The organism is Mycobacterium sp. Panama NTM2, from assembly GCF_054355555.1.
The window spans coordinates 4,663,392-4,719,633 of record NZ_CM135953.1; the positions used below are offsets into that span (position 1 = coordinate 4,663,392).

54 protein-coding genes and 1 tRNA gene (2 of these 55 only partly in view) are annotated in these 56,242 nt (G+C 67.6%); 27 read left to right on the forward strand and 28 right to left on the reverse strand.

Annotated elements, in window-relative coordinates; all coding sequences use genetic code 11:
• Positions 1–555: the 5' portion of a phosphoribosylamine--glycine ligase gene (gene purD, locus ACXYX3_RS22360; RefSeq protein WP_458609059.1), read on the reverse strand. The gene continues 714 nt to the left of window position 1, outside the view; 555 of the gene's 1,269 nt are visible here — the first part of the coding sequence; the start codon lies at positions 553–555; the stop codon falls past the left edge of the window.
• 113 nt (positions 556–668) lie between these two features.
• On the opposite strand from purD, the gene ACXYX3_RS22365 reads away from it, so the two are divergent.
• Together ACXYX3_RS22365 and ACXYX3_RS22370 are read left to right on the forward strand one after the other, a co-directional pair.
• The gene (locus ACXYX3_RS22365; RefSeq protein ID WP_458609060.1) at positions 669–1,925 is read left to right on the forward strand and encodes a cytochrome P450; all 1,257 of its coding nucleotides are present in this window, start codon (positions 669–671) and stop codon (positions 1,923–1,925) included.
• Between the two features lie 40 nt (positions 1,926–1,965).
• Positions 1,966–2,613, forward strand: a complete 648-nt coding sequence (locus tag ACXYX3_RS22370; protein WP_241203507.1) for a TetR/AcrR family transcriptional regulator — start codon at positions 1,966–1,968, stop codon at positions 2,611–2,613.
• On the opposite strand, the gene ACXYX3_RS22375 is transcribed toward ACXYX3_RS22370, so the two are convergent.
• Genes ACXYX3_RS22375 through ACXYX3_RS22395 form a run of 5 tightly spaced genes read right to left on the reverse strand, consistent with a single transcriptional unit; the run spans position 2,552 to position 7,315 of the window.
• A complete protein-coding gene (locus ACXYX3_RS22375) occupies positions 2,552–3,778 on the reverse strand; it encodes a hypothetical protein (protein WP_458609061.1) in 1,227 nt (408 codons plus the stop codon). The genes ACXYX3_RS22370 and ACXYX3_RS22375 overlap by 62 nt on opposite strands.
• On the reverse strand, positions 3,768–4,208 hold the full coding sequence (locus tag ACXYX3_RS22380) for a carboxymuconolactone decarboxylase family protein (RefSeq protein WP_241203509.1): 441 nt from the start codon (positions 4,206–4,208) through the stop codon (positions 3,768–3,770). The genes ACXYX3_RS22375 and ACXYX3_RS22380 overlap by 11 nt, the downstream gene beginning before the upstream one ends.
• A 5-nt stretch (positions 4,209–4,213) precedes the next feature.
• Positions 4,214–5,074 (reverse strand): NAD(P)-dependent oxidoreductase, encoded by an 861-nt coding sequence (locus ACXYX3_RS22385; protein ID WP_458609062.1) that lies wholly within the window; start codon positions 5,072–5,074, stop codon positions 4,214–4,216.
• A complete protein-coding gene (locus tag ACXYX3_RS22390; RefSeq protein WP_241203511.1) occupies positions 5,071–5,835 on the reverse strand; it encodes an SDR family oxidoreductase in 765 nt (254 codons plus the stop codon). Before ACXYX3_RS22390 ends, ACXYX3_RS22385 begins: the two co-directional genes overlap by 4 nt.
• A gap of 10 nt (positions 5,836–5,845) precedes the next feature.
• A complete protein-coding gene (locus ACXYX3_RS22395; RefSeq protein WP_458609063.1) occupies positions 5,846–7,315 on the reverse strand; it encodes an aldehyde dehydrogenase in 1,470 nt (489 codons plus the stop codon).
• 173 nt (positions 7,316–7,488) lie between these two features.
• Between ACXYX3_RS22395 and ACXYX3_RS22400 the strand changes: the two genes are divergently transcribed.
• The 9 genes from ACXYX3_RS22400 to ACXYX3_RS22440 all read left to right on the forward strand — a co-directional run bounded on the left by ACXYX3_RS22400 (position 7,489) and on the right by ACXYX3_RS22440 (position 14,744).
• Complete coding sequence (locus ACXYX3_RS22400; RefSeq protein ID WP_241203513.1) at positions 7,489–8,085, forward strand: TetR family transcriptional regulator; 597 nt, start codon at positions 7,489–7,491, stop codon at positions 8,083–8,085.
• Entirely contained in the window at positions 8,082–9,290 is a 1,209-nt protein-coding gene (locus tag ACXYX3_RS22405; protein ID WP_458609064.1) for a cytochrome P450, read from the forward strand. Before ACXYX3_RS22400 ends, ACXYX3_RS22405 begins: the two co-directional genes overlap by 4 nt.
• Positions 9,290–10,111, forward strand: a complete 822-nt coding sequence (locus tag ACXYX3_RS22410; RefSeq protein WP_458609065.1) for an SDR family oxidoreductase — start codon at positions 9,290–9,292, stop codon at positions 10,109–10,111. Before ACXYX3_RS22405 ends, ACXYX3_RS22410 begins: the two co-directional genes overlap by 1 nt.
• Entirely contained in the window at positions 10,108–11,466 is a 1,359-nt protein-coding gene (locus ACXYX3_RS22415; protein ID WP_241203516.1) for a cytochrome P450, read from the forward strand. Before ACXYX3_RS22410 ends, ACXYX3_RS22415 begins: the two co-directional genes overlap by 4 nt.
• Positions 11,466–11,675, forward strand: a complete 210-nt coding sequence (locus ACXYX3_RS22420) for a ferredoxin (RefSeq protein ID WP_241203517.1) — start codon at positions 11,466–11,468, stop codon at positions 11,673–11,675. Before ACXYX3_RS22415 ends, ACXYX3_RS22420 begins: the two co-directional genes overlap by 1 nt.
• 2 nt (positions 11,676–11,677) lie before the next feature.
• Entirely contained in the window at positions 11,678–12,217 is a 540-nt protein-coding gene (locus ACXYX3_RS22425) for a nuclear transport factor 2-like protein (RefSeq protein WP_458609066.1), read from the forward strand.
• Positions 12,218–12,310: 93 nt separating this feature from the next.
• Positions 12,311–13,444 carry an NDMA-dependent alcohol dehydrogenase gene (locus ACXYX3_RS22430; protein ID WP_221351469.1) on the forward strand — a complete coding sequence of 378 codons (1,134 nt, stop codon included), beginning with the start codon at positions 12,311–12,313 and terminating at the stop codon, positions 13,442–13,444.
• A gap of 6 nt (positions 13,445–13,450) precedes the next feature.
• The gene (locus ACXYX3_RS22435) at positions 13,451–13,885 is read left to right on the forward strand and encodes a nuclear transport factor 2 family protein (RefSeq protein WP_458609067.1); all 435 of its coding nucleotides are present in this window, start codon (positions 13,451–13,453) and stop codon (positions 13,883–13,885) included.
• A gap of 25 nt (positions 13,886–13,910) precedes the next feature.
• Entirely contained in the window at positions 13,911–14,744 is an 834-nt protein-coding gene (locus tag ACXYX3_RS22440; protein WP_458609068.1) for an SDR family NAD(P)-dependent oxidoreductase, read from the forward strand.
• On the opposite strand, the gene ACXYX3_RS22445 is transcribed toward ACXYX3_RS22440, so the two are convergent.
• The gene (locus tag ACXYX3_RS22445) at positions 14,734–16,395 is read right to left on the reverse strand and encodes a long-chain-fatty-acid--CoA ligase (RefSeq protein ID WP_458609069.1); all 1,662 of its coding nucleotides are present in this window, start codon (positions 16,393–16,395) and stop codon (positions 14,734–14,736) included. The two genes, ACXYX3_RS22440 and ACXYX3_RS22445, sit on opposite strands and share 11 nt — an antisense overlap.
• 28 nt (positions 16,396–16,423) lie before the next feature.
• Here ACXYX3_RS22445 and ACXYX3_RS22450 point away from each other — a divergent pair, with 28 nt between their 5' ends.
• Entirely contained in the window at positions 16,424–16,828 is a 405-nt protein-coding gene (locus ACXYX3_RS22450; protein ID WP_241203522.1) for an HIT family protein, read from the forward strand.
• Here ACXYX3_RS22450 and ACXYX3_RS22455 read toward each other — a convergent pair.
• Together ACXYX3_RS22455 and ACXYX3_RS22460 are read right to left on the reverse strand one after the other, a co-directional pair.
• On the reverse strand, positions 16,821–18,323 hold the full coding sequence (locus ACXYX3_RS22455) for a sensor histidine kinase (protein WP_241203523.1): 1,503 nt from the start codon (positions 18,321–18,323) through the stop codon (positions 16,821–16,823). The two genes, ACXYX3_RS22450 and ACXYX3_RS22455, sit on opposite strands and share 8 nt — an antisense overlap.
• Positions 18,301–19,017, reverse strand: coding sequence for a response regulator transcription factor (locus ACXYX3_RS22460; protein ID WP_241203524.1), 717 nt, complete (start codon positions 19,015–19,017; stop codon positions 18,301–18,303). Before ACXYX3_RS22460 ends, ACXYX3_RS22455 begins: the two co-directional genes overlap by 23 nt.
• 95 nt (positions 19,018–19,112) lie before the next feature.
• Here ACXYX3_RS22460 and ACXYX3_RS22465 point away from each other — a divergent pair, with 95 nt between their 5' ends.
• The 4 genes from ACXYX3_RS22465 to ACXYX3_RS22480 all read left to right on the forward strand — a co-directional run bounded on the left by ACXYX3_RS22465 (position 19,113) and on the right by ACXYX3_RS22480 (position 23,266).
• Positions 19,113–19,847 carry a hypothetical protein gene (locus ACXYX3_RS22465; RefSeq protein ID WP_241203525.1) on the forward strand — a complete coding sequence of 245 codons (735 nt, stop codon included), beginning with the start codon at positions 19,113–19,115 and terminating at the stop codon, positions 19,845–19,847.
• A gap of 28 nt (positions 19,848–19,875) precedes the next feature.
• A tRNA-Thr gene (locus tag ACXYX3_RS22470) sits at positions 19,876–19,950 on the forward strand.
• Between the two features lie 173 nt (positions 19,951–20,123).
• Positions 20,124–22,115: a DUF4185 domain-containing protein gene (locus ACXYX3_RS22475; RefSeq protein ID WP_458609070.1), complete on the forward strand. Its 1,992-nt coding sequence runs from the start codon at positions 20,124–20,126 to the stop codon at positions 22,113–22,115.
• Between the two features lie 29 nt (positions 22,116–22,144).
• A complete protein-coding gene (locus tag ACXYX3_RS22480) occupies positions 22,145–23,266 on the forward strand; it encodes an XdhC family protein (RefSeq protein WP_458609071.1) in 1,122 nt (373 codons plus the stop codon).
• A 6-nt stretch (positions 23,267–23,272) separates the two neighbouring features.
• Here ACXYX3_RS22480 and ACXYX3_RS22485 read toward each other — a convergent pair whose 3' ends face one another.
• The gene (locus tag ACXYX3_RS22485; RefSeq protein WP_221351485.1) at positions 23,273–24,103 is read right to left on the reverse strand and encodes an SDR family oxidoreductase; all 831 of its coding nucleotides are present in this window, start codon (positions 24,101–24,103) and stop codon (positions 23,273–23,275) included.
• 111 nt (positions 24,104–24,214) lie between these two features.
• Between ACXYX3_RS22485 and ACXYX3_RS22490 the strand changes: the two genes are divergently transcribed.
• Together ACXYX3_RS22490 and ACXYX3_RS22495 are read left to right on the forward strand one after the other, a co-directional pair.
• Positions 24,215–24,379: a hypothetical protein gene (locus ACXYX3_RS22490; RefSeq protein WP_172835593.1), complete on the forward strand. Its 165-nt coding sequence runs from the start codon at positions 24,215–24,217 to the stop codon at positions 24,377–24,379.
• Positions 24,379–25,857 carry an alpha,alpha-trehalose-phosphate synthase (UDP-forming) gene (locus ACXYX3_RS22495; RefSeq protein WP_221351487.1) on the forward strand — a complete coding sequence of 493 codons (1,479 nt, stop codon included), beginning with the start codon at positions 24,379–24,381 and terminating at the stop codon, positions 25,855–25,857. Before ACXYX3_RS22490 ends, ACXYX3_RS22495 begins: the two co-directional genes overlap by 1 nt.
• On the opposite strand, the gene ACXYX3_RS22500 is transcribed toward ACXYX3_RS22495, so the two are convergent.
• From ACXYX3_RS22500 to ACXYX3_RS22555, 12 genes are all read right to left on the reverse strand, one after another.
• The gene (locus tag ACXYX3_RS22500) at positions 25,844–26,338 is read right to left on the reverse strand and encodes a mammalian cell entry protein (protein ID WP_221351489.1); all 495 of its coding nucleotides are present in this window, start codon (positions 26,336–26,338) and stop codon (positions 25,844–25,846) included. The two genes, ACXYX3_RS22495 and ACXYX3_RS22500, sit on opposite strands and share 14 nt — an antisense overlap.
• Entirely contained in the window at positions 26,338–27,009 is a 672-nt protein-coding gene (locus ACXYX3_RS22505; protein WP_241203530.1) for a mammalian cell entry protein, read from the reverse strand. Before ACXYX3_RS22505 ends, ACXYX3_RS22500 begins: the two co-directional genes overlap by 1 nt.
• A gap of 34 nt (positions 27,010–27,043) precedes the next feature.
• A complete protein-coding gene (locus ACXYX3_RS22510; protein WP_221351493.1) occupies positions 27,044–28,789 on the reverse strand; it encodes a virulence factor Mce family protein in 1,746 nt (581 codons plus the stop codon).
• Positions 28,790–29,959 (reverse strand): MCE family protein, encoded by a 1,170-nt coding sequence (locus ACXYX3_RS22515; protein ID WP_221351495.1) that lies wholly within the window; start codon positions 29,957–29,959, stop codon positions 28,790–28,792.
• Entirely contained in the window at positions 29,956–31,341 is a 1,386-nt protein-coding gene (locus ACXYX3_RS22520; RefSeq protein ID WP_221351498.1) for an MCE family protein, read from the reverse strand. The genes ACXYX3_RS22515 and ACXYX3_RS22520 overlap by 4 nt, the downstream gene beginning before the upstream one ends.
• Positions 31,338–32,396, reverse strand: a complete 1,059-nt coding sequence (locus ACXYX3_RS22525; RefSeq protein ID WP_221351500.1) for an MCE family protein — start codon at positions 32,394–32,396, stop codon at positions 31,338–31,340. The genes ACXYX3_RS22520 and ACXYX3_RS22525 overlap by 4 nt, the downstream gene beginning before the upstream one ends.
• Positions 32,389–33,399: an MCE family protein gene (locus ACXYX3_RS22530; RefSeq protein ID WP_221353739.1), complete on the reverse strand. Its 1,011-nt coding sequence runs from the start codon at positions 33,397–33,399 to the stop codon at positions 32,389–32,391. The genes ACXYX3_RS22525 and ACXYX3_RS22530 overlap by 8 nt, the downstream gene beginning before the upstream one ends.
• A gap of 32 nt (positions 33,400–33,431) precedes the next feature.
• A complete protein-coding gene (locus ACXYX3_RS22535) occupies positions 33,432–34,634 on the reverse strand; it encodes an MCE family protein (RefSeq protein ID WP_221351502.1) in 1,203 nt (400 codons plus the stop codon).
• 13 nt (positions 34,635–34,647) lie between these two features.
• Positions 34,648–35,490, reverse strand: coding sequence for an MlaE family ABC transporter permease (locus ACXYX3_RS22540; protein ID WP_221351504.1), 843 nt, complete (start codon positions 35,488–35,490; stop codon positions 34,648–34,650).
• Positions 35,490–36,254, reverse strand: coding sequence for an MlaE family ABC transporter permease (locus ACXYX3_RS22545; RefSeq protein WP_046365488.1), 765 nt, complete (start codon positions 36,252–36,254; stop codon positions 35,490–35,492). The genes ACXYX3_RS22540 and ACXYX3_RS22545 overlap by 1 nt, the downstream gene beginning before the upstream one ends.
• A 261-nt stretch (positions 36,255–36,515) precedes the next feature.
• The gene (locus ACXYX3_RS22550; protein ID WP_458609072.1) at positions 36,516–37,436 is read right to left on the reverse strand and encodes a 3-oxoacyl-ACP reductase; all 921 of its coding nucleotides are present in this window, start codon (positions 37,434–37,436) and stop codon (positions 36,516–36,518) included.
• A 12-nt stretch (positions 37,437–37,448) separates the two neighbouring features.
• On the reverse strand, positions 37,449–37,640 hold the full coding sequence (locus ACXYX3_RS22555) for a ferredoxin (protein ID WP_046365490.1): 192 nt from the start codon (positions 37,638–37,640) through the stop codon (positions 37,449–37,451).
• Between the two features lie 168 nt (positions 37,641–37,808).
• Between ACXYX3_RS22555 and ACXYX3_RS22560 the strand changes: the two genes are divergently transcribed.
• Genes ACXYX3_RS22560 through ACXYX3_RS22585 form a run of 6 tightly spaced genes read left to right on the forward strand, consistent with a single transcriptional unit; the run spans position 37,809 to position 46,028 of the window.
• Entirely contained in the window at positions 37,809–38,990 is a 1,182-nt protein-coding gene (locus ACXYX3_RS22560; protein ID WP_458612187.1) for an acyl-CoA dehydrogenase family protein, read from the forward strand.
• A gap of 13 nt (positions 38,991–39,003) precedes the next feature.
• Positions 39,004–40,113, forward strand: coding sequence for an acyl-CoA dehydrogenase family protein (locus tag ACXYX3_RS22565; RefSeq protein WP_458609073.1), 1,110 nt, complete (start codon positions 39,004–39,006; stop codon positions 40,111–40,113).
• A gap of 6 nt (positions 40,114–40,119) precedes the next feature.
• The gene (fadD17, locus tag ACXYX3_RS22570) at positions 40,120–41,643 is read left to right on the forward strand and encodes a long-chain-fatty-acid--CoA ligase FadD17 (protein WP_458609074.1); all 1,524 of its coding nucleotides are present in this window, start codon (positions 40,120–40,122) and stop codon (positions 41,641–41,643) included.
• Between the two features lie 23 nt (positions 41,644–41,666).
• Positions 41,667–43,301 (forward strand): steroid-22-oyl-CoA synthetase, encoded by a 1,635-nt coding sequence (gene casI, locus ACXYX3_RS22575; RefSeq protein WP_458612188.1) that lies wholly within the window; start codon positions 41,667–41,669, stop codon positions 43,299–43,301.
• A complete protein-coding gene (locus tag ACXYX3_RS22580; protein WP_458609075.1) occupies positions 43,294–44,889 on the forward strand; it encodes an FAD-binding protein in 1,596 nt (531 codons plus the stop codon). The genes casI and ACXYX3_RS22580 overlap by 8 nt, the downstream gene beginning before the upstream one ends.
• On the forward strand, positions 44,886–46,028 hold the full coding sequence (locus ACXYX3_RS22585; protein WP_458609076.1) for a Rieske 2Fe-2S domain-containing protein: 1,143 nt from the start codon (positions 44,886–44,888) through the stop codon (positions 46,026–46,028). The genes ACXYX3_RS22580 and ACXYX3_RS22585 overlap by 4 nt, the downstream gene beginning before the upstream one ends.
• Here ACXYX3_RS22585 and ACXYX3_RS22590 read toward each other — a convergent pair.
• The 3 genes from ACXYX3_RS22590 to ACXYX3_RS22600 are packed head-to-tail and all read right to left on the reverse strand — an operon-like array spanning position 46,025 to position 50,387.
• Complete coding sequence (locus tag ACXYX3_RS22590; RefSeq protein ID WP_458609077.1) at positions 46,025–47,581, reverse strand: acetolactate synthase large subunit; 1,557 nt, start codon at positions 47,579–47,581, stop codon at positions 46,025–46,027. The two genes, ACXYX3_RS22585 and ACXYX3_RS22590, sit on opposite strands and share 4 nt — an antisense overlap.
• Before the next feature lie 19 nt (positions 47,582–47,600).
• Positions 47,601–48,722 carry an NAD(P)H-dependent flavin oxidoreductase gene (locus ACXYX3_RS22595; protein ID WP_458609078.1) on the reverse strand — a complete coding sequence of 374 codons (1,122 nt, stop codon included), beginning with the start codon at positions 48,720–48,722 and terminating at the stop codon, positions 47,601–47,603.
• Between the two features lie 12 nt (positions 48,723–48,734).
• Positions 48,735–50,387: an acyl-CoA synthetase gene (locus ACXYX3_RS22600; RefSeq protein ID WP_458609079.1), complete on the reverse strand. Its 1,653-nt coding sequence runs from the start codon at positions 50,385–50,387 to the stop codon at positions 48,735–48,737.
• Positions 50,388–50,457: 70 nt separating this feature from the next.
• Between ACXYX3_RS22600 and ACXYX3_RS22605 the strand changes: the two genes are divergently transcribed.
• Positions 50,458–51,267, forward strand: a complete 810-nt coding sequence (locus ACXYX3_RS22605; RefSeq protein WP_458609080.1) for a crotonase/enoyl-CoA hydratase family protein — start codon at positions 50,458–50,460, stop codon at positions 51,265–51,267.
• 81 nt (positions 51,268–51,348) lie between these two features.
• On the opposite strand, the gene ACXYX3_RS22610 is transcribed toward ACXYX3_RS22605, so the two are convergent.
• From ACXYX3_RS22610 to ACXYX3_RS22620, 3 genes are read right to left on the reverse strand one after another with little or no spacing between them, the layout of a single operon-like run.
• On the reverse strand, positions 51,349–52,554 hold the full coding sequence (locus ACXYX3_RS22610; RefSeq protein WP_458612189.1) for a cytochrome P450: 1,206 nt from the start codon (positions 52,552–52,554) through the stop codon (positions 51,349–51,351).
• 11 nt (positions 52,555–52,565) lie between these two features.
• On the reverse strand, positions 52,566–53,282 hold the full coding sequence (locus ACXYX3_RS22615; protein ID WP_458609081.1) for an acetoacetate decarboxylase family protein: 717 nt from the start codon (positions 53,280–53,282) through the stop codon (positions 52,566–52,568).
• A gap of 43 nt (positions 53,283–53,325) precedes the next feature.
• Positions 53,326–54,357 carry an LLM class F420-dependent oxidoreductase gene (locus ACXYX3_RS22620; protein ID WP_241205482.1) on the reverse strand — a complete coding sequence of 344 codons (1,032 nt, stop codon included), beginning with the start codon at positions 54,355–54,357 and terminating at the stop codon, positions 53,326–53,328.
• Between the two features lie 58 nt (positions 54,358–54,415).
• Here ACXYX3_RS22620 and ACXYX3_RS22625 point away from each other — a divergent pair, with 58 nt between their 5' ends.
• Positions 54,416–55,408 carry a Zn-ribbon domain-containing OB-fold protein gene (locus tag ACXYX3_RS22625; RefSeq protein ID WP_458609082.1) on the forward strand — a complete coding sequence of 331 codons (993 nt, stop codon included), beginning with the start codon at positions 54,416–54,418 and terminating at the stop codon, positions 55,406–55,408.
• A 13-nt stretch (positions 55,409–55,421) separates the two neighbouring features.
• A protein-coding gene (locus tag ACXYX3_RS22630; RefSeq protein ID WP_458609083.1) for a thiolase domain-containing protein crosses the window boundary here: on the forward strand, positions 55,422–56,242 show its 5' portion. Its footprint extends 235 nt past the window's final position; the window shows 821 of its 1,056 coding nt (coding positions 1–821); it begins with the start codon at positions 55,422–55,424; its stop codon lies off the right edge, out of view.

Below are 56,242 nucleotides of genomic sequence, written 5' to 3' on the forward strand. Positions count from 1 at the left end.
CGATTCGAGGAGCACGGGGTGGCCTGCTTCGAGCAGGCTCGCCGCGTGCGCGCGGGCGACCTCACGATCGGCGGTGACGACCACACCCTTGCCGGCGGCGAGCCCGTCGTCCTTGACCACCCAGGCCTGCTCACCGGCGGGCGGACCGAAACGGTCGAGTGCGGCGTCGAGATGTCCGGGGTTGTCGACGATCTCGCTGGTCGCCGTCCTCACGCCGGCAACGCTCATGACGTCCTTGGCGAATGCTTTGGAGCCTTCGATGCGGGCGGCGTCGCGCGTGGGACCGAAGCAGGCGATACCGGCCGCGCGCACCGCGTCGGCCACTCCGAGGACCAGCGGCACCTCGGGGCCGACGACCACCAGGTCCGCCCCCACCCGCCGGGCCAGCGCGACGACCTCGTCGGCCGACGTCACGTCGACGTCGTACTGGTCGGCGACCGCGGCGGTGCCGGCGTTTCCGGGCGCGACGGAGAGTCCGTCCACCTCGGGGTCTCGGCGCAGCGCGAGCAGCAGCGCGTGTTCACGGGCTCCGGAACCGATCACCAGGACGTGCACAGGTGACCACCCTAATCGCACCGCGACGCCGCCGACGCACCACTGAGCATACAGTTACCCGATCAGGTGTATGGTCGCACGGGAGTGCCGCACGTCACACCTCGGAGGCCACCATGACCAGCTGCCCTTTCCTGCCGACCGGCTACGACTTCACCGACCCGGATGTCCTGGTCAACGGCATGCCGGTGCGTGAGTTCACCGAACTGCGCAAGACCGCGCCGGTGTGGTGGAACGAGCAGGCCGAGTCGGTGTTCGGCGACGGCGGGTACTGGGTGATCACCCGCCACGCCGACATCAAGGCGATCTCCCGCGACGGGACGCTGTGGTCGACCAACCGCAAAGGCGCTGTGATGCGGCTACCCGAGGGCGTGACCGCCGATCAGCTGGAGCTGACCAAGGCGCTGCTGATCAACCACGACGCGCCGGAGCACACCCGGCTGCGCAAGATCGTCTCGCGCCTGTTCACGCCGCGGGCCATCGCCACACTGGAGGACAAGCTCGCCGCGGCCGCCCGCGAGATCGTCGCCACCGCCGCCGCCAAGGGCAGCGGCGACTTCGTCCACGACATCGCCATGTCGTTGCCGCTGCAGGCGATCGCCGACCTCATCGGCGTGCCCGAAGCGGACCGGGAGAAGTTGTTCGAGTGGACCAACGCGATCATGAACACCGACGACCCGGATTTCCAGACCGATCACGTCGCGGCCAACGCCGAGCTGATGGGCTATGCGTACACGATGGCCGAGGAGCGGCGGCGTCCCCCGCAAGCGGGAGGTGCCCCCAGCCCCGCAGACGACATCGTCACCCGGCTCGTCCAGGCCGACGCGCTGAGTGAGGACGGCGACAGCATGTCCGACGTCGAGTTCGCGTTCTTCGTCATCCTGCTGGCGGTGGCAGGCAACGAGACCACCCGCAACGCGATGACCCACGGCATGAACGCGTTCCTCGAACACCCCGACCAGTGGGAGCTGTTCACTCGCGACCGCCCACAGACAGCGGTCGACGAGATCATCCGCTGGGCCACGCCGGTGCACTGCTTCCAACGCACCGCGACCGAGGACGTGGAGGTCGGCGGCACGCTGATCCGCGAGGGCCAGCGGGTGGGGTTGTTCTACAGCTCGGCGAACTTCGACGAGGAGGTCTTCGATCGGCCCTTCGAGTTCGACATCCTCCGCGACCCGAATCCGCACCTGTCGTTCGGCGGCAACGGCGCCCACTACTGCATCGGCGCCAACCTGGCCCGCATGGAGATCAAGCTCATCTTCGAGCAGATCGCCGAACAGATTCCGGACATCACCAAGGTGGCCGAACCGCAACGCCTGCGGTCGGGGTGGATCAACGGCGTGAAGGAGTTGCGCGTCGCGTATCGCTGACGACCGCTCGACCCGGCCTCAGCATGACTAAGGTGCCATCGTGCGCACCCACGGTTGGTCAGGAGCCAAACCGGCCTCCGACGAGGAGGCCATCGGGCGCATCCTGGCCGCGGCGGGCAAGGCCATCGAGGACCACGGGGCCGAGTTCTCCATCTCCGACGTCGCCCGCTCCGTCGGGGTGACCCGGCAGACGGTGTACCGGTACTTCCCCAGCACCGAGGCGCTGCTGGTGGCGGCCGCGGTCCGCGCCGTCGACGGATTCCTCCAGCGGCTGGCCGTGCACGTCGCCGGCATCTCCGGCCCGGCCGAGGCAGTCACCGAAGCGGTCGCCACCGCGCTGGAGTGGTTGCCGCGGGAGAAGTACATCGGGTTGCTGCTCGTTCCGGGCGGCACGACCCACGCCGAATCGGTGACCTCGGACGTCGCACTGCAGTTCGGTCGCGACATGATCGGCAGGCTCGACGTCGACTGGGCCGCCCACGGCTACCGCGACGACGATCTCGACGAACTCGCCGAGCACCTGCTGCGGGTCATCCAGTCGTTCGTGATCGACCCGGGCCGCCCCCCGCGACGCGGCGCGGCGCTGCGCAGCTATCTGCGCCGGTGGGTGGGCGGCGCGCTGAGCGCTACACCACCGTCAGCGGCAGCGACCGCCTCGGCTGGAACTCGAAAGAAGCTCCCCCACTGATCTTGACCACCGCCACCTCGCCGAGCTCGCGGGCCGGCGTGTCGCGACGCACCACCCGTGCGGTCCAGTCGGAGCGGGCACCGGCCACCTCCACGTCGAGGTGAGGATCGACCGCGGCGACCGCGGCCTGCAGCGGGCGACGCTCGTCGGGATGGACGAGCGACACCCATGCGCCGTCCTCATGCGCCGGCGAGCGCCGAACTTCTACCGAATCCGGTCCGAAGTCGGCCTGCACGTACGCGGTCGGGTTGAGCATCGGGTGCAGACGCAGCATCTCCACGGCGCCATCGATGCCGGCAGGCAGCTCCAGCGCGCGGTGGATGCGCTCGGCGGCCAGTCCGGCGACCCCGGTGAGCTGTTTGGTGCAGATCTCGGTGGCCAGTGCCTGATCGGCGCCTGCGCGCGCACCCACCGCGATCACGAACGAGAGGTTCAGCAGGTGCATCTGCAGACAGACCTCGTCAGCGATCCGCACCAGCGCCGAATGAGAGAACGCGCCGAAGTCGAAGTCCGACAACAGGTTTCCAGAGTAATCACTGCTCCCCGCGTCGGCGGGGTCGATCGGGTCGAGTTCGGTGCGCGCCGCGTGCGTGCCCGCGATCACCTCGAGCACCGGATGGTCGGCGACCTCGGGGTGGGAGTCGTCGATGGTCACGGTCCACGCGCAGTGCGGGTGACGGTCGGCGGGCGTCCGTGGCGGCCGGTGGATGGGGCGGATCTGCGCCCTGCGGTTGGTCGCAACCGCGGTCGCGTCGAAGGTGGGGTCTTCGATGTCGTGGCACATGCCGCGCACGTAGTCCCCCCCCATCGGCTCGACGTCGAGCAGCGCTCCGCAGTGGTCGAGGTGGAACTCGCCGTGCCAGCGATCGTGCACGGTGTACCGGAAGTCCATGAACTGCGGTGGAGCGCCGATGTCGAGCTGCAGACCTTTGAAGATCGTGATGACGTCGGTGCCCTCGTAACGCAGCGCCTTCTGCATCCGGCGGGTGTAGATGGGGCTCGCGCCCATCCACTCCTCGATGGCGATCTCGAGCATGGCTTCGCGCCCGAAATTGCTGATGCACCAGGCCATTCCGGAGCGGTCGATCATCTGCCCGATGAGCAGCAGCTCGGGCACGAGGACGGCGAGCTGCTCGCGGGTGAGATGGGCGTACCTACTGCTCATGCGAGGTACTCCCGGAGTGCATCTGCAATGCCGCATCCATGTTGGCCTTCTTGTCCTCGCCGCCGCCGGCCTGCGCGGCCTTGCGACGCTGCTTGGCCACCTTGGTCACCACGCCGTCGAACTTGGAGCCCAGCGGAAAGCCGAGATAGTGCGTCAGGAAGATCGCCATCTCCTTGAGCTCGTCTTCGCTGAGCTCGTCGTTGGCCAGCGCCGCATTCGTCTGGATCTCGGCCAAATCGGTGATCCCCAGCGCGGTCACCACGGTCAGCGTCATGATGCGCTTGTCGCGCATCGACAGACCCGGCCGCGACCAGATCGTGCCGAACAGGTGATCCGCGGTCAGAGCGAAGTAGTCGCCCGGCATGTCGGGCATCTCCCAGCCGTAGACCTCGTTCATCTTCTCCAGGCCCCTGCGGCGCAGCTCGTCCATGTCGCTCACTCCTGTTCAGTCGGGTTCAGACGGGACAAGCCGAGTCCCGCAGCCATGTCGCGCAGGGCGATCTGCGCCAGCGGCAGCTCCACGCCGACCGCCTCACCCATCTTCAGCGCCAGCCGCAGATCCTTGTCGGCTAGCCCCCGGGTGTGACTGAACATCTGGTGGAGCCAATGGTCGGGGGCCAGCGGCCCGAGGTCGTCGCGCACCATGATCGCGCCGGGGCCGCCGCTCTGTGCGTCGCTGTGGCGGACGACCCGGCCCAGCTTCTGCAGATCAATGCCTGCTGCTTCCGCCAGCCTCTGCGCTTCGAACGCAGCCGCGAAGCCGACGAAGGTCAGCATGTTGCGGGCGACTTTCATCCGCGTGCCCGCACCGGGTTCACCGGCGCGGACCACCATCGAGGCCCACTGCTTGAACACCGGTTTGACGATGTCGTAGGCGTCGTCGTCGGCACCGACCATGACGGCCAGCTCGCCTTTGTCGGCGGCGCCCGCCCCGCCGCTGACCGGGGCGTCGACGATGTGAATGCCCCTGTCTTTCACCTTCTCTGCGAGCTCGGGCGCGGTGTCGGGCTCGATGGTCGAGTGGATCGCGATCACGGTGCCGGGGCGGGCGTGGTCGGCGAGTTCGGCGACGACGTCGCGCACCTGCGCGTCGGTCAGGACGGTGACGCTGATGACGTCGGCGGCAGCGACGTCCGCCACGCGATCGGCCAGGGAAGCACCGGCTTCGGCCAACGGCGTCATGGCGTCGGTCCGCACGTCGAAAACGATCAGCCCACCCGGCCAGCCGACCAGTCGCTTCGCCATCGGGGCACCCTGGTTACCCAGCCCGATGTAGCCCAGCCGCGGCTCGGTCATGAGCGGATGATCTGTCCGCCGTCGACGTTGAAGATCTGCCCCGTGATCCACTTCGCCTGATCCGACAACAGGAACAGGCACATTCCGACGAGGTCGTCGGGCTGACCCATCCGGGACAGCGGGATGTTCTTGACGATGTCGGCGACCATCTCCTGCGGGGTGGTGGTGCGGTTGGCCTCGGTGTCGATGGGCCCGGGTGCGATCGCGTTGATGCGGATGTTCTGGCCACCCAGCTCGCGGGACAGCTGCTGGGTCAGCCCGTTGATGCCGACTTTGGCCAGTCCGTAGAAGTTCGCGTACAGCCATGCGGCCGTCGACGACTGGTTGACGATCGCCCCGCCACCGCGCTTGGCCATCTTTCGGTACACCGCGCGGGTGCACCACAGCGCGCCGTCGAGGTTCACGCTCATGAACTTGCGGTAGTACTCCGGGTCGACGGTGACGAGGAAGTCCAGCTTCATGCCGCCGAAGATCGCCGCGTTGTTGACCAGGTAATCGATCCCACCGAACTCCGAGAGGGTCTGTGCTGCCATCTCTTTGGCGGACTCGGGGTCGGAGACGTCGACGCGCACGGCCAGCGCGGTGCCTCCCTCGCCGGTGATCCCGTCGGCGACCTTCTGAGCGCCCTCGCTGTTGATGTCGGCGACGACGACGGCCGCGCCCTCCCGGGCGAGCGCCTCGGCATAGGCCTGCCCGATGCCGCCGCCGGCGCCGGTGACGATGGCCACCTTGTCCTGGAACTGATCTCCGTAGAGTCCCATGCACGTCTCCTTAGTTCGCCGCTGTCGCAATGGCTTTGATCTCGAGGTACTCCTCGAAACCGGCGAGCCCCATCTCCCGGCCGATTCCGGATTGCTTGTATCCGCCGAACGGCATGTCGGCCGAATACCAGACCCCGCCGTTGACGTTGACCGTGCCGACGCGCATCCGGGCGGCGACCGCGGCCGCGCGGTCCTCGTCGGCGGAGAAGACCGTGCCCGACAACCCGTAGGGCGAATCGTTGGCGATGCGCACGGCGTCGTCGTCGCCGTCGTGGGCGATGACGGTCAGCACCGGGCCGAAGATCTCCTCGCGCGCCACCGTCGCGGTGTTGTCCAGGCCGGCGATCACCGTCGGTTCGATGAAGTAGCCGACGTCCCGATCGGCGGGACGTCCCCCGCCGCAGGCGAATCGGCCACCCTCGGCGACCGCTTTGTCGAGATAGCCCTGCACTCGGTCGCGTTGACGCTCGGAGATCACCGGGCCGCAGATCGTGCTCTTCTTGGTCGGGTCGCCGGGTTTGAGACCACCCATGGTGGCGGCTGCCGCCTCGACCGCCTCGTCGTACCGGTCGCGGGGAACGACCAACCGAGTGGTGATCGCGCATCCCTGGCCGGCATGCATCGACGCGGTGAACGCCGCCATCGAGCACGCCCCGGCCAGGTCGGCATCATCGAGGACGAGAAACGCCGACTTGCCGCCGAGTTCGAGGAACACCTTCTTCAGGGTGGCGGCGCTGTCGGACATCACAGCGCGCCCGGTCGCGGTGGAACCGGTGAACGACACCATGTCCACCCGGGAATCGCGGGACAGCAGCGCGCCGACCCCGTGGTCACTGGAGGTCACGATGTTGACGACCCCGGCCGGGAAGTCGGTGTGCTCGGTGATCAGTTCGCCGAGGATCGCCGCGGCCCAAGGAGTGTCGGGAGCGGGCTTGAGCACCAACGTGTTTCCCGCGGCCAGCGCCGGGCCCACCTTGGCCAGGTTGATCTGGTGGGGGAAGTTCCACGGTGTGATCGCGCCGACGACGCCGACGGCCTCGCGGGCGATGGTGCGCCGGGTCTTGATTCCCATCGGTGCGGCGATTCCCAGATCGGTTGTCCAGGAGTAGGACTCGGCGGTGTCGGCGCAGAAGCTGAGGTCCTCGACGGGTCCCTCGAGCTGGGCGGCCGCCGTCAGCATCCGCGGCGCACCGACCTCGGCGATCGTCAGTTCGCGCAGCTCGTCGATGTTGTCGCGCATGGCCTGCTGCAGTTGCCGCAGACACCGCACCCGCAGCTCGACGTCCGTAGACCAGCCGGTCTCGTCGAACGCGCGCCGAGCCGCACCGATCGCGGCGCTCATGTCATCGGCGCCCGCGTCGGCCGCCATCCCGAGGACCTCTTCGGTGGCGGGGTTGATGGTCGGGAACACGCCACCGCTGCCGGCGACGAGCTTGCCGTCGATCAGCAACGCGCTCTCGCGATCGGCCGAGATTCCCATCCGCACTCCCTGTCTGATTTCTGGACAACTGTCTGACATCGCCCTTCGAGGCACCATAGCGCCGCGGCCGTCGGCAGGCAAGGACGTGCCGACGTATCGACCGAACATGCTCTCTGTCAGGTCTTTTCACCGAAGGCTTGCCTGCCGGGGCGGAATTCCGATACGTTGGACATGTGTCCAGCGATGCCGTCACCGCGATCTCCGGCGCGGACCGGGCCTCCCGGCGCAACCGGCGACAGGAGGAGACCTTTCGCAAGGTGCTCGACGCGGGCCTGGTGATGTTGCGGGAGTCGTCGTATGCGGAGTTGACCGTGCGCGCGGTCGCCGCGCGCGCGAAGGTGGCTCCGGCCACCGCCTACACCTACTTCTCGTCGAAGAACCACCTGATCGCGGAGATCTACCTCGATCTGGTCCGTCAGGTCGAGTACTTCACCGATGTCAACGACAGCACCGCCGACCGGGTCGAGAAGACGTTGCGCGCCCTGGCGTTGACGGTCGCCGACGAGCCCGAGGTGGCGGCGGCCTGCACCACGGCGCTGCTGTCGGGCGGCGACCCGGCGGTGCTGACCGTGCGGGACCGGATCGGCGCCGAGATCCACCGTCGCATCCGCTCCGCCGTCGGCCCGGACGCCGATCCACGCACATTGGCCGCGCTGGAGATGACGTTCTTCGGCGCGCTGGTCAATGCGGGCAGCGGCGCCTTCACCTACCACCAGATCGCCGACCGCCTCAGCTACGTGGTGGGCCTCATCGTCGGAGACGACCAATGACTGTCAGTGAGATCCTGCTCGACCCCTACGACTACGCCTTCCACGAAGATCCGTACCCGTACTACCAGCGCCTGCGCGACGAGGCACCGCTGTACCGCAACGAGGAGCTGGGATTCTGGGCGCTGTCACGCCACCAGGATGTGCTGACCGGTTTCCGTAACAGCTCGTCACTGTCCAACAAGTTCGGCGTCTCGCTGGACCCGGCGTCGCGCGGTCCGCACGCGTCGAAGACCATGTCGTTCCTCGCCATGGACGATCCCGCTCATCTGCGGCTGCGCACCCTGGTCTCGAAAGGCTTCACACCGCGCCGGATTCGCGAACTCGAACCCCGCGTCACCGAGATCGCGGTCCGGCACCTGGACACGATGCTGGAGAAGGCCGCCGGCGGGGAGACGGTCGACTACGTCGACGAGTTCGCCGGCAAGCTGCCGATGGACGTGATCTCCGAGCTGATGGGCGTACCCGAGGCCGACCGCGCGCAAGTGCGGTCATGGGCCGACGGTGTGATGCACCGCGACGAGGGCGTGACGGACGTGCCGCCCGCGGCGGTCGAGGCATCGCTGAACCTCATCGTCTACTACCAGGACATGGTCGCCCGACGACGGTCGCAGCTCACCGACGACCTCACCTCCGCGCTCCTGGAGGCCGAGATCGACGGGGATCGCCTGACCGACGACGAGATCCTCGGGTTCATGTTCCTGATGGTGATCGCCGGCAACGAGACCACCACCAAACTCCTTGCCAACGCGGCCTTCTGGGGCCACCGCAACCCCGATCAGCTCGCCCCCGTCTACGACGATCTGAGCAGGGTGGCCCCGTGGGTCGAAGAGACACTGCGCTACGACACGTCCAGCCAGATCCTGGCCCGCACCGTCGCCGGGGAGCTCACGCTCTACGACACCGCGATTCCCGACGGCGACATCGTGCTGCTGCTCCCCGGCTCGGCGCACCGTGACGAGCGCGTGTTCGACCGGCCCGACGACTTCGTCATCGGTCGCGAGATCGGCTCCAAACTCATGAGTTTCGGTAGCGGCGCACACTTCTGCCTCGGTGCCCACCTGGCGCGCATGGAGGCGCGCGTCGCGCTGACCGAACTGTTCACCAGAATCCGCGGGTTCGAGGTCGACGAGGACAACGCCGTCCGTGTCCACTCGAGCAACGTGCGCGGGTTCGCTCACCTGCCCATCGACGTGAAAGTGCGCTGATGCCCCGTTTCGAACCACTGCCCGACCGCAGACCGGCGCTCGTCGCCGGTGCGTCCTCCGGTATCGGCGCCGCCACGGCCGTCCAGCTGGCATCGCGCGGTTTCCCCGTGGCGCTCGGCGCCCGCCGGGTCGAGAAGCTCGAGGAGATCGTCGGACAGATCCGCGCCGACGGCGGTGAGGCGATCGCGGTACACCTCGACGTGACCGATCCCGACTCGGTGAAGGCCTGCGTCGAGCAGACCACCGCCGAGCTCGGCGACATCGAGGTACTGGTGGCCGGTGCCGGCGACACCTACTTCGGCAAGCTCGACTCGATCAGCACCGAGCAGTTCGAATCGCAGATCCAGATCCACCTGATCGGCGCCAACCGGGTGGCCACCGCCGTGCTGCCGGGCATGCTGGAGCGGCAACGCGGCGATCTCATCTTCGTGGGATCCGATGTGGCACTGCGGCAACGCCCTCACATGGGCGCGTACGGTGCGGCAAAGGCGGCGCTGGTCGCGATGGTCACCAATTACCAGATGGAACTCGAGGGCACCGGAGTGCGCGCGTCGATCGTGCATCCCGGACCCACGAAGACGGGCATGGGCTGGAGCCTGCCCGCCGAGCTGATCGGGCCGGCTCTGGAGGACTGGGCCAAATGGGGCCAGGCCCGCCACGATTACTTCCTGCGCGCAGCCGATCTCGCACGCGCCATCACGTTCGTCGCCGAGACACCACGCGGCGGCTTCATCGCGAACATGGAGCTGCAGCCCGAAGCGCCGCTGACCCAGACCACGAGTCGCCAGCGGCTGACGCTGAACGAGGAGAACCTCACATGACCACGACGACGGCGGTTCCCCGCGTGTCGGGAGGCGAGGAAGAACACGGCCACCTCGAGGAGTTCCGCACCGACCCGATCGGTTTGATGCAGCGCCTGCGCGACGAGTGCGGTGACGTCGGATGGTTCCAGCTCGCGGGCAAGCAGGTCGTCATGCTCTCGGGCGCCGAGGCCAACGAATTCTTCTTCCGGTCCAGCGACAGCGAGCTCAACCAGGCCGAGGCCTACCCGTTCATGACGCCGATCTTCGGTGAGGGCGTGGTGTTCGACGCCGATCCGGAACGGCGTGCGGAGATGCTGCACAACACCGCGCTGCGTGGCGAGCAGATGAAGGGCCACGCCGCGACGATCGAGAACGAAGTCCGCCGGATGATCGAGAACTGGGGCGACGAAGGGGAGATCGAGCTGCTCGACTTCTTCTCGGAGTTGACCATCTACACGTCGACGGCGTGCCTGATCGGTCTGAAGTTCCGCAACCAGCTGGACTCGCGCTTCGCCGAGTACTACCACCAGCTCGAGCGCGGAACCGATCCTCTCTGCTACGTCGACCCGTACCTCGACATCGACAGCTTCCGTATCCGCGACGAGTCGCGCGTGAAACTCGTTGCGCTGGTACAGGAGATCATGAACGGGCGGATCGCCGACCCGCCGAAGGGCAAAGAGGACCGAGACCTGCTCGACGTGCTGGTCTCGATCAAAGACGACCAGGGCAATCCGCGGTTCACCGCCAACGAGGTCACCGGCATGTTCATCTCGCTGATGTTCGCCGGGCATCACACCAGCTCGGGCACGTCATCGTGGACCCTGATCGAACTGCTACGCAACCCGCAGGTGTACGCCCAGGTGCAGACCGAGCTCGACGAGCTCTACGCCGACGGCCAAGAAGTGAGTTTCCATGCGCTGCGCCAGATCCCGAAGCTGGACAACTCCCTCAAGGAGACGCTGCGCCTGCATCCGCCGCTGATCATCCTGATGCGCGTCGCGCAGGACGAGTTCGAGGTGGCGGGGCGCCCGATCCACACCGGGCAGATGGTGGCCGCCTCGCCGGCCATCTCGAACCGAATCCCCGAGGACTTCCCGAATCCCGACACCTTCGACCCCGACCGCTACCAGAAGCCCCGCCAGGAAGATCTCGTCAACCGGTGGACGTGGATTCCCTTCGGCGCGGGCAAACATCGTTGCGTGGGGGCCGCGTTCGCACAGATGCAGATCAAGGCGATCTTCTCGGTCTTGCTGCGCGAGTACGAGTTCGAGATGGCGCAGCCGCCGGAGACCTACCGCAACGACCACTCGAAGATGGTGGTGCAGCTGGCCCAGCCGGCGAAGGTGCGCTACCGCAGGCGGGTGAGGCCCTGATGGGGTCCTATCGCGTCGAACTCGACGAGGACCTCTGCCAGGGGCACGCCATGTGCGAACTGGAGGCGCCCGACGTGTTTCGGGTGCCCAAGCGCGGCGCGGTCGAGATCCTCGATGCAGAACCCCCCGACGAGCTGCGCGAGGCGGTCGAGCTCGCCGTCGAGATGTGCCCTACCCGAGCCCTTTCCCTCACCGACACGAAGGAGTGACGATGGCGTCCCGCGAACAACTGGAAGACTGGGTGCAACGCTGGCTGGACGCCAACCGTGCCGCCGAAGCCGCGGGCGACTGGAAGCCGCTGGCCGAGTTCTACACCGAGGACGCGACCTACGGCTGGAACATCGGGCCCAAAGAAGACGTCATGTGCGTCAACAAGAGCGAGATCCGCGATGTGGCACTGGGTCTGGAGATGGAAGGCCTGGAGAACTGGGTGTACGAGTACCAGAAGGTGCTCATCGACGACAAACAGAACGAGATCGTCGGCTTCTGGAAGCAGATCGCCCACAAGAGCGACGGCAGCAGCGACGAGATCTACGGCATCGGCGGCAGCTGGTTCCGGCTGAACGACCAGTTGCTGATCGAGTGGCAGCGGGACTTCTTCGACTTCGGCCACGTGCAGAAGGCCTTCATGAAGCTCATCGAATCCGGCGACCTGACCCCGACCATGCAGAAGCGCATCGAACGCTCGCTGGCCGGCGAGAAACTGCCCGGCTACTACCCGATCGGTGAAGCTCCCGTCCCGATCTGGTGAGCGCACCACCAAGCAGTTGCTTGGGGGTGGTGTGATGTGGCTAACTAGAGCCTCTAGTCTGGATTGTGCGAGCACTCGTCGAAAGCAGGAGATATGAAGACCAAAGGCGCCCTGATCTGGGAGTTCAACCAGCCCTGGTCGATCGAGGAGATCGAGATCGGCGACCCCGTCAAGGACGAGGTCAAGATCCAGATGGAAGCCTCGGGCATGTGCCACTCGGACCATCACCTGGTCACCGGTGACATCCCGATGGCGGGCTTCCCGGTGCTCGGCGGACACGAGGGCGCCGGCATCGTCACCGAGGTCGGGCCCGGCGTCGAGGGCCTCGAGCCTGGTGACCACGTCGTGCTGTCGTTCATCCCCTCCTGCGGCTCCTGCCCGTCATGTCAGGCCGGGATGCGCAACCTCTGCGACCTGGGCGCGATGCTGCTGCAGGGCACCGCGGTCTCGGACAACACGCACCGCATCCACGCGGTCAAGGACGGCACACCGGTCATTCCGATGACGCTGCTGGGCACCTTCAGCCCGTACATGGTCGTCCACAAGAGCTCGGTGGTGAAGATCGACCCGTCGATCCCGTTCGAGGTGGCCTGCCTCGTCGGCTGCGGCGTCACCACCGGGTACGGCTCGGCGGTGCGCAGCGCCAACGTTCGCCCGGGCGACGACGTGGTGATCGCCGGTATCGGTGGCGTCGGCATGGGCGCGCTGCAGGGCGCGCTGAACGCGGGCGCACGCAACATCTTCGCGATCGACCCGGTCGAGTGGAAGCGCGACCAGGCGCTCAAGTTCGGCGCCACGCACGCCTACCCCGACATCGGCGCCGCGATGATGGGCGTCGCCGAGACCACCCAGGGGCGGATGGCGTCGAAGACGATCATCACCACCGGCGAGCTCAAGGGTGAGGAGATCGACAACTACCTCAACATCACCGCCAAGGGCGGTACCTGCGTCGTCACCGCGGTCGCCAACATGGCGAGCTCCGACGTCACGCTGAACCTGTCGATGCTGACCCTGCTGCAGAAGAACCTGCAGGGCACCATCTTCGGCGGCGGCAACCCGCACTTCGACATCCCGCAGCTGCTGTCGATGTACAAGGCGGGCAGGCTGAATCTCGACGACATGGTGACCCGCCAGTACAAGCTCGAGCAGATCAACGACGGGTACCGGGACATGCTCGAGGGCAGGAACATCCGCGGCGTGATCCGCTACACCGACGCCGATCGGTAGACCGCGGTGACCGAGGCAGCGTTGGCACCGGTGGTCGCCGCATCGCAGGCGTCGTGGCGTTGCGTGCAGAGCGGCGACCGCGAGGGTTGGTTGGCGCTGATGAGCGACGACATCGTGATCGAGGATCCGATCGGCGAGGCCGTCACCAATCCCGACGGCACCGGTGTGCGCGGCAAGGAGGCCGTGTCGGCCTTCTTCGACACGAACATCGGGCCGAACCGGCTCCGCATCACCTGCGAGGAGACGTTCCCGTCGAGCAGTCCGACGGAGATCGCCTACATCCTGGTGTTGGAGACGACGTTTCCGAACGGATTCGTCGCGACGGTCCGTGGTGCGTTCACCTATCGGGTGGACGACGCGGGTCTGATCACCAACCTGCGCGGGTACTGGAACATGGACGCGATGACGTTCACCGAGGCGGGAAGCACGCATCAGCGCTGAGCTGTCCGGTCGCGCTGCCGTCGTCGTGGGCGGCACGCGCGGGATCGGGCGGGCGGTGGCGGCCCTGTTGGCCGACCTCGGCGCCGGCGTCGTCGTCAACGGCCGGGATCCTGACGCCGTCGACGAGGCGGCGGGCGGTATCAGCGGGGCCCTCGGGTGTGCCGGCTCGCCGGCGGACCCCGCGATCGCGGACGCGTTGATCGCACGGTGTGTGCAGGAATTCGGCCGCATCGACATCCTGGTCAATTGTGCCGGCACGGCGGAACCGGCGGGATCGTCGATCCTCACCGTCACCGCCGCGCAATTCCAGGAGCTGCTCGACGCCCACCTGGGCACGGTCTTCCAGACCTGCCGGGCCGCGGCGCCGCTGATGGCGCGACAAGGTTCGGGGGCCATCGTCAACACCGGATCGTTCGCGTTCCTCGGCGACTACGGCGGTACCGGATACCCGGCCGGCAAAGGCGCCGTGAACAGCCTGACCCTGGCCATCGCCGCCGAACTGGCCGAACACGGGGTGCGCGCGAACGTGGTGTGTCCAGGAGCCAAGACGCGTCTGTCCAGCGGACCGGACTACGAGGCGCACATCGTGGAGCTGAACCGGCGCGGTCTGCTCGACGACGTCAGCATGGCCGGCGCACTGGACGCCGCGCCGCCGGAGTACGCAGCATCCACGTATGCCTATCTGGTCAGCGACCGCGCCGCCGACATCACCGGCCAGATCTTCATCGCCGCAGGCGGATTCGTCGGCCGCTTCGACCGGCCCACCCCGCAGATCGTGGCCTATCGCGACCACCACGACTCACCGCCGTGGACCGTGGCCGAGATCTCCCAGAAAGTCTCAGAGCACGTCAGGAGCTGACGCCGGGCAGCTCGTGGTCGCGGTACTGCTTGCGCAGCTCGAGTTTGAGGATCTTGCCGGTGGCGGTGTGGGGCAGCTCGTCGACGAAGACGACGTCGTCGGGCAGCCACCACTTGACGACCTCACCGGCCAGATACTCGAGGATGTCCTCCCGGGTCGCGTCGTGGCCCTTGCGCAACACGGCCACCAGCAGCGGCCGCTCCTGCCATTTCGGGTGCGGCACCCCGATCACCGCGGCTTCGGCCACCGCCGGGTGGCCCAGCGCGGCGTTCTCCAGGTCGATCGAGCTCACCCACTCGCCGCCGGACTTGATCACGTCCTTGGCGCGGTCGACCAGCTGCAGGTAGCCGTCGGGGTCGATGGTCGCCACATCGCCGGTCGGGAAGAACCCTTCCGCGTCGAGCTTCTCCCCGCCCTCGCCACGGTAGTAGCCGCTGGCGATCCACGGCCCGCGCAGCCACACCTCACCGAAAGCCTTACCGTCCCAGGGCAACCGGTTGCCCTCGTCGTCGACGATCTTCAACTCGACCCCGCAGATGCCCCGCCCCTGCTTGAGCAGGATCTGGTTCTTCTCGGCCGGGGAGAGTCCCTCGTGCTTGGGCAGCAGCCGGCCGATCACGCACAGCGGGGAGGTCTCGGTCATCCCCCACCCCTGCATGGCCTGCGCGCCGAAGTCCTTCTCGAAGCGCTCGATCATAGACAGCGGCAGCGCCGCTCCGCCGGTGCCGGCGATGCGCAGCCCGAGTTCGTGGGGGTCGATCTCCGGATGGGCGTCGAGGTAGGAGAACAGCATCATCCACACCGTCGGGACACCCTGGGATTGGTTCACCCCTTCGGCTTTCATCAACTCATACACCGACTCGCCGTCGAGGTGAGGACCGGGCAGCACCAGCTTGGCGCCCACCATCGCGGCGGTGTAGGGGGTGCCCCAGGCGTTGGCGTGGAACATCGGCACCACGAGCAGGATCACCGATCCGCTGTGCACGTCGTTGGCATCGCGCGCCGCGGCCATCAGGGTGTGCAGCATCGTCGAACGATGTGAGTACAGAACACCTTTGGGGTTACCGGTGGTGCCCGAGGTGTAGCACAGCGACGACGCGCTGCGCTCGTCGAACTCCGGCCAGTCGTAGTGGGTGGACTGGCGTCCGATGACGTCGTCCCAGCACAGCAGGGCGCCTTCGGGCAACCCGGGCACCTCGGGCATGTGGTCGCGGTCGGTCATGGCGACATAGGTGACCACGGTGGTCAGCTCGGGTGCCAGCTCCGCTACCAGCGACGCAAACGTGATGTCGAAGAACAGAATTCGATCTTCGGCATGGTTGATGATGTACGCGATCTGCTCACGGAACAACCGCGGGTTGACCGTGTGCATCACCGCGCCCGACCCCGATACCCCGAAGTACAGCGCAAGGTGGCGGTCGCTGTTCCAGGCGAGCGTGGCGACGCGGTCGCCGGCTTCCACGCCCCACTCGCTCAGCGCGTTGGCGACCTGCTTGGACACTTCGCCGACCTCACGCCACGACGAACGCCGCACAGTGCCCTTGGGACCTTCAGGCACATGCGAGACGATCTCCGCGTCCCCGTGGAACGCCGCGGCGTAGTCGATCAGCGACGAAATCAACAGTGGTCGGTCCTGCATCAAACCCAGCATGCGGCCAGGCTATGGAATGCTCGGTGCCATGGCGACCGTCTTCACCAAGATCATCAACGGCGAGCTGCCGGGCCGATTCGTCTACGAAGACGACGACGTGGTGGCGTTCCTGACCATCCAGCCGATGACCCCAGGCCACACGCTGGTGGTGCCGCGCGCCGAGATCGACAACTGGCAGGACATCGACGCCGCTGAGTTCGCCCGCGTGATGGAAGTCTGTCAGCTGATCGGCAGGGCGGTGTGTAAGGCCTTCGACACCGAACGTTCCGGTGTCATCATCGCCGGTCTCGAGGTGCCGCATCTGCACGTGCACGTCTTCCCGGCACGCGACCTGGCCGACTTTGGGTTCGCGAACGTCGACAACGATCCGTCGCCGGAATCGCTCGACGACGCGCAACGCCGCATCAAGGCGGCGCTGGCCGAGCTCAGCTGACCGGGGCGTCGACCGAGGCGGGCATCCGGCCCTCGGTGGCTTCGGCGGCCTCCGCGATGCGGGGCAGGCTGACCCGGAACGTGCAGCCCCGTCCCGGCGCGGTGGTCACACCCACCGTGCCACCGTGGGCGTAGACCAGCGAGTCGACGATCGACAGCCCCAGGCCGGTCCCGCCGCTGGCGCGCGCCCGCGAGGAGTCTGCACGGTAGAAGCGTTCGAACACCCGCTGGGCGTCCTCGACACTCATCCCCGGCCCTTCGTCGCGCACCTCGAGGACGGCGGAGTCCCCGTCGGTGCCGACCCGGATCGTGACCGCGGCCGTCTCGGGCGTGTGCTGGAGCGCGTTGGCGACCAGATTGGAGAGCACCTGACGCAGCCGCGCCTCGTCGCCGAGTACCTCCGGCGTGCCCGGGCCGTCGAACACCTCCATGCGGATCGGCCGGCGCGGCGCGATGGACTGGGCGTCGTGCACGGCGTCGCTGGCGAGGGCGAGCAGATCCACGCGGCGCTGCTCCAACGGCCGCTGCGCGTCGAGACGGGCCAGCAGCAGCAGGTCCTCCACCAGCAGGCCCATCCGCCGGGATTCACTTTCGATGCGGCCCATCAGCATCTCCACGTCCCGAGCCGCACCCTGGCGATACAGTTCGGCGAAGCCGCGGATCGTGGTCAGCGGTGTGCGCAGTTCATGGCTGGCGTCGGTGATGAATCGGCGCATCCGGTCCTCGGACTCGCGCGCCTGGTCCGCCGAGGACTCCGACGACGCCATCGCGCGCTGGATCTGCGCCAGCATGCCGTTCAGGGCCAGGGAGAGCCGGCCGACCTCGGTGCGGGGATCCCGTTCGGGAACGCGGCGGTCCAGCTGCCCCGCGGCGATCGCGGCGGCGGTCTGCTCGACCTCGGCGAGCGGGCGCAGGCTGCGATGCACCACCGCGTACCCGACGATGCCGAGCACGAGCAGCACCGCGACACCGATACCCACCTGCGCGGCGACCAAGGCGCGGGTCGTGGACTTCACGTCGGAGAGGTCGATCGCGACGGTGGTGAGCTCACCTCCGGTGCCCGGCACGGTCATCGCGCGCCATTCCGCCGCAGGGTCACCGACGCTGCCGACCGTCACCGGTTCTGGACCGACGTCGTTGTCGGCGGGCAGGGCGGGCTCGGCGTCGCGGTCGTTGACCGCGACCCACGCGGTGCCGCCCGGTTCGATGACCCGCACGTAGTAGTCCGACGGGGGCCGGCCCGGGTTGGGGCCTTGGTCCTCGGGATCGGCGGGCGACTGCCTGGGCACCTGCGCCCAGCCGCGGGAGGCATCCCGCAACGTGTCATCGACACGGTTGATGAGCGTGTGATGCATGATCGTGGTCACCGCGACGCCGGACGCCAGCAGACCACAACCGACCAGCAGCAACATCGCTGCGACCAGTCCTACCCGAAGCGGGATCCCGCGTCTGATCTGGGGCACACCCCCATTGTCACCGGGGTTCGCGAAGTACATACCCCACACCCCTCAGGGTGTGCAGCAGACGCTTGTCCCCGGTGTCGATCTTGCGGCGCAGATACGACACGTAGGACTCGACGACGTTGACGTCGCCGCCGAAGTCGTACCGCCAGACGTGATCGAGGATCTTCGGCTTCGACAGCACGGTGCCGGCGTTGATGATGAAGTACCGGAGCAGAGTGAACTCCGTGGGCGACAGCGACACCGGCTCGCCGGCTTTCCACACCTCGTGGGTGTCCTCGTCGAGCTCGATGTCGGCGAACTTCAGCCGTGAGGTGCGCGGCTCCTGCACCCCGCCGCCCGCGCGGCGCAGGATCACCCGCAGCCGCGCCACCACCTCTTCGAGGCTGAACGGTTTGGTCACGTAGTCGTCGCCGCCGAGGGTCAGCCCGGCGATCTTGTCCTGCAGGGAATCACGAGCAGTCAGGAACAGCGCCGGCGCCTCGATCCCGTCGGCGCGCAGCCGGCGCAGCAATCCGAAGCCGTCCATGCCGGGCATCATCACGTCGAGGATGATCGCGTCGGGGCGCATCTCGCGGGCCAGGTCGAGGGCGGCCGGACCGTTGGACGCGGTGTGGACCTCGAAGCCTTGAAACTTCAAGCTCACCGACAGCAGCTCGACGATGTTGGTCTCGTCGTCGACGACGAGGATGCGAGCTTCCGGGATGTTGTCCTGCACTGGCATGGCCATGGTCCTCAGTTTCATCCCATGAATTGGAAAACTGCTGCGCGCTCGCTGTGTGGTTCCTGTGAGTTCATTCTTGCGCTGTTCCTAGACTGGATCGCATGAACCTCGGCAAATCCCTCAGCGATCTCGCGTTGACGCCGGTGAGGGTGGGTCTGGCCGTGGCCGACGCCGGTCTGGGGATGGCCGGCGGAGGACTGGGCATCGCCCGCAAAGCGCTCGGCGAACCGGGAAGCGGCGTCCGTCAGCCGCCGACCTCGTTCGCCGCGATGATCGGCGTGCAGGATGCCGTGGAGCGGGCCAACCGGCTCGCACGCCTGATGGATGAGGACCAGCCGCTGGGCCGGGCGCTGGCCCCCGACGGTGCACTGGACCGCCTGCTGCGGCCGGGTGGTGTGGTGGACCGGTTGACGGCCCCCGGCGGCGCGCTGGAGCGGCTGACCGAAGAGGACAGCGGGCTGATGCGCGCGATCGCGCCCGGCGGGCTGGTCGATCAGCTGCTCGCCGAGGACGGTCTCGTGGACCGGCTGCTGGCCGAGGACGGCGTGGCCGACCGCCTGTTCGCCGAAGGCGGCGTCGTGGACACCCTGACCGCGCGCAACGGCCCGCTGGAGCAGCTGGCGACGGTTGCGGACACGTTGAACCGGCTGTCCCCGGGCTTGGAGGCGCTCGAGCCGACGATCGAGGCGCTGCGCGAGGCGGTGATCGTGTTGAGCCAGGTGGTGAACCCGTTGAGCAACATCGCCGATCGCATCCCGCTGCCGGGCCGGCGCCCGCGGGCCCGGTTCATGGCGCGACCGGCGACGCCGCAGAGGGTGATCGATGTCGAGGAGTGACCGCACAGCCGTTAAGCTGGCTTTCCACGCCTCCTTAGCTCAGCGGTAGAGCAACGCTCTTGTAAAGCGTAGGTCGTCAGTTCAATCCTGACAGGGGGCTCCACGCGTGCGGCGTCCAGATTTGCAGTCGTCCCCCGCCGATCTGGAAAAGCCAACGATCACAGTCGCGAAACGAAAACGGGACCGTTACACCCTTTTGCTGGCCGACTCCTGCACGATGCGCTTGAATGACGCGTACGTCGGGGGACGAGAGACCGGTTTCGGAGGGCTTTTCTGTTGAGTTCCGCAGCGCACATCGGCCGCGTCGGCGCCCTGGCCGTCGCCCTGGGTATCGGATCGGCGGTGTTCGCGGGTCAGGCCTGGGCCGATGACACCTCCTCGTCGGGATCGGCGGGACCCTCGGCGTCCTCTGGATCGTCGGCCTCGTCGGCCTCGTCGGGAGGAAAATCCTCGGCCGCCGCGGGGCCGAAGGCCCGCACCACCTCGACTGGAGCCGACCGCGCGGAGAGGCCACGTCGCTTCGGCAAGGCCGACAAGCCCACGAAGACGGACACGTCGGACACCTCCGAGAAGGCCGACTCCGACGCCGATGCGGTGACGACCACGACACCGGCCACGAAGCGGACATCCCGGCCGACCTGGAAGAAGTCCGAGAGTGCGCGGGACCACGCGACCGAGACGTCGGTGTCGGAACCCGAGACCCCCGATACTGCGGATGCAACGCCGTCCCGGTCGGCCCGTCCCGCCGAGGTCGTCTCACCCGACCCTGCCGAACCGCCGCGCACCTCCTCACGGCTGACGCTGCTGCGGTCAGCATCGCAGCCCGCCCCGCAAGCGCCTCAGACGCAACGCCCCATCGATCGACCCGTCGTCAAGGCCGTCGTGGAGGTGGCTCGCAGCATGGTCGACTGGGCACACCAGAAGGCCGATCCCGGCCAGGGCCAGACGGCTGCGCCGCCATTCCTGTGGGCTCTGATGTCGGCCGCGCGGCGCGAGCTCGAGACGCTGTCGGCTGCGCGCACGACCCGCGTCGCCACCGCGAGCCTGACCACCGACACCTCGCTGGCCGCCGCGGCGATCACGCCGTACTCGCCGTGGCTGAATCCTCAGGTCAGCCCGTCGACCAACTTCGTCAGCTGGGTGACCGGCGGCTACTCCTACGGTGATCCGTTGAAGGCCAACACGGTGGACCGGTTCAGCGTCTGGGGCACCGACGTCGGCACCATGTGGGACAACGGCATGGTCGACGACCCGTCCACCCCCTACAACGAGCACCAGGTGCTGATCGCTGTCGGCGACACGTTCAGCGGAGCCAACATGACCGGCCGGCACATCTTCAACACGCTGTTCCGCAGCTCGGACCGCGATCTGAGCGACGGCATCACGATCCCCAACGGAGAGTGGTTCACCGGCAACTACTTCGGTGGTGCACCGCTGGACGGCCCGGTGAATGCGCGCCCAATCATCAACCCCCAGAGGTGGTTGCCGAATTCGGTGACGATGATCCCGACCGCGGGCGTCTCGGTCAACGTGCCGGTCACCGAGGACACCCCCTTCGGCACCATCCAGTACGTCAGCTACATGTCGGTCAGCAAGTGGGGTTCGGCGGGTAGGTGGACCACCAACTACTCGGCCATCGGGTACTCGGTGGACAACGGCGAGAACTTCACCATCGATCCCAACAGCATTCGTTACAACTCGTTCCTCAGTGGCAACAAGAACTTTCAACAGTCGGCGTTCGTCAAGGGCGACGACGGTTACATCTACGTGTACGGCACACCGAACGGCCGCCAGGGCGCGGCGTACCTGTCCCGCGTCGCACCCGAAGACATCCTCGACCCGTCGAAATACGAGTACTACAAAGCCGCGAAGAAGAGCTGGCTGGGCAGCTCGCCGGCCGGCTGGGTGAAGGGGAACCCATCGGCGGCCACGGCGATCATCGGAAAGTCCGGCGGTTTCCTGGGTTTCACCAAACCCGGGTACACGGTCAGCGAAATGTCGGTGCAGTACAACGACTATCTCGGCAAGTACATCGTGCTCTACGGCGATCAGAACAACAGCATCGTGATGCGGACCGCGGACACCCCCGAGGGCGTCTGGTCGGACGCGACGGTCCTGATGACCCAGCAGCCCGGCGGCATCTACGCACCGATGCTGCACCCCTGGTCGCCGTCCACCGAGGGCACCGGGTCGGACCTGTACTTCAACCTCTCGCTGTGGTCGAGCTACAACGTGATGCTGATGCACACGGACCTGACCAAGGTGTGACCGGTCGGCCACAGCCTTATACTGCGCACGTGCGCGACGTGCTCGATGAGTTGCTGGCCGTCTGGCGGACCGGCGGCACCGCGGGACTGTCGACGGTCGTCCGCACGATGCGCTCGGCCCCGCGCCCACCCGGTGCGGCCATGGTGGTGGCCCCCGACGGAGCTGTCGCGGGCTCGGTGTCGGGCGGCTGCGTCGAGTCGGCGGTGTACGAGGCAGCGGGCGAGGTCGTGGCGAGCGGTCGCCCGCAGTTGCAACGCTACGGCGTCAGCGACGACGACGCCTTCGCCGTCGGATTGACCTGCGGGGGCACCATCGACGTCTTCACCGAACCGGTGTCGCGGCTGACCTTTCCCCAGTTGCAGGCGGTCGCCGACGACATCTCGGAGCACCGGGCGGTGGCGGTGGCGACCGTCATCGACCACCCCGACTCCGAGTGGTGGGGGCGGCGGATCGTCGTCGGGCCGGACTTCGCCGACGGCTCCGTCGGATCCGGACGAGCCGATGCCGCGATCGTCGACGACGCCAGGGGTCTGCTGGCCGCGGGCCGCTCCGGCGTTCTGAGTTACGGGCCGGACGGGCAGCGCCAGGACGTCGGGATGGAAGTCTTCGTAGCCAGCCATGCGCCGCGGCCACGAATGATCATCTTCGGTGCGATCGATTTCGCGGCCGCACTCGCCGCCCAGGCGGCGCTGCTCGGATACCGTGTCACTGTCTGCGATGCCCGTCCGGTATTCGCCACCGCGGCAAGGTTTCCCGCTGCCGAGGACGTGGTGGTGGACTGGCCCCACCGGTACCTGGCCGGGGAGGCCGAGCGTGGCGCCCTCGACGCCCGCACCGCGATCTGTGTACTCACCCACGATCCGAAGTTCGACGTTCCGGTGCTCGAGGTCGCCTTGCGGCTCCCCGAGGTCGGCTACGTCGGCGTGATGGGATCGCGCCGTACCCACGAGGACCGGATGCGCCGCCTACGGGACGCGGGATTGACCGACGACGGCGTGAGCCGGCTGTCCAGCCCGATCGGGCTCGACCTGGGCGCGCGGACCCCCGAAGAGACCGCGGTGTCCATCGCCGCCGAGATCATCGCCTCCCGCTGGGGCGGTGGGGGGCGGCCGCTCACCGAGACGGACGGTCGCATCCACCACGAGCGGTAGAGGCTGCTACTCGGAGACGACGCCGCGCAGCCCGTCGGCGCCGAAGACCGGTTCCAGCATCGCCGAGAAGTCCGGTCCCCGGCGCAGCATCATGCCGCCGTCGACGTTGATCAGCTGTCCGGTGATGTAGCTCGAAGCATCACTGAGCAAGAACACCGCCGCGTTGGCCACATCCTCGGCCTCGCCGGGGCGAGGGAGCGGGGTGGCCGCCGCGTAGTCGCCGCTCACCTCCGGTGACATGAAGATCGCCGCCACCAGATCGGTGCGGATCAGGCCCGGCCGGAGGCAGTTCACCCGCACCAGCGAGGGGCCGAGCTCGTCGGCGGCCAGTTGCATCAGATGGTCCACCCCGGCCTTGGACACCCCGTACGCACCGAACCAGCGGTGGGTGTTGCTCGCCGCGATCGAGGAGATGCCGACGAACGATCCCCCACCGCCGCGCACCATCATCCGCGCCGAATGCTTGAGGACGTAGAAGGTGCCGTTGATGTTGAGGTCGACCAGTCGCCGCCACGCCTCGGAGTCCAGCTGGGTGATCGGGCCGATGGTGTCGCTGCCGCCGGCACAGTGCACCACACCGTCCAGCCGCCCCGTCCACGCCGCCGCGGCGTCGACGGTGCGGGCCACCTCGTCCTCGTCGGTGACGTCACCCGGCTCATAACGCACCGCGCCGCCGATCTCCTCCGCGGCGGCGGCCAGCTTGTCCGCGTTCCGACCCATCAGCATCGCGTTGCCGCCGGCGGCCACGACGGCCGCCGCCACCCCCTTGCCGATTCCGCTGCCCCCGCCGGTGACCAGCACCGTTCGCCCGGACAACATTGCATCGGAGAGTTGCATCCGTACACCTTCCACGACACCAAAACGAGAACGTGTTCCAGTTATACGGCACCGGAGGAGGCCGCGAACAGGCTTCGGCTTCCGGCCCCGGCATTGGCTACAGTTGTCCCCATGCCTGCCAAACCTGACCCCGCCGAGATCGGCGACGTCGAGCCCATCGCCGACAGCACCGAGCGCCAGGCGCGACGCGTGGTCGCCGCCTACGCCACCGACGCCGACGAATGCCGGGTCTTCCTGTCGATGCTCGGCATCGGACCGGCGAAGCTCGACGCATAATGCCGGATCCGAGCGGCCCAGACGACCGCTCGGGCTCGGCTGCGTCGGCCGACTTCGTCGTCGTCGCCAATCGTCTACCCATAGACATCGTCCGCCGGCCCGACGGTTCCACGGAATACAAGCGCAGCCCCGGAGGGCTGGTCACCGCGCTCGAGCCGCTCCTGCGCAGGCGCAGCGGCGCCTGGATCGGGTGGCCCGGGGTTCCCGAAGAGGCCGACGACCCGGACAGCTTCGACGAGCCCATCGAGCAGGACGGCATGACGTTGGTGCCGGTGCGGCTGTCCGCCGACGACGTCGCCGAATACTACGAGGGGTTCTCCAACGCGACCCTGTGGCCGCTGTACCACGACGTCATCGTCAAACCGATCTACCACCGGCAGTGGTGGGACCGTTACGTCGAGGTCAACCGCCGATTCGCCGAAGCGACGGCCCGGACCGCGGCCGAGGGCGCCACCGTCTGGGTGCAGGACTACCAGCTGCAGCTCGTGCCGAAGATGCTGCGGATGCTGCGGCCCGACTTGACCATCGGCTTCTTCTTGCACATCCCTTTTCCGCCGGTCGAACTGTTCATGCAGATGCCCTGGCGTACCGAGATCATCGAAGGTCTACTCGGTGCGGACCTGGTGGGCTTCCACCTACCAGGCGGCGCGCAGAACTTCCTGATCCTGTCGCGCCGACTCGTGGGCGCCAACACCTCCCGCGGCAACGTCGGTGTCCGCTCCCGATTCGGGGAGGTCTTCGTCGGATTCCGCACCGTCAAGGTCGGCGCGTTCCCGATCTCCATCGACTCCGGTGACCTCGATCAGCAGGCCCGCACCCGTCGGATCCGCCAGCGCGCCAGAGAGATTCGCGCCGAGCTCGGGAACCCGCGCAAGGTGTTGCTGGGTGTCGACCGACTGGACTACACCAAGGGCATCGACGTCCGTCTGCGGGCGTTCTCCGAGCTGCTCGGTGAAGACCGTATCGACCCCGAGGACACCGTGCTGGTGCAGCTGGCCACGCCGAGCCGTGAACGGGTCGAGAGCTACATCGCGATGCGGGAGGACATCGAACGTCAGGTGGGGCACGTCAACGGCGAGTACGGACAGGTCGGGCACCCGGTGTTGCACTACCTGCATCGCCCTGTGCCCCGGGAGGACCTGATCGCCTTCTACGTCGCCGCCGACGTCATGCTCGTCACCCCGCTGCGCGACGGGATGAACCTGGTGGCCAAGGAGTACGTGGCGTGCCGCAGCGATCTCGGCGGCGCTCTGGTGTTGAGTGAGTTCACCGGGGCGGCAGCCGAATTGCGGCAGGCCTATCTGACGAACCCCCACCACCTCGAAGGCGTCAAGGACGCCATCGAGGCGGCGCTGACACAGACTCCGGAGGAGGGCAGGCGCCGGATGCGGGCACTGCGCCGCCAGGTGCTCGCCCACGATGTGGACCGCTGGGCGCGGTCCTTCCTCGACGCCTTGGCCGACTCTAGATCGGAGTGATGTAGTTGATCAGCCACTTGCCGTCGATCTTCTGGTAATCGACACGCAGCCGGCTGCCGTCGTAGATGGGCTGACGGGACTTGTCCGTCACGGTGCGGTTCATGTACACCATCACCGACGCCGAATCGCGTTGCGCCTCGAGAACTCCGACGCCCACGACGTTGGCCTGGCTGACCAGTTGGCGATCGCGCGCCTGCGGGATGATGTCTTTGACGGCGCGGTCCTCGAACTCCCGGCGATAGCTCGGTGTCAGCAGCGGGTACACCTTGCCGAGGCTGCCCTCGACCGTCTGGTAGTCGTACCCGAACACCTGTGGAATCTGTTGCTGGGCAAGCGGAGCCAGCTCTTGGCGAGCAGCCTGTTCGCCCTGCAGCTGCACCCTGTCCCAGAAGAGCCAACCGCCCACGCCGCCGAGTGCTGCCACACCGAGGGACAACAGCACGGCGATGGCGGCGATCAGCCGCGAGATCCCGTTCCCCATCAGTTGCCGCCGTCGGGGTACTTGAGGTCATAGCCCGTCATGTGCCCGTTGTCGTCCTCGTGCACGATCACCCGCATGCGGTAGGGCTGCGACGGCTTGTTGGTGCCGTCGATGTCGGTCACCGTCACCCGGGCCGATACCAGCACCGAGGCGTTACCACTGATCGGGTCGACCTTTTCCAGCGCGGCGCCGTTGATGACGGCCTCGGAGCTGGCGTTGGTGTCGCGGAAGATCGCCTTGAGGTTGTCGACGTTGTTGCCCTGGCTGAGCATGTCGCGCAGCGGTCCGCTGGTGCCGTTGACGAATCGGTTCACGCTGTCGTCGATGTTGTCCTGCGTATAGCTGAACATGTTGACCACCAGCTGTGACGCCGTGTCGACGAACCGTTGGTCACGTGCCAGCACCGCCTCCTGGGCGCGTTGCTCGTGCAGCATCCACGCCACCCCACCGCCCAGCGCACCGGCCAGGACGACCAGTGCCAGAAGAGCCACCAGCGCGACGAGGCCGCGGTTGGCCCGGCGACGGGGCGGCGGAGCCGCCGACACCGAGACCGGACGGCGGACCGTCGTGGTGCCCGGGGTGTCGAGGAACACCGCGAGGGGGGCCTCCGGTTCGGCACCGGTGGCGGGCCCGGCGGCGCGGGAGGCGCGACGCCGTGGGGGCCGGCTCACCTCACGCGGACTGGCTTCTACCAACTCGTCCTGCCTATAGCTGCTTCGGGGCCAACATCAGATCGACCCAGTTCTCTGCAGGCGCCAGTTTGTCAGTTCCACCGGCGAAGGTGCCAGTTCCGCCGGCAGGGTCGACGAACGTGCCGTTCTGGTCATAGGTCGCCATCGCGGGTCCCGCCGCCTGTGGCATCGGCCCACCCGGCTGCGGCACCGCCTCGGCGGGCAGCAGCGGACCCGACGGAGCGGCGGGCACCCCGGGAGCGGGCGGCGGTGCCGGCGCAGGAGCGGCCGGGGCAGGAGCTGCAGGCGCCGGTGGTGTCCGGCCGTACGGCGGCACCACCTGGTCCGGGGGTGCGAAGTACGGCCACGGCGGGGGCGGCGGCCCCGGCTCGTTCGGCGGCACCGGCAGCGGGAACGGCGCGTGCGGGGCCGGCCCGGGTCCGGGCACCGCGCCCGGCGGCAGCTGCACCACCGGCGGACCCGGATCCGGATCCACCTGCGGCGGAATGAACGGGAACTTGTTGGGCGGCAGGATGTTGCGCCCGTCCTCGATCGGGGTGCCCAGCGGGACCGGAGGCCCGCGCCACGGGTTGGTGCCGATCGGTACGTAACCTTTGGGGTCGCGGCAGAGCTGGATCGTCGGCGCGCGCTTACCCGGGAACTCCTGGCACGGATAGTTGCGGGCACCGCGCACCACCGCGGGGTCGTTCTGCGGCGTCTTGCAGTACATATCGGTCGGCAACTCGCGCAGCGTCGTATCCCCTGGCGAGCGGATAGTGGTCGGCGGCAGGAACCCGACCGAGCAGGTGGGTGGATCGTTGAGGTGGACCTTGAAGTCCAGCTTGCCGCCCTCGTCGGCGGGCACGCCGCCGGCGACGGTGTTCAGCGCGGCAATCAGAGCCGGGAAGATGACCAGCGCCTGTTCGATCGACTTATGATAGATGACGCCGATGCGCCCCAGGTTCGCGAGATTGGCTGCGAGCATCGGGAAGTCGGGGCGAATGCCCTCGAAGGTCTCGTTCGCGACGCCGGCGGCGCCCGGGGCGGTCTGCAGCAGTGTGCGCAGCTGCGGGTCGGCGTTCGCCACCTCGCCGGTGAACCGGGCCAGTCCGTCGGCCAGCGAGCGGATGTTGTCCCCGCTGGCGATCTGCGAATCCAGGAACGGTCCCGCCTGATCGATCAGCTGGGTGGTCTGCCCGTAGTTGGCGTTGGCTTCGTCCACGAGCAGCCGCCCGGACTGGATCAGCCGGGCGAGCTCCGGCCCGGAACCGTTGAACGCCGTGAACGTTTCCCGCAGCAGATCCTTGATCCGGCTGTCACCGAGGCTGTTGACCAGCGAATCCGCCTGCTGCAGCAGGCCGGCGATGTCCTGTCCGATCGCGGTCCGGCTCACCGGGATGTCGGCGCCGTTGCGCAGCTTGTCCCCGGAGGGGTCCTCCGGCGGGACCAGGTCGACGTACTGTTCGCCGATGGCCGACACGCTCTTGACGGTCGCCGTCACGTTGGCCGGCACCGGGGTTCCGCTGTCGAGGCGCATGTGCGCGACGACGCCGTCGTCGGACAGGCCGACGGATTCCACCTGGCCCACGGTGACGCCGCGGTAGGTGACGTTGGCGTTCTGGTACAGGCCACCGGCCGCGGTGAAGTTGGCGGTCACCCGATAGGAGTTCAACCCGATCGCCTCGGGCACGCGAAGGTAGAAGATCGATATCGCGCCGACGGTCAGCACGGTCACGAAGGCGAAGATCGACAGTTGGATCTTGGAGAGCCGGTCCAGCATCTACGGTGTCCCCTCGTGCTGGGTGGCCGTTCCCGGCGCAATCTTGAAGGGGTCGGCCGCCTGTCCGGACAGGTTGGCCAACTCGCCGGTCAGGAAGTCCGGGGGGTTGACGACCTCGTTGAGGCGCTTCATGTTCGGATCGAGCCCGAGCGAGGTGGTGAACACCGTCTCGCCGAGGCGACGCAATGTCAGGTCGAACGTGACGAAGACGTTGAGGTAGTCGCCGCGGACCGCCTTGCGCAGGTACTGGTAGTGGAACGGGAATGTCGGCAGAAACTCCAGGCTGTGGATGAAGTCATCGGCGTTGTCGTTGAGTGCTTTGACCACCGGGAACAGATCCTTGAGGTCGGCAGCCAGATCCACCTTCGTCTCGGCGAGGATCTTCGAGCCCACCACCGCGAGCCTGCGCAGCGCGGTGAAGGTGTCGACGATGGCGGCCCGGTTGCGGTCCAGGACATCGAGCGCCGCGGGCAGCGTGTCCAGGGTGCGGCCCAGACTGTCCTTGCTACGCGCGAGGATGCCAGCGAAGCGGTCGAGACCCTCGGCGGCAGAGATGATGTCGTCGGTCTGCCGGTCCAGCGATGACGTCAGCTCGGCCAGCCGAGGAATCAGGTCGGTGAACGTACCCTGGCGCCCGACGACGGCGTTGTAGAACTCCTCGGTGATGTCCTGCAACGCGCCGAGATTGCCCTTGTTGACGACGACGCCGAGCGAGGACAGCACTTCCTCGGTGGTCGGATACCGACCCGTACGGTCCAGCGGGATGTTGGAGTTTTCAGCCAACCGGCCGACGGGCTTCTCCGGGGGCTCGGCCAATTCGACGTGCTGGGAGCCCAACAGCGAGGTCTGCGCGACCTTCGCGATTGCATTGGCGGGCAGATTGACGTCCTTGTCCAGCGACAGCTTCACCGCCGCGTAGAACGTCCCGTCGGCGCGCTGGACGGCGTCGATGCCCGACACACTACCCACGGTCACATCGTTGACCATCACCGGTGAGTTTTGCGGCAGCGTCGCCACGTCCGGCAGCTCGACGGTCACGGTGTAGGAACCCTCGCCGTGCCCGGCGGTGCCCGGCATGTCCAGCGAGTTCAATCCTCCGAATTCACACCCGGACACCAGCACCGTCAGGGTGCCGAGGGCCAGCGCAGGCCGAATGACCTTGCGGATCATGAGCCTCCCCCCACGGTCGGAACGGGACCGGGTGCCGGACCCGAACCCTGTGCCGCAGCGGGACCGGGTGCCGGACCTGCACCCTGCGCCGGAGCGGTAGGCAGGAACATCGACGCCAGATCAGCTGTACCCGGACCGATCGGCGGCGGCGTCGTTCCAGGGGCGTTCTGCCACTGCAGGTACGGCACCGGCGTCTGGGCCTTGGCTTCCGTCGCCGGGGTGTCGTACTGGATCTGGCCCTTGTACGCGGTGATGCTGTTGATGGGGTGGAACAGCAGCGGTGGGAAGTTCATGGCGATCCGCTTGAACACCGGGCCCATCCGCTGGCGGCAGATCTCCGCGCGCTTGTAATTGTCCGGGTTCGCGCCGACGTCGAAGGTGCCACCGCAGATAAACTGGACGGGATTAGAGAAGTTCGGCAGCGTCAGCAGACCGCCGACGGTGCCCTGCGCGGGGTTGTAGATGTTGTAGAAGTTGGCCAGACCGTTCGGCGTGATGTGCAGGACCTGCTCGATGTCGTCGCTGTGCTCGGTGAGCAGGTTGGTGAAGTCCGCCAGCTTGCCCACCTGATCGACGAGCGCCTTATTGTTGTCCCCCAGTAGGCCTTTCACGTCTGACAGGGCCTGATTCAACGTTCCGAGCGTGTTGTCCAGGTCGGCGGAGCTGTCGGCGAGTACCTGCGACACCGACGCAACGTGGTCGGTGAACTGCACGATCTGCTGGTTGCTGTTGGACAGAGCGTTGACGAGCACCTGCAGATTGCGGACCGTACCGAAGAGGTCGGTTCTGCTGTCGCCGAGACGACCCGCAGTCTGGGACAACTCGCGAATCGCCTGCCGGAACGACTCACCGTTGCCATCCAGGGTGTCGGCGGCCTGGTCGACGAACGCCTTGAGTGGGCCCTGCACGGAGTTCTGCTGCGGACCCAGCTGGCTGCTCAGCTGGGTGAGCTGCTCCTTGACCTCGTCCCACTCCACCGGGACAGCGGTGCGGTCCGGCCCGATCTCGGCGTCGTCCGCCATCACCGGGCCACCGGTGTAGGCCGGTGCCAGCTGGATGAACCTCGCCGCGACCAGGTTCGGAGAGATGATCAGCGCCTGCGCGTCGGCCGGGATCTTGACCCCGTCGTCGATGGACATCGTGATCTTGACGTCCTTGGCACGGGGTTCGATCGAGTCGATGCGACCCACCGGGACGCCGATGACCCGCACCTCGTCGCCGGAGTAGAGACCGACCGCAGACGAGAAGTAGGCCACCACCTTATTGCCGCCCCGCGACGGCCACACCAGGTACACGGCCGACACCAAGGCGACGACGAGCACGGCCGCCAGCGCGATACGCAGCACGCGGGCCTTCTTCGGAGACAAATCGTTGTGTGTCATGGCGACTTCGGCCTGATGATCAGTCGCTCGGAGATGAATCCGCGCAGGTAGTCGGCAAGGCTGTCGGGCAGTTTGCCCGGCTGGAAGTAGGTGTCGAGCAGGACTTCGGACAGCGAGGCGGGCGGCAGACCGTAGAGGTTGATCTGGAATCCGGGGCCCGAGCCGACCACTTCGCCGAGTGTGGTCGCGTACGGCGGCAGCCGCTTGAGCGCCTCGCCGATGTGCTCGCGCCGCTCCAGCAGGTTGTCCATCACCAAGTTCAGCTGCTTCAACGCCGGGCCGAACTCCCGCTTGTTGTCGGCGACGAAGCCCGAGAGTTGTCGTGAGACATCGTCGATTCCGCCGATCAGATTGCTCAGCGCCTGCCGACGCTCGTCGAGGGCGGCGAACAGCATGTTCCCGTCGACGATGAGCTGGTTGACCTGGCCGGACCGCTGGGCCAGCGTGTCGGTGATGCGCTTGGCGTGGGTGAGCAACTGTTCGAGCGCTTCGTCGCGCTTGTTCAGGCTGCGCGACAGGTTCGTGACGCCGTCGAGCGCACCGCGCAGCTGCGGCTTGGCATCACGCAACGAGTCGGTCAGCGTCTGCAGCGCCTGCTCGAATCGCGGCTTGTCCAATTCACTGGCGTTCTGCCCGAGATCCTGCAGCGCAGTGTTGAGGGTGTACGGAGTCGTGGTGCGCCCCACCGGGATCGAGGTCACCGACCCGCCGCCCCTGGGGGTCACGGCCAACGACTTCTCGCCCAGCACAGTATCGGTCTTGATCGCCACCAGCGACTGGTCACCCACCATGATCTTGCGGTCGACGGTGAACGTCACCTTCGCGGTGTCGCCGGCCAGGGCCACGCTCTCGACCTTGCCGACGTTGATCCCCGAGACGTTGACATCGTTGCCCGGCGAGATGCCGCCGGCATCGGTGAAGAACGCCTCGTACGGCTTGCCCTGCGGCATGAACGGGAGGTTGCTGTAACCGAACGACACCAGAACCAGGCAGGTCACCAGCACGATGCCGAAAATGCCGGTGCGCAAGGGGTTTCCACCGTCAGGTCTAGCCATTCTCAGAGCACCTCCCCTTCGACGGATCCGGTGGGCCACCGAACGGGATGAGGATGTCGCTCCCGGCCGGCCCGTTGATCTTCATGCGGATCGAGCAGTAATAGATGTTGAAGAACGAGCCGTACGCGCCGAGTGCGTTGAGCCGCAGGTAGTTCTCCGCGAGCGGCTCGATGACCTTGTTGATGTCACCCTTGCGCTCATCCATACGCTGCGCCAGGGGCCGCACGTTCTCCAGCACCCCCTGCAGCGGACGGCGACTCTTCTCCAGCGTCTCTGTCAGGTCGTTGGTGGCCGTGGACAGCGGGCCGATGGCGCCGGCGATCGGATCGCGCCCCTGCGCGAGACCGGTGAGCACCTTCTGCAGCTTGTCCACGGTGGCGTCGAACTCGGCCCCCTTCTCGTCGACCGTGCCGAGCACCGTGTTCAGATGAGTGATCAGGTCCCCGATCAGTCGATCGCGCGCGGCCAGGTCCTGGGTGAACGCACTGGTGGACGACAGCATCTGCGACAGCGCGCCGCCTTGGCCCTGCAGCAACTCGATGATCGCATTACTGACCTCGTTGATCTTCCGTCCGTCCAGGCCCTTGAAGACCGGCTTCAGACCGCCGAGCAAGGCGTCCAGATCGAGCGCGGGCGCGGTGTTGGTGATGGTGCCACCCGGCGGGAGCTTGATCAGATCGCCCGGGCCCGAGGCGATCTCGAGGTAGCGATCGCCCACCAGGTTCTCGTAGCGGACCAGCGCCTTGCTGGAGGTGTAGAGCTGATAGCGCTCGTTGAGCGCGAACGCGACGTCGACGGTGTTGTCGTCGTTGAGCGTGACGTCTTTGACCGCACCGACGGGCACGCCCGCGATACGCACGTCTTGGCCGGCCTTGAGCCGCGAGGCGTCAGTGAAGGTGGCGTGATAGTCCTTGTCCGAACCGAACCGGAACTCGCCGAACACCACGATCAGCATGGCGGCGACGAGCAGCATCACCACGGTGAACACCCCGACATTGATCATGGTGCGGTCCTGCGCACCGAGTCTGCGTGCCACTAGAAATCATCCCGTTCCGCGAAGGCCCCGTTGAACAGGAACTGCAGCGTCGAGGGTGCGTCGAACTGCAGCTCGGTGTTCGGCTGGTAGGGCACGTAGGCGTTGTCGGTCACCAGGAACGGGCTGTGATACCACGATCCGCCGAACTGCTTGCTCGGAGCGTCCGGTAAGCCGCGACAGTTCGGGCCGCCCGAGGCATTCACGATGGGCAGGCTCTCGGGGTAGGTGTACGCGGGCGAGCCGGGAATGAAACTCGACGACACGAACAGGCCGGGACGAATCCCACCGATGATCGGCGCGAACCGCTCGATCGCGATCGAGATGCCCTTGACCAGGCAGCCGAACTCGGGCGAGTAGTCGCCGACCACCTTCAGCGGTGCCCGCAACCGCTGAATGGCCGCGATCAAATCGTCTGCCCCTGGTTCGAGGGTGTCGGCGGCATTGTTGCCCAGCCCCGTGGCGGCCAGCAGTGTCGCGTTCAGGTTGTCCTGCTCGTCGACCACTGTCTTGCTGACGGTCGGCGCGTTGTCGAGGATCGTCGCGAGATCGGGGGCGGCGTCGCCGTAGATGTTGGTGACGACCGCCGCCTTGCGGAAGTCGTCCTGCAGGGTCGGCAACTTCGGGTTCAGCTGTTGCAGATAGTAATTGAGTCCCGACAACCCGGCGCCGAGGTCGTCTCCGTGCCCGCGCAGACCTTCGGCCAGCGCGGACAGCGTCGCGTTCAGGTTGACCGGATCGATCTTGCCGAGCACGTCGGTCAGCGTCTGGAACAGGGTGTTGACCTCCAGCTGAACATCCTTGGCTTGCACCTGGGTCCCCGCCCGCAGCGGCGTCTTGTCCGGGTCGGGCGGTGTCAGGAACTCCACCGACTTGGCGCCGAAGATGGTGTTGCCCGCGATGCGGACCTGCGCATTGCTCGGGATGTAGCGCATGTCGTCGCTGCGGATGGCCAGTGTCAACTTGGCGTCCTGCCCGGCGTAGTCGATCGACTCGACCTCGCCGACCTGGATGCCGCGATATTTCACCTTCGCCTTGGTCTCCATCACCAGACCGGCGCGCGGCGAGAGCACCGTCACCTTGTCGGTCGAGGTGAAGGCCGCGGTGTACGACAGGTACGTGAAGACGACGGCGGCGAGCACCACCACAGCGAGTATCGCTGCAGCGATCCTCACGTGGCTGCGCTTGGCGTCACCGTTGGCCATGAAAGCTGTCGTCCTATCCGGAGAGGTTGAAGTTGCCCGAGGCGCCGTAGACGGCCAGCGAGATGAACAGCACGATCGTCACCACGACGATGAGCGACGTACGTACGGCCTGCCCCACGGCGATGCCCACCCCGACCGGGCCGCCGGATGCGTTGAAGCCGTAGTAGGTGTGAACGAGCATCACCGCCACCGACATCACGATGGCTTGCAGGAACGACCAGAGCAGATCGCTGGGCACCAGGAACGTGTTGAAGTAGTGGTCGTAGAGGCCCGCGGACTGACCGTTGATGTAGACGGTGGTGAAGCGGGCCGCGAAGAACGCGGCGAGCACCGACAGTGCGTACAGCGGGACGATCGCGATCAGTCCGGCGATCAGGCGCGTCGACACCAGATACGACACCGCGTGCACGGCCATCGACTCCACGGCGTCGATCTCCTCGGCGACCCGCATCGCGCCCAGTTGCGCTGTCGCGCCGGCACCGATGGTCGCCGCGAGCGCGATGCCCGCGATGACCGGCGCCACGATCCGCACGTTGAGGAAGGCCGACAGGAACCCGGTGAGCGCCTCGATGCCGATGTTCCCCAGCGACGAATATCCCTGCACGGCGATCACGCCGCCGGAGGCGAGCGTCATGAACGCCGCCACGCCGACCGTTCCGCCGATCATCACGAGAGCGCCGGTGCCCATGGTCATCTCGGCGATGAGCCGGATCGTCTCCTTGCGATAACGAGTGACCGCGTTGGGGATGTATTTCACCGATTCGCCGTAGAACAGCGCCTGCTCGCCCACGGTGTCGACGGCGCGCGGCACGCCACTGAACGCGCGCCGGAACCGGAGGGTGAGGTCGTAACTCATCAGCGGGCCAGCACTCTCACCCCGACCGCCGTCATGATCACGTTGATCACGAACAGGCAGATGAACGCGTAGACCACGGTCTCGTTGACCGCGTTGCCCACGCCCTTGGGGCCGCCCTTGACGGTCAGGCCGCGGTAGCAGCCCACCAGCCCGGCGACGACGCCGAACAGCAGCGCCTTGATCTCGGCCAGCACCAGTTCCCCGAGCCCGGTCAGCACCGTCAGTCCGTTGATGAACGCCCCCGGGTTGACACCCTGCAGGAACACCGAGAACACGTAGCCGCCGGCCAGACCGATCAGGCAGACCAGGCCGTTGAGCAGAAGCGCCACGAACGTCGACGCCAGCACGCGGGGCACCACCAGCCGCTGGATGGGGTCGATACCCAGCACCCGCATGGCGTCGATCTCCTCGCGGATCGTGCGGGCCCCCAGGTCGGCACAGATCGCGGTCGCCCCGGCACCGGCGACGACCAGCACCGTCACCACCGGCCCCAGCTGCGTGATCGTGCCGAACGCGGTACCGGCGCCGGACAGATCCGCCGCACCGATCTCACGCAGCAGGATGTTCAGCGTGAACGCCACCAGAACGGTGAACGGGATCGCCACCAGCAGGGTGGGGACCAGGGACACGCGCGCGATCATCCACGTCTGATCCAGGAATTCGCGGAACTGGAACGGTCGGCGGAAGGACTTGGCGAAAGTGTCCAAGGACATCTCGACGAACCCGCCCACGGCCCGCGCGGGCGCCGCAAGCTGTTCGATCAAACGCGTGCTCCGATCTCGGTCCGAAGGTGTCGACAACGTACGCCTGGCGAACTCTTACCGAGAAGCTGCCTGCGTGGGGTTCCCACCCCCGCACTCGGCGCTGCCTCCCGTGAGCCGGATCATACTAACTAGAACACGTTCGCAGTGTCAAAGACCGGCAATCCACGTCATTTTGTTATGTTTGCACTGCTCAGACCATGTGTGACACAGGTCATTCTAGAACACGTTCTACCTGCGGATCGCCTGTGACAACAGAGACTGTCAGTCTCGGTCGCCGAGCCCCATCGCCGCCGAGAAGCTTTTCTCCGGGTCACGATCAGCAAAGTATTCCTGCAGAGTTGCCGACAATGCGGACGGGTCCCACTCGTCGCCGTCGGCACTGAATTGCTTTTCCGCCGTCGGCGCCGCGAGGAGCGTCACCGTCGGACCATAGACGATGAACAGCTGTCCGTTGACGGCTTCGGCGGCAGGAGATGCCAGGAACCGCACCAGGTTCACGACGTGCTCGGGCGACAGCGGGTCGACCACACCGTCGGGCAACTCCGGGGCGTCACCGAACACGCCGGCCGACATCGCGGTCCTGGCCCGCGGCGCGATGGCATTCGCGCGGACACCGAAGCGGCCCAGAGCGCGCGCCGCGGACAGCGTCAGCGCAGTGATTCCCGCCTTCGCCGCACCGTAGTTGGGCTGGCCGACCGGGCCGGACAGACCGGCCTCGGACGATGTGTTGATGATCCGGCCGTAGATCTGACCGTCTCCGGCCTTGGCCTTCGACCGCCAATAGGTGGCGGCGTTGCGGGTCAGCAGGAAGTGCCCGCGCAGGTGCACGTTGATGACCGCATCCCATTCCTCGTCGGTCATGTTGAACAGGATGCGGTCGCGGGTGATGCCGGCGTTGTTGACCACGATGCCCAGCCCGCCCAGACCGTCGGCGGTCTCGACGAGTTCATCTGCTGTCGAGCGCTCGCTGATGTCGCCGGCCACGGCCACTCCCTTGGCACCGACCTGGGCGATCTCGTCGAGAACATCCGAGCGGTCGAGCGCGGGTGCGATGTCGTTGACCACCACGGTGGCTCCGGCGCGCGCCAGCCCGACGGCCTCGGCCCGGCCCAGTCCGGCGGCGGCTCCGGTCACGACCGCGACGCGTCCGGACAGATCGATGTCAGTCTTCGGAGAAGTCACTTATGAATACCTCTAGTCGTGCCGGATCAGGGCTGCCCGGGGGCACTCGATGATGGCCTGCTCGGCCACCGCCTCCTCCCCTTCGGGTACGGGGTCGGCCTTGACCACCGCGTAGTCCTCGTCGTCGAGGTCGAACAGGTCGGGGGCTATTCCGACGCACACGGCATTGCCCTCGCAACGGTCACGATCCACTTCAACTCGCATGACTTCCTCCTGACGGTCTAGGGCTGTAGGCCGATTCGCAGCGCACCCAGTGTGGCACCAGCCTGGACCCCAAGACTAGAACGTGTTACAACCGGGGAAGACCTGAGGTATCCACACGGGCGTCCGGAATGGCACCGGGTACAGGCTCGCAGACTAGTGAGGATCGCGATGCGGATCGGCTACACCCCCGAGCAAGAGGAGCTGCGCCGCGAGCTGCGCGCGTACTTCACCAAGCTGATGACCCCGGAGCGTGCGGAGGCGCTGGCGAGCAACGACGGCGAGATGGGCCGCGGGAACGTCTACCGGGAGACCGTCGCCCAGATGGGCAAGGACGGCTGGCTGACGCTGTCCTGGCCGACGGAGTACGGCGGTCAGGCGCGGCCGCCGATGGACGGGCTGATCTTCAACGACGAGGCCGCGATCGCCAACGTGCCGGTTCCGTTCCTGACCATCAACAGCGTCGCGCCGACGATCATGCATTTCGGCAGCGACGAGCAGAAGAAGTTCTTCCTGCCCAAGATCGCCGCGGGCGAGCTGCACTTCTCGATCGGGTACTCCGAGCCGGGCGCCGGCACCGACCTGGCTTCGCTGCGCACCACCGCGATGCGCGACGGCGACGAGTACGTGATCAACGGGCAGAAGATGTGGACGTCGCTGATCGCCTACGCCGACTACGTGTGGCTGGCCGTGCGCACCAACACCGAAGCCAAGAAGCACCGAGGCATCTCGATGCTGATCGTGCCGACGACGGCCGAGGGGTTCTCCTGGACGCCGGTGCACACCGTTGCGGGCGTGGACACCAGCGCGACCTATTACCAGGATGTCCGGGTCCCGGTCAGCAGCCTCGTCGGCGAGGAGAACGCCGGCTGGAAGCTGGTGACCAACCAGCTGAACCACGAGCGTGTCGCACTGGTCTCGGCGCAGCCGATCTTCGTCGCCCTGAACGCGGTGCGCGAGTGGGCGCAGAACACCAAGGACGTGCACGGCAGCCGGTTGATCGATGCGCAGTGGGTGCAGCTCAATCTCGCGCGGGTGCACGCCAAGGCCGAGGTGCTCAAGCTGATCAACTGGGAACTGGCGTCCACGGAGGACGCCGCGCCCTCCCCTGCCGACGCGTCGGCGGCCAAGGTGTACGGCACCGAGTTGGCCACCGAGGCGTACCGGTTGCTGATGGAGGTGATGGGCACCGCGGCCACCCTGCGCGCGGATTCCCCGGGCGCTCTGCTGCGCGGCCGGATCGAGCGGATGCACCGGTCGTGCCTGATCCTCACGTTCGGCGGCGGTACCAACGAGATCCAGCGAGACATCATCGGCATGGTGGCGCTCGGGCTGCCCCGAGTGAACCGGTAAAGGGAGCTTCGACATGGATTTCTCGACGACAGAGGCCAGCGACGATCTCGGCGGACTGGTTCGCACGATCACCGAATCGGTGTGCACGGCCGACCATCAGCGGGAGCTCGACGGGCTCGGGCCGCAGCAGGGCGGCCGCTTCGACGATGCGCTGTGGCGCAAGCTGATCGACGCCGACATCCTGTCGACCACCGCACCGGAAGAGGTCGGCGGCGGCGGATACGGCGCGCTGGAGGAGGTCGCGGTGCTGGTCGCGCTCGGCCGCCAGCTGGCCGCGGTGCCGTACTTGGAGTCCGTCGTGCTGGGCGCGGGAGCGCTGACCCGATTCGCCTCGGACGACCTGGCGCAGGAATGGGCAGCCCCCGCCGTGCGCGGCGAGAAGATCCTCACGGTCGCGCTCGACGGCGAGATGGGTGAGGGCCCGGTCCGGGCGCGCACGGAAGGGTCCGAGGTCACGCTGACCGGTGCCCGCACGCTGGTGCCGTTCGCGCCGAAGGCCGACGCCTTCCTCGTCCCGGCCGAAACAGATTCGGGCGTCGGCGTTTTCCTCATCGCCAGGAGCGACAGCGGGCTCACGGTCACCGCTCTCGACACCACGGGGCTCGGCAGCGTCGGTGCACTGGAGCTGCACGAGGTCACCGTGCCCGCCGACCGCCGCATCGGCGGGCCGGAGGTCGTGGACTGGCTCATCACCCGCGGCTCGCTCGGCCGTAGCGCCTACCAGCTCGGCGTGGTCGAGCGTGCACTGGAGATGACGGCCGCCTACGCCCGGGAACGCGAGCAGTTCGACCGTCCCATCGGCAGTTTCCAGGCGGTGTCGGCCCGGCTTGCCGACGGCTACATCGACATCAAGGGGCTGCGGCTCACCCTGACCCAGGCCGCGTGGCGGGTCTCGGAGGATCTGCCGGCCGACATCGACGTGGCCAGTGCGGCGTTCTGGGCCGCCGAGGCGGGACATCGCGTGGCCCACACGGCCGTTCACGTCCACGGCGGAGTGGGTATCGACACCGACCATCCGGTACATCGCTACTTCCTCGCCGCCAAGCAGACCGAGTTCACGCTCGGCGGGGCCACCGGGCAGTTGCTGCGTATCGGCCGCGAATTGGCCGACACGCCGGCCTGAGTCACGGTGGGCGTCCCGGTCGCACCCACGGTCACCGCGCTGGTGTCGCCGTTGGCCGACGTACAGGACGGCGGTGTGTACGGCATCGACGGCGCCGGAGAGGTGTCGTTCGTCTCCTGGCGCGATCACCTCACCGACGCCGCCGCCCTGGCCGCGCTGCTGCGGGCACGCCTGGACCCGGACCGGCCACCGCACGTCGGCGTGCTCGCCGGGAACACACCGTTCTTCTCCTGCATGCTGATGGCCGCGGCGATGTCGGGCATCGTTCCGGTGGGGCTGAATCCGACCAGGCGCGGGGCAGCGCTGCAACGCGACATCGACCACGCCGACTGCCAGTTGGTGTTGGCCGATCGTGACAGCACCGTCCCCGGGATCGCTTCCGTCGATGTCGAATCATGCGCGTTCGCCGACGAACTGGCCGCGCACGCCGGTGCCGAGATCCGGTTCCGCGACGCCGGGCCCGACGACCTCTTCATGCTGATCTTCACCTCGGGCACGAGCGGCGATCCCAAGGCGGTGCGCTGCACGCACGACAAGGTCGCGTTCCCGGGAGCGATGCTGGCCGAACGGTTCGGCCTCGGCCCGTCGGACACGTGCTATCTGTCCATGCCGCTGTTCCACTCCAACGCGATCATGGCCGGCTGGGCGCCGGCCGTCGCCGGCCGTGCGTCCGTCGCCCTGCGGCGCAGGTTCTCCGCCTCGCAGTTCTTTCCCGATGTCCGCAGAGTCGGCGCCACCTACGCCAATTACGTCGGTAAGCCGCTGTCCTACATTCTCGCGACGCCCGAGCGCAGCGACGACGCCGACAATCCTCTGAGGGTGGCCTACGGCAACGAGGGCGCGCCGCGGGACCTGAGCCGCTTCGCGGAGCGCTTCGCCGTCGAGGTCGTCGACGGATTCGGTTCGAGCGAAGGCGGCGTCTCGATCGCACGGACCCCCGACACACCCGACGGGGCACTGGGCCCGCTCGTGGGCGGGGTCACGATCGTCGACGTCGAGACGGGGCGGCCGTGCCCACCCGGTGTGGTCGGCGAGCTGGTCAACACCGAGGGCCCCGGCCAGTTCCGCGGCTACTACCACAATTCCGAGGCCGATGCCGATCGGATGCGCGGCGGGGTCTACCACAGTGGAGACCTCGCCTACACCGACGAACGCGGCTTCGCGTACTTCGCAGGGAGACTGGGTGACTGGCTGCGGGTCGACGGTGAGAATCTCGGCACCGCCCCGATCGAGCGCATCCTCATGCGCTATCCCGGCGTCACCGAGGCCGTCGTCTATCCCATTCCCGACGACACCGTGGGCGACCGCGTGATGGCTGCGCTGGTGCTGCCCGACCCCGCGGCGTTCGATCCGGTGACGTTCACGCAGTTCCTCTGCGCGCAGGACGATCTGGGGCCCAAGCAGTGGCCGGTGTATGTGCGCGTGGCCACCACGCTGCCGCGCACCCAGACGTTCAAGGTGATCAAGCGGCAGCTGTCGGCCGAAGGTATCGACTGCTCCGACGACGTGCACGAGATCGACCGGCCGTGACCGGACACGCCGACATCTCGTCGATGCTGCTGGCACGGGCCGACGACACGCACCCCGGGTTACGCACCCGCGAGCAGGCCTGGACCTGGGACGACGTGGTGGCGTGTTCGACGGCCCGGGCGGCGCTGGCACTGGCCCGAAAGCCCGGGAACGCACCGTTTCACATCGGTGTGCTGTTGCCCAATGTGCCCGAGTTCGTGTTCTGGCTCGGCGCAGCGGCGTTGGCCGGCGCCACCGTCGTCGGCCTGAATCCCACCCGTGGTGCGCGTGATCTGGCGGCCGACATTCGGCACGCGGACTGCGCGATGGTCGTCACCGACACGGCCGGCGCCGAGCGCCTACGCACTCTCGACCACGGCGTCGACGCCGAGCTGATCTGGTGCGTCGACGATCTGCGGTACCGCCACCTCGTCGATGGACATCGCGGGGCACCGGCCGAGGCTGCGCCCGGCGTGGACGCGACGACGCTGATGCTGTTGCTGTTCACCTCCGGCACCACCGGCACATCGAAAGCCGTCCGATGCACGCAGGGCCGGCTGGCCCGCATCGCCTACACGGCCACCGAGAAGTTCGGTCACCACCGCGGTGACGTCGACTACTGCTGCATGCCGCTGTTCCACGGCAACGCCCTGATGGCGCTGTGGGCGCCGGCCCTGGCCAATGGCGCGACCGTCTGCCTGACCCCGACGTTCTCGGCGTCGGGCTTCCTACCCGACGTGCGCTTCTTCGGCGCCACGTTCTTCACCTACGTCGGCAAGGCACTGGGCTACCTGCTGGCGACCCCTGAGCTGCCCGACGACGCCGACAACCCGCTGCAGCGCGGCTTCGGCACCGAGGCCTCGCCCGAGGACCAGAAGGAATTCCGCCGCCGCTTCGCAGCCGAGCTGTTCGAAGGGTACGGCTCCAGTGAGGGCGGCGCGGTGGCCGCACCCGATCCGGAGGCGCCGCCGGGCGCGCTGGGCCGCCCCGCCCACGCGGACGTCGTCGTCGTCGACTCGGACACGTTACGAACCTGTCCAGCAGCGGTTCTCGATGAGACAGGTCGGGTGTGCAACGCCGACGAGGCGGTCGGCGAGATCGTCGACCGCCGCGGCGCCCGCGACTTCGAGGGCTACTACCGCAACGACGCGGCCGAGGCCGAGCGCACCCGCAACGGGTGGTACTGGTCGGGTGACCTCGGCTATGTGGACGGCGCCGGGTTCCTGTACTTCGCGGGCCGGCGCGGCGACTGGATCCGGGTCGACGGCGAGAACATCTCGGCGCTGACCATCGAACGCGTGCTGCGCCGGCACAGCGGCGTGATCGCCGCAGCGGTGTACGGCGTGCCGGACCCCCGCTCCGGAGATCAGGTGATGGCCGCGGTGGAGGTCGCCGACCCGTGCGGGTTCGACGTCGGCCAGTTCACCGAGTTCCTCGACGCGCAGCCGGATCTCGGCACCAAAGGCGCGCCCCGGCTGCTGCGGGTGTCTGCCGACCTACCGGTGACCGGGTCGAACAAGGTGCTCAAGCGGGACCTGCAGGCGCAGCGGTGGCACACCGATGAGCCGGTGTATCGCTGGGCGGGCCGGGGCTCGCCCGTGTACCGGATGATGACCGTCGCCGACAAGGAGGCGCTCGACGCGGAGTTCGCGGCCCACGGAAGGGAACGCCATGTCTGACGGGATGAGCGCTCGCGCGAAGACCATTCAGTACTGGGACGCCGAGACCGACGTCGTCGTCGCCGGGTCGGGCGCCGGCGGCGTCACGGGTGCCTACACCGCGGCCCGCGAAGGTCTCGAGGTCGTGTTGGTCGAGGCGTCGGAGACGTTCGGCGGCACCACGGCCTACTCCGGTGGCGGCGGAATGTGGTTCCCGTGCAACCCCGTTCTCCAGCGCGCCGGTTACGGCGACGCACAGGACGACACCATCGACGACGCGCTCGAGTACTACAACGCCGTCGTCGGCGACCGCACCCCGGCCGCGCTGCGCGAAACCTATGTCCGCAGCGGAGCCCCGCTGATCGCCTACCTGGAGGCCGACGAGCAGCTGAAGTTCTCGCTGCTGCCCTGGCCGGACTACTTCGGACACGCACCGAAGGCGCGCGCCGACGGCATGCGACACATCGCCGCCAAGCCGCTGAAAGTCGCGGCCGCGCCGGATCTTCGAGAGCTCATTCGGGGTCCTCTCGACACCGATCGTCTGGGGCATCCGCAGCCGGACGACTACTTCGTGGGCGGTCGGGCGCTGATCGCCCGGTTCCTGATCGCGCTGCGCCGCTTCCCGCACGCGCAGACGCGGTTGAGCACGGCGCTCACCGAGCTCATCGTCGACAACGGTGCCGTGGTCGGCGCGGTCGTCACCGACGCGCAGGGCAGCCGCGCAATCCGCGCACGGCGTGGGGTTCTGTTGGCCGCAGGCGGCTTCGAGCGCAACGACGAGATGCGGGAGCGATACGGCGTGCCGGGCAGCTCCCGCGACACGATGGGGCCGCCGTCGAACCGTGGGCTCGCGCACCTGGCCGCGATCACGGCCGGCGCCGCCACCGACCTGATGGATCAGGCGTGGTGGTCACCGGGTCTGATGCATCCCGACGGCACAGCCGCATTCGCGTTGTGGTTCACCGGCGGCATCTTCGTCGACGATCACGGCAGGCGGTTCACCAACGAATCCGCGGCCTACGACCGGTTGGGGCGCGCCGTGCTGACCGCGATGGCCGACGGGTCGGTCACCCTGCCGTACTGGATGGTGTACGACGACGGTGAGGGTCCGGTACCGCCGGTCAAGGCCCCCAACGTGTCGATGGTGGACACACAGCGTTACGTCGACGCCGGATTGTGGCGCAGCGCAGACTCTCTCGAGGAGTTGGCCCGAGTGATCGGCGTTCCGCCGGGCAATCTCGTCGCGACGGTGCGGCGGTTCAACGATTTCGCCCACCGCGGGGTGGACGAGGATTTCGACCGGGGCGGCGAACCCTACGATCGCGCGTTCTCCGGTGGCGCGTCCCCGCTGCGCCCGATCGAGCGACCGCCGTTCCACGCTGCCGCCTTCGGCGTCTCGGATCTGGGCACCAAGGGAGGTCTGCGCACCGATACGTCGGCCCGGGTGCTCGACACCACCGGAGCAGTGATCCCCGGCCTGTACGCGGCAGGCAACACCATGGCCGCCCCCAGCGGAACCGCATACCCCGGCGGCGGCAACCCCATCGGCACCTCCATGGTGTTCAGCCACCTGGCCGTGCTGGACATGACAGGAAGGACCACGCCATGACTGAGCCCGTTCGCGAGATCGACACCGGCGCCGCGCCGACGCGCTTCGCCCGGGGCTGGCACTGCCTGGGTCTCGTGCAGGACTTCCGGGACGGAAAACCACACGGCATCAACGCTTTCGGCACGCTGCTGGTGGTGTTCGCCGATTCGGCCGGCGAGCTGAAGGTCCTCGACGGCTACTGCAGACACATGGGCGGCAACCTCGCCCAGGGCACCGTCAAAGGCGACGACATCGCGTGCCCGTTCCACGACTGGCGGTGGCGCGGAGACGGCCGGTGCTCGTTGGTGCCGTATGCCAAGCGCACCCCGCGGATGGCGCGCACCCGTGCCTGGCTCACCACCGAGGTCAACGGTCAGCTGCTGGTCTGGCACGACCCGGAAGGCTCGACGCCGGCCCCGGAGCTGACCCCGCCCACCATCGAGGGGTACGACGAGGGCCGGTGGTCGCCGTGGCAGTGGAGTTCGGTGTTGATCGAAGGATCGCACTGCCGCGAGATCGTCGACAACAACGTCGACATGGCGCACTTCTTCTACATCCACCGTGCCTACCCGACGTACTTCAAGAACGTCATCGAAGGCCACACCGCCAGCCAGTACATGGAGTCCAAGCCTCGGCCCGACTACGTCGCCGACCCGGAAAAGCTCTGGGAGGGAACCTATCTGCGATCGGAGGCCACGTACTTCGGTCCCGCGTACATGATCAACTGGCTGCACAACGACCTCGCGCCCGGCTTCACCGTCGAGGTGGCGCTGATCAACTGCCACTACCCCGTCACCCACGACTCCTTCATGTTGCAGTGGGGCGTGTCGGTGGCCGCGATGCCCGGCCTGCCCGCGGACAAGGCCGCCAAGCTGGCCGGGGCGATGAACCGTAGCTTCGGCGAGGGCTTTCTCGAAGACGTGGAGATCTGGAAGAACAAGTCCCGCATCGACAACCCGCTGCTGACCGAGGAGGACGGCCCGGTGTACCAGCACCGGCGCTGGTACGAACAGTTCTACGTCGACGCCGCCGACGTCACCCCCGACATGACCGACCGCTTCGAGCAGGAAGTCGACACCACCCACGCCAACGATCTCTGGCAGCAGGAAGTGGAAGAGAACCTGCGGGCTGACGCGGCCGGGCAGACCCCGCGAAGTTAACCCAGCAGGGACGGCACCATCGCCTCGATCAGGTGCGGGCCCGGCTCGGCGAACGCGTCGGCCAGCGCGGCGGCGAACTCCTCTGCGGTACGCACGCGCCGGCCGGGCACCCCGAAACCCTCGGCGACACGCACGAAATCGACGGCAGGCGAACGTAAGTCGAGCAGCTCCCGAGCCTTGGGGCCGGGCTCGGTCCCGCTGGTTGCCCCGACCCGCTGCAGCTCGATACGCAGGATGTCGTAGGCACCGTTGTTGAAGATCACCGTCGTCACGTCGAGGTTCTCGCGGGCGTGCGTCCACAGCGCCGAGATCGTGTACATCGCCGAACCGTCGGCCTGCAGGGCCAGGACGGGACGGTGCGGTGCCGCGAGCGCCGCACCGATCGCGGCGGGCAGGCCGTAGCCGATGGCGCCGCCGGTCAGCGTCAGGACGTCGTGGGCCGGCGCGCCGGCCGTCGCCGCGGCGATGCCCACCCCCGCGGTGTTGGACTCGTCGACCACGATGGCGTCGTCGGGCAGCAGGGCGCCGATCACCGCGGCCGCGGAGAACGCGGTGAGCTCGCCGCTGGGCAGCGCCGGGCGCTGGGCCGGCGCCACATTCGCGGTGGTGCCCGGTGCCACCTCGTCGGCGAGACGTTCCAGTGCGGCTGCCGCTCCGCGATGCGACGCCAGCACGTGCACCGCACAGCCGGCGGGCACGAGGTCGCTGGGCTTGTCCGGGTAGGCGAAGAACGACACCGGCGACGGGGCCCCGGCGAGAATGAGGTGCCGGGCACCGGCCAGCTGTTCGGCGGCGGCCTCGGCGAAGTAGGCGAGTCGGTCGACGGCCGGCACGCCCGCGCCGCGCTGGAGCCGGGCGGGAAACGTCTCGCACAGCACCGTCGCCCCCGTGGCATCGCCGATGCGGACGGCAGCTGCCAGTCCCGGCCCATGGGTGGCGTCGCCGCCGATGAGGAGCACGGTGCGTTCGCCGGAGCGCAGGGCCGCAGCGGCCGCGTGCAGAGCCTCGTCGTCGACAATGTGGTCGGCCGGTACCGCCTCGGCCGCCTCGCGCGCCTCCCCGTCGCTCCACGACACGTCGGCGGGCAGGATCAGCGTCGCCACCGCTGCCAGGCGCGCCGCGTCGAGGGCGGCGGTGGTGTCCGCGGCGACGTCCTCGGGGCGCATCGTGCGACGCACCCAGCCCGAGACAGTGCCCGCGACCGCGTCGATGTCGGATTCCAAAGGGGCGTCGTACTTCTTGTGGTAGGTGGCGTGGTCGCCGACCACGACGACCATGGGGCTGTGGGCGCGGCGCGCGTTGTGCAGGTTGGCCAGGCCGTTGCCCAGGCCGGGCCCCAGATGCAGGAGCACCGCGGCGGGCGTGCCCGCGATACGGGCGTAGCCGTCGGCGGCGCCGGTGGCGACGCCCTCGAACAGCGTGAGCACGCCGCGCATGCCGCCGACCGAGTCGAGCGCGGCGACGAAGTGCATCTCCGACGTCCCGGGGTTGGCGAAGCAGATGTCCACGCCGGCGTCGACCAACGTGGTGAGCAGGGAGTGCGCGCCGTTCACCCCTGCTTTATACGCCGGCTCAGGCCCCGCGGATGCCGTCCAGCCGTTTCGTCGCCTCGTCGAATCCACTGACCAGTTCGGCGATGATGTCGGCGACGGGCCGGATCTCGTTCATCCGGCCCACGATCTGCCCGACGGGCATCGCGACCGCGGTGGGATCGGTCGATTCGCTCATCCGCTGATGCGCCTCGCTGACGAGGATGTTCTGCAGCGGCATCGGCAGTGGCTCGGGTGCACCGTCGGCGTCCCAGGCGTCCGTCCAGCGGCTCTTGAGCAGTCGCGCCGGCTTGCCGGTGTAGATCCGGCGACGCACCGTGTCGGCCGATGTCGCGGTCAGCATGGCTTCCTGGATGACCGACCGACCCGAGTCCAGGCGCACGCCGAGGTCGTATTCGGCAGAGGTGAGGAAGGCCGAGCCCATCCAGACCCCCTGCGCGCCAAGGGCCAGCGCCGCCGCGACCTGCCGCCCGGTGCCGATGCCGCCGGCCGCCAGCACCGGGGTCGTGCCGTCGAGGGCGTCGACGATCTCCGGCCAGAGCACCATCGATCCGATCTCGCCGGTGTGTCCCCCGGCCTCGTGGCCTTGGGCCACGACGATGTCGACGCCGTTGTCCGCATGCCGCACAGCGTGTTTGGCCGAACCCGCCAGCGCGGCGATCGGCACACCGGCCTCGTGCACCTGGTCGATGACGTCCTTGGGCGGTGAGCCCAGCGCGTTCGCGATGAGCTTGATCGGGTGCTTGAGCGCCACCTCGACGTGGCTGCGCGCCACCGAATGCAGCCATCCCAGAACGCCTTCGGAGCGCTCCTCGTCGGCGGGCAGCGGGGGCACGCCGAGGTCGGCGAGCGTCTTGTCGACGAACTCGCGGTGCTGGGCAGGGATGAGCTTGTTGATGTCGACCGATGTGCCCTCGGTCGGCACCTTGGCGGGCATCACGATGTCGACGCCGTAGGGCTTGCCGTCGGTGTTGGCGTCCATCCACTGCAGCACGTTCTCGAGGTCGTCGGCATCGTTGAAGCGCACGCATCCGAGCACCCCGAGTCCGCCGGCCTTGGTGACGGCTGCGGCCACCTTCTCCGATGGGGTGAACACGAAGATCGGGTACTCGATGCCGAAGCGATCGCAGAGTTCGGTTCTCATGGTGGTTCCTGCCTAGGAGCTGGTGGCGACGTGCTTGGAGTGGACCTCGTCGGCGGGCCGCGCCTCGGTCACGTCTTTGGCCCACCGGTAATCGGGTTTGCCTGCCGGCGATCGCTTCACCTCGTCGACCAGCCACAGGCTGCGCGGCACCTTGTACCCCGCGATCTCGCTGCGCACGAACGCGTCGAGGTCCGCGAGCGTCGGCTTGCTTCCCTCGCGGGGATGCACGACCGCGGCCACGTGCTGCCCGAACCGGGGGTCGGGCACACCGACCACGAGCGCGTCGAACACGTCGGGATGACCCTTGAGCGCGGCCTCCACCTCTTCGGGGTAGATCTTCTCCCCACCTGAGTTGATCGACACCGACCCGCGGCCCAGCATCGTCACGGTGCCGTCGGCCTCCACCTCGGCGTAATCGCCCGGAATCGCGTACCGCACACCGTGATAGGTACGGAACGTCTCCGCGGTCTTCTTCTCGTCCTTGAAGTAGCCGACCGGGATGTGGCCGCACTTGGCGATGATGCCGCGCTTACCCGATCCCGGCTCGATCTCGTTGCCGTTCTCGTCGAGCACCTTGGTGTTCTTGTCGATCGTCACGCGCGGGCCGCCGGTGTGCGACTGCCCCTTGGCCACCACGCTGGTCCCGCCGAAGCCCGTCTCCGACGAGCCGATCGAATCGGTGATGATCCGGTTGGGCAGCAGCTCGAGGAACTTCTCCTTCAGGCTGGTGGAGAACAGCGCGGCGGTGCTGGCGAGCAGGAACAGCGAATCGAGGTCGTATTGGTTCCCGGCGTCCTGGTGTGCGAGCAGCGCGTCCAGCAGAGGACGGGCCATCGCGTCACCGGTGAAGAACAGCAGGTTGACCTTGTGCTCGTGGATGGTGCGCCATACCGCGTCGGCGTCGAATTCGGGCGCGAGCACGGTGGTGTGCCCGGTGAACAGTGACATCCAGGTGGCGGACTGCGTGGCGCCGTGGATCATCGGCGGAATCGGGTAGCGCACCATCGGCGGATTCGCCGCCGCCTGCTTGGCGAGGTCGTACTCGTCGGCGATCGGTTCGCCGGTGGCGAAGTCGGTGCCGCCGAACAGGACCCGGTAGATGTCCTCATGGCGCCACATCACGCCCTTGGGGAAGCCCGTGGTACCCCCGGTGTAGAGCAGATAGATGTCGTCCTCGCTGCGCGGACCGAAGTCCCGCTCGGGTGAGCCCTGCTCGAGCGCCGCGTAGAACTCCACCCCGCCATAGCGTTGGAAGTCCTCGTCGGTGCCGTCCTCGACGACCAGGATGGTCTTCACGTTCGGGGTCTCGGGCAGCACGTTGGCCACCCGGTCGGCGTAGCGGCGCTCGTGGATCAGCGCGACCATGTCGGAGTTGTCGAACAGGTACTTCAGCTCGCCTTCGACGTAGCGGAAGTTGACGTTCACCAGGATCGCGCCGGCCTTGATGATGCCCAGCATGCCGATGACGATCTCGATACGGTTGCGGCAGTAGAGCCCGACCTTGTCGTCTTTCTTGACGCCCTGGTCGAGGAGGTAGTGCGCGAGCCGGTTGGCTTTCTCCTCGAGCTCGGCGTAGGTGAGCTGCTCGTCGCCCGAGATGAGGGCGACACGGTCAGGCACGGCGTCGATGGCGTGCTCGGCGAGATCGGCGATGTTCAGGGCCACGGCTCTAAACTAGAACGTGTTACATTTCCAGACAAGTCTATGGCAACGACGCTGGAAGGCGGCCTGATCCGTGAGTGACGCGCAGAATTCGCAAGAGCAGCCCGACTGCCTGGTTGAGCAGCGCGGACACACGCTGATCGTCACGATGAACCGGCCACAGGCACGCAATGCGCTGTCCGGCGAGATGATGGCGATCATGGTCGAGGCGTGGGATCGCGTCGACGACGATCCGGAGATCCGCACCTGCATCCTGACCGGCGCGGGTGGCTACTTCTGCGCCGGCATGGACCTCAAGGCCGCCTCGGCGAAGCCGCCGGGCGACTCCTTCAGAGAAGGCAGCTACGACCCCTCCTCGATCCCGGCGCTCCTGAAGGGCCGGCGGTTGACCAAGCCGCTGATCGCGGCCGTCGAGGGGCCCGCGATCGCAGGCGGTACGGAGATCCTGCAGGGCACCGATATCCGGATCGCCGGTGAGAGCGCGAAGTTCGGCATCTCCGAGGCGAAGTGGAGCCTGTACCCGATGGGTGGGTCCGCCGTGCGGCTGGTGCGCCAGATCCCCTACACGATCGCGTGCGATCTGCTGCTGACCGGTCGTCACATCACCGCCGCCGAGGCACTGTCCTACGGTCTGATCGGTCACGTGGTGCCCGACGGCGGCGCGCTCGACAAGGCGCTCGAGATCGCCGAGGTGATCAACAACAACGGTCCGCTCGCTGTGCAGGCGATCCTCAAGACGATCCGCGAGACCGAGGGCATGCACGAGGAGGAGGCGTTCAAGCCCGACACCGCCAACGGCATCCCGGTGTTCCTCTCCGAGGACGCCAAGGAAGGCCCGCGGGCGTTCAAGGAGAAGCGGGCCCCCAACTTCCAGATGAAGTAGCGGCGCCGCGAGTGTGCGGTTTCATCCGCGACACGCCGCGGCGGGCGTATCAGGACGCACACTCGGCGGCCGGGGTGAGTGTCAGAGCACCTTCGCCGACGGCGTGAACACCACCGGCATCGACTCCAGTCCACTGACGAAGTTCGCCGGCCGTAGCGGCAGCATGCCCTCTTCGGCCAGCCGCAGATCCGGCAGCCGGGTCAGCACCTTGGTCATCATGATCTTCAGCTCGAGGCGTGCCAGCTGATTGCCCAGGCAGAAGTGTGTGCCGAAACCGAAGGCGAGGTGGCTGTTCGGGTTTCGATCGATGCGAAAGTTCTGCGGATCGCCGAACACGGACTCGTCGAAGTTCGCCGATTCGAACATCAGCATGATCTTCTCGCCGGCACTCAGGGCCGTGCCGTGGAACTCGGTGTCGGCCGTCAGCGTGCGGCACATGTTCTTCACCGGCGACGTCCAGCGCAGCGTCTCCTCGATGGCGCCGGGCAGCAGCTCGAGATCGCTCGTCAGCCGCTGCCACTGATCCTGGTGCCGCAGCAGCTGTTCCGTGCCGCCGGAGAGCGTGTGGCGAGTGGTCTCGTCGCCGCCGATGAGGATCAGCAGCGTCTCGAAGACGATCTCGTCGTCGCTCATCTTCTGGCCTTCGACCTCGGCGTTGACCAGCACCGAGAACAGGTCGTCGGTCGGGTTCGCGCGCCGGTCGGCGATCACCTCCATGGTGAAGGCGGTGTAGGCGGCGAAGGTCTCCATCAACTTCTGGATCGTCTGCTCGTCCACCGTGGACGACAGCCCGCACACCAGGTCGTCGGACCATTCCAGCAGTTTGTCGCGTTCGGACGGCAGCACCCCCAGCATGTCGCCGATGACGGCCATCGGCAGCGGTGCGGCGATGTCGCGGACGAAGTCGGCCTCGCCGCGCTCGCACACCGCATCGATCAGCGCGTCGCAGAGCCGCTCGATCGAGGGCACCTTGTCCATCACCCGCTTGCGGGTGAAGCCCGAGTTCACCAGTTTGCGCCGCAGGATGTGGGCTGGGTCGTCCATGTCGATCATGTACGGCATGCCCGGTTGGTCGGGACGGATACCGCCTGTGCTGGAGAACAATTCGGGATTGCGCTCGGCGTCGAGCACCGCCTGATAGGTCGTCGCGGCGGCCAGGCCGTTGCGGTCGCGGAACACCGGCTGGTTGGCACGCATCCACGCGTAGGCCTCCCGCGCAGCCCGCCCGTCAGCGTAGAAGTTGCCGTCCGCCAGATCGACGTCGGGCTTGGCGGGGGCGATGCCCATCTGCATGGCGGTCACACGATCTCCTTGGCGTCGGCAAAAGTCATGTCCACGTTGGCAGCCGAACTGGACACCAGGGCGCGTTTCGGCAATCCCAGTGCCGCGAGTTCGGCGGCGTAAGGGTGGGTGCCCAGGCGGACGCGGACGCCGCCGGGTCGATAACGCACGCCCGTCATCCGCATCTCCCCCGGCGTCTCCCGGATCACACCGTCGGCGTAGGAGTACGTCGAATGCACCTGCGGGCGCGCGGTGAACCGGCCGGGCACCGGCAGACCCGGCGCGAAGTCCATCGAGATGACGTGCGCGCCGTCGATGGTGACGTCGAATCCGTACCGTCGGCCGTCACGAATGGTGAAGTCCGCCATCACCTTCGGATAACCCCAGATGGTGCGGCCCGCCTCCAGCGTGAACGACTGGTCGACGGGAAGATGGTGAACGAACGCACCGGCCGACTGCAGCGCGGCGAGGCCTGTCGCATCAGAGCCCGGCGGGTTCACCATCACGTTGGTGCCGTACTCCCAGTACTGCCCGAGGTCGGTGTCCTCGTAGCGCATCAGCATGAGCACGACCATCGCGCGATTGCCCAGGAAACGGCACACCCGTAGCCCGCTGTAGTCGATCATTCGCTGCGCGGCATCGGCGTCGACGACGAACATGGCGGTGTGCTGGTGCGCGGTGCGCACCCGCACCGGCATCGTCAGCACGGTCCCGGCAATGGTGTGTTGGCTCACACCGCCAATCTAGAACGTGTTCTAGACAGTCAGCAAGATCTGTCTACACCAGCGCGGCGAGATCCCGGATCTGGTCGGTCGACCGGGCACCCACCACCATCATCGTCACCCCGGCGGCCTCCCAGGCCTTGATCTGCTCCTGCACGAATGCCAGGTCGCCGACGATCGCGGAATCGTCGACCAGCTCGTCGGGAATGATCTTCGCCGCCTCGTCTTTGCGGTCACTGCGGAACAGTTTCGTCACGTCGTCGACGACCTCGGCGTACCCCATCCGGCGATACACGTCGGCGTGGAAGTTGGTGTCCTCGGCGCCCATTCCGCCCATGTAGAGCGCCAGGTGCGGCTTCATCAGCTCCATGATCGCGGGCCGGTCGTCGGTGACGACGACCTGCGCGGTCGCGCAGATCTCGAATGTCTCCCGGGTCCGGCGAGCACCGGGCCGCGCGAAGCCCTCGTCGAGCCACTCGTTGTACATCGACGCGATGCGCGGCGAATAGAAGATCGGCAGCCAGCCGTCGCAGATCTCGGCGGCCAGCGCGACGTTCTTGGGTCCCTCGGCGCCCAGCATGACGGGGATGTCGGCACGCAGCGGATGGGTGATCGGCTTGAGGTTCTTGCCCAGCCCGGTGGTGCCCTCACCGGTCAGCGGCAGCGGATAGTGCGGGCCGTCGCTGTGCACGGGGGCCTCTCGCGCCCAGACCTGGCGCAGGATGTCGACGTACTCGCGGGTGCGGGCCAGCGGCTTGGGGAACTTCGCGCCGTACCAGCCCTCGACGACCTGCGGTCCGGACACACCCAGCCCGAGGATGTGCCTGCCGCCCGAGAGGTGATCGAGCGTCAGGGCCGCCATCGCACACGCGGTGGGGGTGCGGGCGGAGAGCTGGATGACCGACGTGCCCAGCCGCATCCGGCTGGTCTCGCGGCCCCACCACGCCAGCGGCGTGTACGCGTCGGAGCCCCACGCCTCGGCGGTGAACACCGTGTCGAAGCCCGCCTCCTCGGCGGCCGCGACGAGTTCGGCATGGTTCTCCGGCGGCTGTGCGCCCCAGTATCCGAGCTGCAATCCCAACTTCATGCGGTCGCCTCCACACCCGTTCTTGAAACCATTCTTAGAACCTGTTCTACTCGATGCCGTGACCACCAGCCAAAGCAGTCCGGTGCAGATCGATCCCCATGAGCCGCCGCTGTCAGCGCCGCTGAGGCTCTCATTCGACTACACCCGTTCAGTGGGACCACTCCTCGGTGAGTTCTTCACCGCTCTGCGTGAGCGACGCGTTGTCGGTGTCCGTGGTTCCGACGGCCGGGTCCACGTTCCGCCCGCTGAGTATGACCCCGTCACCTCCGAGGCCCTGACCGAGGTCGTTCCGGTCGAGAGCGTCGGCACCGTGCTGTCCTGGACGTGGCAGGCGCACCCGTTGGAGGGCCAACCGCTGGACCGCCCGTTCGCGTGGGCACTGATCCGCCTCGACGGCGCCGACACCGCCCTACTGCACGCCGTGGCCGCCGACGGACCCGACGCGGTCACGACCGGCGCCCGCGTGCACGTGCACTGGGCTGAGGACACCGTCGGCGCGATCACCGACATCGCGTACTTCGAGCTCGGTGAACAGGCGGAGGAGACTCCGGCGCCTGCCGAGGGACTCGATCCGGTGACCATGGTGATCTCCCCGTCGGCGATTGAAATCCAGCACACCGCATCGTTTCCCGAGAGCACGTTCCTGCGCGCGCTCGAGAAGGGCACCCTGCTGGGGGCGCGGTCCGGGGAGGACGGGAAGGTGTATTTCCCGCCGAAAGAGGCCAACCCGGCAACCGGTCAGCCGCTCGACCAGTTCATCGAGGTGTCGGACAAAGGCACCGTCACGACGTTCGCGATCATCAACATCCCGTTCGCGGGCCAGCGCATCAAGCCGCCCTATGTCGCCGCCTACGTGCTGCTCGACGGGGCCGACATCCCTGTGCTGCACCTCGTCTCTGACATCGAGGCTCACAAGGTGCGGATGGGCATGCGCGTCGAAGCGGTGTGGAAGCCGCAGGACCAGTGGGGCCTGGGCATCGACAACATCGAGTACTTCCGGCCGACCGGCGAACCCGACGCCGAGTACGACTCCTACAAGCATCACCTCTAGAGGGGCACACACAATGACTGACGTAGCAGTGGTCGGGTTCGCGCACGCTCCGCACGTGCGCCGCACCGACGGCACCACCAACGGCGTCGAGATGTTGATGCCGTGCTTCGCCGAGATCTACGACGATCTCGGCATCACGAAGTCCGACATCGGCTTCTGGTGCTCCGGATCGTCGGATTACCTTGCCGGGCGCGCCTTCTCATTCATCTCGGCGATCGATTCGATCGGCGCGGTGCCGCCGATCAACGAATCCCACGTCGAGATGGACGCCGCGTGGGCGCTGTACGAGGCCTACATCAAGATCCTCACCGGCGAGGTGGAGACGGCCCTGGTGTACGGCTTCGGCAAGTCCAGCGCGGGCACGCTGCGCCGCGTGCTCGCCCTGCAGACCGACCCCTACACCGTGGCCCCGCTGTGGCCCGACTCCGTCAGCATGGCCGGCCTGCAGGCGCGTCTGGGCCTCGATTCCGGGAAGTGGACGGCCGAGCAGATGGCCCAGGTGGCGCTGGACGCCCAGCAGGCGTCCCCCCGCGTGGACCGTCTGCAGTCCGGGAGCAGCGTCGACGAGCTGCTCTCTCAGCCCTACTTCGCAGAACCGTTGCGCCGTCATGACATCGCGCCGATCACCGACGGCGCATCGGCGATCGTGCTGGCCGCCGGCGATCGGGCTCGCGAGCTCCGCGAACGACCCGCATGGATCACCGGCATCGAGCATCGCATCGAGACCCCGGTGCTCGGCGCCCGCGATCTCACCGACTCGCCGTCCACGGCGGCATCGGCCCAGGCGGCCACCGGCGGTGACACGTCGTCGATCGACATCGCGGAGATCTACGC

What these genes read in the sequence shown, in the direction of transcription:
- ACXYX3_RS22425 (WP_458609066.1), top strand. Translation starts at nt 11,678, where the DNA reads ATGGCGTCCCGCGAACAACTGGAAGACTGGGTGCAACGCTGGCTGGAC.
- ACXYX3_RS22375 (WP_458609061.1), bottom strand. Translation starts at nt 3,778, where the DNA reads ATGAGCAGTAGGTACGCCCATCTCACCCGCGAGCAGCTCGCCGTCCTC.
- ACXYX3_RS22455 (WP_241203523.1), bottom strand. Translation starts at nt 18,323, where the DNA reads ATGTACTTCGCGAACCCCGGTGACAATGGGGGTGTGCCCCAGATCAGA.
- ACXYX3_RS22450 (WP_241203522.1), top strand. Translation starts at nt 16,424, where the DNA reads ATGGCGACCGTCTTCACCAAGATCATCAACGGCGAGCTGCCGGGCCGA.
- ACXYX3_RS22365 (WP_458609060.1), top strand. Translation starts at nt 669, where the DNA reads ATGACCAGCTGCCCTTTCCTGCCGACCGGCTACGACTTCACCGACCCG.
- ACXYX3_RS22565 (WP_458609073.1), top strand. Translation starts at nt 39,004, where the DNA reads ATGGATTTCTCGACGACAGAGGCCAGCGACGATCTCGGCGGACTGGTT.
- ACXYX3_RS22495 (WP_221351487.1), top strand. Translation starts at nt 24,379, where the DNA reads ATGCCGGATCCGAGCGGCCCAGACGACCGCTCGGGCTCGGCTGCGTCG.
- ACXYX3_RS22500 (WP_221351489.1), bottom strand. Translation starts at nt 26,338, where the DNA reads ATGGGGAACGGGATCTCGCGGCTGATCGCCGCCATCGCCGTGCTGTTG.
- ACXYX3_RS22540 (WP_221351504.1), bottom strand. Translation starts at nt 35,490, where the DNA reads ATGAGTTACGACCTCACCCTCCGGTTCCGGCGCGCGTTCAGTGGCGTG.
- ACXYX3_RS22530 (WP_221353739.1), bottom strand. Translation starts at nt 33,399, where the DNA reads ATGATCAATGTCGGGGTGTTCACCGTGGTGATGCTGCTCGTCGCCGCC.
- ACXYX3_RS22620 (WP_241205482.1), bottom strand. Translation starts at nt 54,357, where the DNA reads ATGAAGTTGGGATTGCAGCTCGGATACTGGGGCGCACAGCCGCCGGAG.
- ACXYX3_RS22535 (WP_221351502.1), bottom strand. Translation starts at nt 34,634, where the DNA reads ATGGCCAACGGTGACGCCAAGCGCAGCCACGTGAGGATCGCTGCAGCG.
- ACXYX3_RS22410 (WP_458609065.1), top strand. Translation starts at nt 9,290, where the DNA reads ATGCCCCGTTTCGAACCACTGCCCGACCGCAGACCGGCGCTCGTCGCC.
- ACXYX3_RS22420 (WP_241203517.1), top strand. Translation starts at nt 11,466, where the DNA reads ATGGGGTCCTATCGCGTCGAACTCGACGAGGACCTCTGCCAGGGGCAC.
- ACXYX3_RS22560 (WP_458612187.1), top strand. Translation starts at nt 37,809, where the DNA reads ATGCGGATCGGCTACACCCCCGAGCAAGAGGAGCTGCGCCGCGAGCTG.
- ACXYX3_RS22380 (WP_241203509.1), bottom strand. Translation starts at nt 4,208, where the DNA reads ATGGACGAGCTGCGCCGCAGGGGCCTGGAGAAGATGAACGAGGTCTAC.
- ACXYX3_RS22485 (WP_221351485.1), bottom strand. Translation starts at nt 24,103, where the DNA reads ATGCAACTCTCCGATGCAATGTTGTCCGGGCGAACGGTGCTGGTCACC.
- ACXYX3_RS22390 (WP_241203511.1), bottom strand. Translation starts at nt 5,835, where the DNA reads ATGGGACTCTACGGAGATCAGTTCCAGGACAAGGTGGCCATCGTCACC.
- ACXYX3_RS22595 (WP_458609078.1), bottom strand. Translation starts at nt 48,722, where the DNA reads ATGAGAACCGAACTCTGCGATCGCTTCGGCATCGAGTACCCGATCTTC.
- ACXYX3_RS22465 (WP_241203525.1), top strand. Translation starts at nt 19,113, where the DNA reads ATGAACCTCGGCAAATCCCTCAGCGATCTCGCGTTGACGCCGGTGAGG.
- ACXYX3_RS22490 (WP_172835593.1), top strand. Translation starts at nt 24,215, where the DNA reads ATGCCTGCCAAACCTGACCCCGCCGAGATCGGCGACGTCGAGCCCATC.
- ACXYX3_RS22510 (WP_221351493.1), bottom strand. Translation starts at nt 28,789, where the DNA reads ATGCTGGACCGGCTCTCCAAGATCCAACTGTCGATCTTCGCCTTCGTG.
- ACXYX3_RS22415 (WP_241203516.1), top strand. Translation starts at nt 10,108, where the DNA reads ATGACCACGACGACGGCGGTTCCCCGCGTGTCGGGAGGCGAGGAAGAA.
- casI (WP_458612188.1), top strand. Translation starts at nt 41,667, where the DNA reads ATGCTGCTGGCACGGGCCGACGACACGCACCCCGGGTTACGCACCCGC.
- ACXYX3_RS22525 (WP_221351500.1), bottom strand. Translation starts at nt 32,396, where the DNA reads ATGGCTAGACCTGACGGTGGAAACCCCTTGCGCACCGGCATTTTCGGC.
- ACXYX3_RS22585 (WP_458609076.1), top strand. Translation starts at nt 44,886, where the DNA reads ATGACTGAGCCCGTTCGCGAGATCGACACCGGCGCCGCGCCGACGCGC.
- ACXYX3_RS22460 (WP_241203524.1), bottom strand. Translation starts at nt 19,017, where the DNA reads ATGGCCATGCCAGTGCAGGACAACATCCCGGAAGCTCGCATCCTCGTC.
- ACXYX3_RS22430 (WP_221351469.1), top strand. Translation starts at nt 12,311, where the DNA reads ATGAAGACCAAAGGCGCCCTGATCTGGGAGTTCAACCAGCCCTGGTCG.
- ACXYX3_RS22610 (WP_458612189.1), bottom strand. Translation starts at nt 52,554, where the DNA reads ATGGGCATCGCCCCCGCCAAGCCCGACGTCGATCTGGCGGACGGCAAC.
- ACXYX3_RS22580 (WP_458609075.1), top strand. Translation starts at nt 43,294, where the DNA reads ATGTCTGACGGGATGAGCGCTCGCGCGAAGACCATTCAGTACTGGGAC.
- ACXYX3_RS22555 (WP_046365490.1), bottom strand. Translation starts at nt 37,640, where the DNA reads ATGCGAGTTGAAGTGGATCGTGACCGTTGCGAGGGCAATGCCGTGTGC.
- ACXYX3_RS22405 (WP_458609064.1), top strand. Translation starts at nt 8,082, where the DNA reads ATGACTGTCAGTGAGATCCTGCTCGACCCCTACGACTACGCCTTCCAC.
- ACXYX3_RS22515 (WP_221351495.1), bottom strand. Translation starts at nt 29,959, where the DNA reads ATGATCCGCAAGGTCATTCGGCCTGCGCTGGCCCTCGGCACCCTGACG.
- ACXYX3_RS22395 (WP_458609063.1), bottom strand. Translation starts at nt 7,315, where the DNA reads ATGGGAATCTCGGCCGATCGCGAGAGCGCGTTGCTGATCGACGGCAAG.
- ACXYX3_RS22445 (WP_458609069.1), bottom strand. Translation starts at nt 16,395, where the DNA reads ATGCTGGGTTTGATGCAGGACCGACCACTGTTGATTTCGTCGCTGATC.
- ACXYX3_RS22520 (WP_221351498.1), bottom strand. Translation starts at nt 31,341, where the DNA reads ATGACACACAACGATTTGTCTCCGAAGAAGGCCCGCGTGCTGCGTATC.
- ACXYX3_RS22385 (WP_458609062.1), bottom strand. Translation starts at nt 5,074, where the DNA reads ATGACCGAGCCGCGGCTGGGCTACATCGGGCTGGGTAACCAGGGTGCC.